We start from the raw sequence: 57,461 nt of genomic DNA on the forward strand, positions 1-57,461 counted from the left end.
TCTGCGCCACACCGGAGGCCTTGAACTGCGGGAAGGCCAGCAGCGGCAGTGCGAGGAGGATGACGAGACCGATCCAGATTGCGCGCGGACGCCGGGCGACCACCTCGGCGATGCGGTTCCACACGCCCTTCTTCGGTGCAGCGGTCCTCTCCGTGCGGACCTTCGGGAGGAACGGCCAGAAGACGGCGCGGCCGATGACGATGAGGGCGGCAGGCAGGAATGTGAGTGCCGCACACATCGCCACGAGGATGCCGATCGCCGCCACGGGGCCCAGAGCTCGGGTCGAGGCCAGGTCGGTGAGCAGGAGGACGAGGAGTCCGGCGATGACTGTGCCACCCGATGCCGCGATCGGCTCGAGGACGCCTTTGATCGCCTTGAGTCCGGCTCTCACGCGGTCGCGTTCGGTCAGCAGCGCATCGCGGAACCGGGCGACGACGAGGAGGGAGTAGTCCGTGGTCGCGCCGACGACGAGGATGAAGAGAATGCCCTGAACCTGACCGTTGATGAGGAGGATCCCGGCATCGGCGAGGTGCCAGATGACGAAGATCGAGGCCGAGAGTGCTGCCACCGAGGTGAAGAGCACGATGACCGGAAGCAGCGGTGAGCGGTAAACGATGATGAGGATGACGAAGACCGCGATCAGCGCGACGAGCAGAAGGATGCCGTCGATGCCGGCGAACGCCTCAGAGAGATCGGCGGAGAAACCTCCGGGTCCGGTGACGTAGACATCCGCCGAGGTGGTGGCCTCGTTGGTCTCACCGTTGACGCCAGCTGCTGCAGCTGCGATCGGGAAGGTCCCAGCGATGGTCGAGCGGATCTGCTCGACGTCGTCGGCCGTGGTGTCCGTGGAGACCGGAAGGATGAGCTCAAGGGCATCACCGTCCTCGGAGGGGATGATCGGTGAGGCATCGGCTGCGAGCAGCTCCTTGTCCTCGAGCGTCGCGGTCAGGTCCTCGAGATCGCGACGGTCGCTGTCGCTGACGCCGTCCTTGTTCTCGAGCACGACGATGGCCGGAACATAGTCCAGGTCGCTGAACTCATCGATGAGAGCCTGGGCCTTCGTCGACTCAGCCGATTCGGGCAGGAACGAAGAGCGATCGTTCGTGGCCACCTCGGAGATCTTGCCGAAGTAGGGCCCGCCGACTCCTGCGATGGCCACCCATGCAACGAGGAGGACGGCGAAGAGTGCGATAAGTGAGCGGCGGGCGGTTGGTCGGGTGTGGGTTTTGCCTGCACTTGGGGCTGTGCCGGCTGGGGACTGGATCGAGCCTGGGGTCGGCTCCGGAGGGGTGCTGGTAAGCAGGTGACGGGGCATAGTCTCAGACTACGCCAGTAGACGCTTCACCTCGACGTTCACAGCCCGTGGGCCTGCACGAAGTTCTTGAGGATCTGACGGATCCAGTTATTCTCGATAAGACCGTCCACCTCCGTCTTCCAGATCGCGGAAATCGTGAACCGCGGCATCGAGAGCCGGCGTTGTCGTGGGAACGATATCGATGATGAGGTCATCCAAGGTTGGGCGCCACAACTGACTAATTGTCTGGTGGATGGCAAAGTTCACTAGTAATCAACGAGGTGCATTCCGTCGGGCTCATCGCAGAAGGAGTAGTTGCCGAACCTATCCGATCGCACACTGAAGAGGGTCCTGGCCCAATGCCCGCACCGATGACCGCTCAATCCCCCGCACCCAGCCGCCGACACTCCAGCGCGATGACGACATCGGCCATGACTCTCGGGTCCCCGAGTCGAGATCCGAGAATGCTTTCGATCTGAGTTAACCGATACCGGACGGTGTTCTCGTGGACCTGCAGCCGACGAGCCGCCTCGGCGACGTTCGCACCGCAGTCGATGTATGTGGTCAGGGTCAACCAGGAATCAGGATTCCGGGAGATCCTGTCGAGGTAGCGCTGGACGATGAGCTGATCGAAACGCGAACTCATCCGCGCCGCCGCCCAGGCCACCGGGCGCATGGAGTCGACATAGACGAACTCCCCAGGACCGGCGGCCCCAAGCGCCACATCTGCCGATCTCAACATCTCTGGGACTTGGCTGAGTGCAGTGAACGGTTCGGAGACCCCAGTTCCGATGATTCCCGCGGCGAAGTAGTCCTCGACAGCGAAATCCTCGGCACATAGTGCGGTGTGTTCGACCGCAGAGGCGGTGTATCCGGTGTCACTGGCGACGATCCCTTGCGTTAAGGTCGGAGATTGCTGATCAGTGCTCGACGTTCCTGAGTCCGCCCTTGCCCGCACGATGCGCACGGGCTGATAGGGGACGAATCCGAACTTCTCCAAGGACCTCCACCGTGCGGGTTCATTACCGGGTGACACCCCCGCCTCAAGGTCGCGCATCAGTCGTGCTGATTCCTCTCGGCGCGTGCTGATCGAGAATGATTCGAAGCCTTCGAATGCCTGCAGGATCTTCGTCATCGTGTCGAAGACGAGTCCCACGTCGGCTGCAGCGCCACTGCCGGCGCGGCCCGACTCACGGACAGCCCCACCAGCCTCGACCTCCTCGTGAATGGCAATGACGATGACTTGGTCGCGCTGCCTGATCCGTACCGCACGCGCACGCACAATCCACCGGCCGATCTGAGTCTGCGCGGTATAGGCCAGATCCGCGGAGAGAACCCAATCCGAGATGAGGTGGGCGGGAGCCGACCCAACCGACCGGATGACTTCGCCGAGTTCATTGACGACCAGGCCCGAACCCCTGCAGATTCTCGCCGCTCGCCGGAGCACCGACTCCAGAGGGTCCGCGGTGCCAAGTGACGCCAACAACTCACCGAAGACCCACTCCCGTGATCTCTCCATCACTTCTCCTGACCTCTCGGCGCCTACGGTCAGCTCACCAGCCCCGTTGCAACGCTTTTGTGTTTTCTACAATAACAGCGGATTTATCCTTCGATTCCTCCATTGACCCGGTGTCTGCGCCCAGCCCATGATGTTATTCAGATCACAATCAAAGGAGATCCCGTGGCCGATCTGCGAGTCGCCGTCGACGTTGGCGGCACCTTCACCGATATCTGCATATTCGACGAATCCACCCAGTCCATGCGGGTGACGAAAGTCCCGTCCACCCCAGACAACCCCATGCAAGCTGTTCTCAACGGAGTCAGAAGAGCCAACATCAACCTCGGCGACGTCGAGCTCTTCTCTCATGGCACCACCGTTGCCACGAACGCTCTCATCACTCGTAAATTCCCCAAAGCTGCGATGGTGACGACCACAGGCTTTCGCGATGTCATTGAAATCCGCGACGGCACGAAAGATGACCTGTGGGATGCCTATTCCGATGTGTCCGGCCCCTACATCCGGCGTCGGGACCGCTTCGAAGTCACCGAGCGCATCGACTATTCGGGCAATGTCGTCACCACTCTCGACGAGGACGAGGCTCGTCGGGTCGGGCGCCTGCTGAAGAAGCGCGGGGTCGACACCGTGGCAATCTGCTTCATCAACTCCTACGCCAACGCCGCGCACGAGGTCCGCATGAGGGAGATTCTCATCGAGGAGCTTCCAGGCGCGAGTATCTCCACCTCGGCGGAGATACTGCCGGAGATCTTCGAGCACAACCGATTCAACACCACCGTCGCCAATGCAGTGCTCGGTCCCCTGGTCTCCGGATACGTCGAAGAGCTCGACCGCAACCTCACCGAGGACGGCTATTCCGGAGAGCTGCTCCTCCTCCACTCAGGTGGCGGATCGATGACCTCCGAGATGGTCAAACGTTTCCCTGTGCGCTTGGCTGCCTCTGGCATCGCCGCCGGAGCCATCGCCGCTCAGCACGTGGCCGAACAGTGCGGCTACGCCAATGCCGTCGGCCTCGACATGGGCGGAACCTCGACCGACATCTCACTCGTCGCCGATGGCGAGCTGCGAGTGACCAACGACTGGGAGGTCGAGTACGGCCACCCGATCGTCTTCCCCAGCATCGAGGTCCTCACGATCGGGGCCGGCGGTGGGTCCCTGGCGCACATCGACATCGCAGGATCGTTGCGCAACGGGCCGCAATCTGCCGGAGCGGATCCCGGACCGGCCTGCTATCGCCGGGGCGGTGCCGAACCGACGAACACCGACGCAAATCTGTGGATGGGACGGCTGGGCACCGACTTGGCCGATGGCGAAATGACCCTGGACAAAGCTTGCGCCAAAGATGCGATCGAGGCGAAAGTCGCCAGCCCCCTCAATCTAGGAGTCGATGCTGCGGCGGATTCGATCATCAAGGTGGCCAACGCCAATATGGCCGACGCTGTCCGGCTCGTCTCCATCAGACGCGGACTTGACCCTCGCGACTTCGCCCTCATTGCCTTCGGGGGCGCCGGGGCACTGCACGGGGTGGATGTGGCGAAAGAGCTGAACATTCCCACGGTCGTCGTGCCACCGAATCCGGGTGTCACCTCCGCGCTGGGATGTCTCTTGGTCGATATTCAGCACGATCTCTCCCAGATGTTCACCGGAGCCGCCGATTCGGCAGATTCTGAGGCCGTGGAACAGCATTTCAAAGAACTCGAGCTCGAGGGCCGGGAACGGCTGCGGCACGAGAAAGTCGCCGAATCCGACGGTGTCTTCGAGCGCGGCATCTCCATGCGCTACCAGGGACAATGGCGGTCCTTGCAGGTCAAGATGGGTGATGGGCCCAACGCTCTGCGGGAGGCTGTGCAGCTATTCCATGAAGAGCACGAGAAGCAGTATGCGTTCCGGCAGGACGAGACTCCCGTCGAGATCTACCAGCTCCACCTCAAGGCGTTGGGCAAGACTCCCAAGCCGAGCTTCCGCCCATCGCCCATCGGCACGGGTGATCCAGGTGAGCCTCTCGAGGTTCGCGAGGTGTACTTCGAGGGCAAGTGGCATTCCACTCCCGTCTATCAGCGCGAGAATCTGCCTTCCGGCGCCGCATTCATCGGGCCGGCGATCCTCAATCAGATCGATTCGACGACAGTCATCCCACCGGACTCCTCTGCTGTGATCGACGAATGGTTCAACATTCGCATCACAGTGGACTCCGCTACCGGCGAACCCGCCCTAACTGCGACTGCGGCCGATTCACCGCAGTCAGTGAAGTGAGGAGAAAACAATGACCACGATCGCTTCTGCGAAAACCGCAACCACTCTCGACCCGGTCACCTTCGAGGTACTCAAGAACGCCTTCGCTACCAGCGTCGACCTGATGAGCGAGCAGATTCTTCGCACCTGCTACTCCTTCGTCATCTATTCGCGTGACTTCTCATCGGCCCTGTGTGACAAGTACGGCAACACGGTGATGCAGGGCAGCGCGGACATCGCAGTCCACGTCGGCACCCTTCACTTCCAGTGCAAGGCAGTGATGGAGGAATTCGGCGACGACATCCACCCGGGCGACGTCTTCCTCATCAATGACCCCTATCGAGGCGGCACCCACTTCAACGATGTCAGCTTCATCCGCCCCATCTTCGCCGAGGACGAGATCATCGGGTTCGCTCAGAACAAGGGACATTGGGCCGACATCGGCGGGTCTGTGCCCGGCTCCTTCGACGTCTCTGCCAGTGAACACTTCGGGGAGGGATTGCGAATCACTCCCCTGCGAGTGTGGCACAAGGGCCGATTCCTCCATGATGTGGCTCAGCTGCTCGTATCGAACACACGGGCTCCTGATCAGGCACTCGGCGATCTCAACGCCCAGGCCGAGGCCACTGCGGTGTGCGAACGCGAAGTGCTCCGTCTTGTGGACAAGTACTCGAAGGACACAGTTCTCGATGCGATGCAGGAAACGCAGGACTACGTCTGCCGGACTGTGCTCGCCAGCCTCGGCGACCTTCCGCACGGAGAATGGGAGACGGTCGACTACCTCGATGGCGACCCTGCCAAGGGAGAGGGGCTCATACCGATTCGCGTCAAGCTCACCCTTGATGGCGAGGGCATCCACTACGACCTGACCGGAGCCGCCGAGGCGGTCTCAATCTTCCTCAATTCCGGATACGGAACCACCTATTCGGCAATCTATGCCGGAACGAAGACCTTCTTCCCCGACGTCCCACTCAATTCCGGGTTCTACGAGGCCGTCACGGCAGAAATCGGCGAGGAGGGCACTGTCGTCAACGCTGGTTGGCCGCACGCGGTGACCGGATTCTGTTCGGGCCCCTACGAGAAGGTGATGAACGCTATCTTCGAACTGTGGTCCCACATCATGCCTGAACGGGCCATGGCTTGTGCCTTCAACCTCGAATATCTCCTGGTGGGAGGCCATGATGGGCGAACAAAGTCGAAGCCGTATTTCATGTGGTACGACTGGATGGCAGGCGGCTGGGGAGGACGGTCCACGAAGGACGGCTCATCGGCGACCTCGCCGGTGTTTGGTACCGGGCTTGCGGTGCAACCGGTCGAAGGGCAGGAACGTCTGACTCCCGTCATCACCACACAGCATTCGATCAACATGGACTCAGGTGGGCCTGGAAGGTTTCGCGGAGGCTGCGGCGTCAATAAGGGCGGGATCCTCACCGATGCTGCCGGTGCTGTGATGAGTTACTGCTGCGACCGCGGTCGCTCCACCACTTGGGGCATCAACGGCGGGCTCCCATCGATCCCGCACGGTGTGTGGCTCAATCCCTCTTCGGACGATTCGAAATACCTGGGCGCAACGTTCTCGAACGTCTCCATCAGTCCTGGCGACACGTTCGAGAGGCCGAGCGCCGGTGGCGGTGGCTTCGGGGATCCACTTGAACGCACCACCGCCGAGGTGCTCGAAGACGTCATCGATGGCTACGTCTCCGTCGACCGAGCTGCCAAGGACTACGGTGTCGTGATCACCGAGATCGATGCTGAACTCGATGAATACGAAGTCGACGAGGTCGCGACGACGAAGATGCGTGCACAGATCCGATCCGAGCGCGCGTCGTGGCTGGCTGCAGATCCCGCCGAGGTGGCCCGCCGTTACTGCGCCGGAGACATCACTGTCCACGACGTCGTCCGGAAGTTCGGAGTCGTCCTCGACTGGGGAACTGGCGAACTGCTGGAGAAGTCGACCGGCCAGTTCCGTGACAGTATGCGGAAACGTTCGGCAGCACACTGGAAGTGAGCCACTCCGGGTCGAGTTCACTAGGGTTGTACTTCAAGGTCGCCTGAACGTCAGACAAGCATCCCGCGGCACTGCGAAGTGTCGCGGGATGCGCTCTGCGTACCTTGGTCGATTTCGGGAGAACCCTTCCGCCAACAATCTGTGAAGGAATCCCGCTACGAGTCATCCTCATGTGCAAAGAGCTCACGCCTATTGCGCAGACCCAACTTCTGAAACGCATTGGATACGTGAGACTTCACAGTAGTGACACTGATATAGAGTTCGCGAGCTATCTCGGCATTGCTGAATCGCTGCAGCACGAAACCAACAACTTCCGATTCACGTTTGGTGAGCAATGAAGAATTGATCCGGTCATCGAGGTCACGCGCTGTGGTATCAGAATCCAGTCCAGTGATCCACACCTTTTTGCCTACCGCTGTCGACCTGATGGTCTCCAGCAGGCTTGCTTGGGATTGATTCTTCGTAAGAAAGCTGTCGGCACCGGATAGAAATGCGAGAGTCGCGTCGCTCGGAGACGTGAACGAGGTGTACATCAGCACCTTCGTCGCCCGTGGCATCGCCTTGATCTCACGGCAGATCTCGAGCCCCTTGTTCTCTCCTTCGAAGCGAAGGGGAATAATCACGAGATCGACCGCTAGCGTCGACAACTGCTCGAAGACTTCTTCAGTCCGGGCGGCCTGTCCGGCAACACTCATATCTTCTTGAGCCGAAACAACGGTAGTCAGACCAAGGCTGACGATGGGGTGGTCTTCGACAATCAGCACCGCAATGCTCGTCATTCCTGGCTGTCCGTTCTACTCACCCGACTTCCTTTGGGCACCACTCCGACGGAATGGTGATGCGTGCAGTGCGAAGTGGATTGACCAGTTGGCTGATTTCGGCGTTGGAGACAATGCTGGTCAAACGATAGGCATCATCCCAATCCAGGTCATGCCACAGCCGCATGAGGTCAACCGCTTCTTCGAAACCCGTCCGAACGGCTTCGTGTATGTCCTCTGCACTGGAGAGCACACTCATTCCTGCAGAATGGATCACCACAGGCAGATGTCCTTCGTGGTCGACTTTACGGATGCTCAGTTGGATCTCCCCCGAGATCTCGATGCCAGTTCCGCCGAGTTCTCCATCACCTTGTGCTGCATGCAGATCACCGGCAGACACAAGGCCCCCGTCATGCTGCGCCTGAAGCAGAAGCCCGCTGCCGGGCCTCAACGTACGAGTATCGAGATTGCCACCGTGGACTCCAGGCAACTCGGTATTGATCTCTCCGACCCGAGGCGCAACACCGAGGACGCCGACCATTGGTGCAATTTCCACCGCCAGTGTGTCCGTGATCCACGCCCGCCCATCATCAACAGGCACGATCCGTGAGCTGGCCTGTTCGATCTTGTCGCCCAGAATGCCCAACCCCGGGGACAGAGCCATGACGCCCCATCGACCGACACTCACACGTTCGATTTCGATCAAGATCCAGTCGCCGGCCTGAACTCCCTCAACCGCGACAGGACCTGTCGCGCGATTGAACTTGGCCATGTCGACATCCGGCCGCAGAACCCGCTCCGAATCGATCTGTCCTGCATAGCAGTCAAATGTCTCCAGAACAAAGGATTCGCCAGTCGCAACCGTTGCCACCACATTGTTGATGCCCGATAACGCCGACGATGATTCTGTGTTTGGAATCCTCAGCATCAGGCCCACCCATCGGGAATCAGACCGACCGCATTCAACAGTGAGTAGATGAATGCCAAACCGAAGACGATGATGAGCAGCGCCTGTATCAGCGGATGTGCGATCCACCCGGCTGTCCATGCGGGCTCCTGGTCACCGAATCTGCGTGCACGATGCAACATGAGCACGGGAACTACGGACATGATGGCTCCGGCGAACCCTCCCGCATAACCAAGCGCCGCAACGAATCCGGTGAGATGGAATACACCGATCAGAAACGGTGGGATCGCGACAAGAGCCAATGCGGCGATGCGGTACCCGTTGGCGTTCTCCGCCGGCCATTTGAAACGGTCGAAGATGTTCGTCATCAAGGTCAGAGCGATTGCCCAGAATGACGTCATCATCGCCAACAGAGCGAAGACGTTTGAGAGCACATAGGCAACCTGCCCCAGACTCTGGCCCCACCCGATTGTGACCACTTCGGTGATGCTGTCTGGTCCCAGCATTCCCAGTGCCGCCAATGGAACGATCGCCAGAAGGAATCCTGTGATCCCCATGCCGACGATGACTGCTCGTGGAAGACCCTGCGGATTCGTCTCAGCCAAGCCACGCGCCAATTCCGGAACAGTGTACTGAGCGATGAACGAGAACACCGCCAGGTTCACGATCGGAATGATGAAGAAGGGGTGCACATATGTCAGATGCTCGAGGTGGATCCCCGGCCCGATGAACGTCCAGGCACACAAGAAGAGGATCAGCGCTATCATCGCGATCGACAGCCCCTGCTCAGATCGCCCCGTCGCCTTGAGCCCGAACCATACGACAACGAGACCCGGGATGAAGAACAGGAAGCTGCCGACGGTTACCGGTATCCCCAGAAGGTCGGCGAGAACATTGCCGCTGCCCGAGGTATAGGCGATGAGCGCACCCAAACCGTTGATCACGACACCGGCGAAGATCAGCCAGGATCCGGCCTGCCCAAGATACTTCTCTGCCAGCCCTGACAGTTGCAGCGGTTCTTTCGTGCGCAGGGCGATCTCTGCCACGTAGAGCATCGAGGCCGTGGTCAAGAAGCCTGCCACCAGGAGGGCCACAAGAAGGGCGAAGAACCCGCCGTTCTTCGCCCCGTACGGAAGGCTGAGAATTCCCGCACCGATATTCGCGCCGACGATGATTGAGACACCCTGCCAAAAGGTGATCGTTTCGCTCTTGCGAATATTCACATTCTGTCTGGGTTGGTCAAACGTCTCACTCATTACCAAGCTCCTCCGGCGGTCCGATTCAGGGCGAGAGATCACGCCGAGGTGACGGTGCTCTCCGCAGCTTTCTGCTCATCAGGGTCAAGCATCGTTGCTTTATCAGTTCTCCACTCTATGTGTTCGACGCCACGTCCTTCTTCCTACCTGAGGGAGGAGATTGAGTTCACGAGTAACTGGGGTGAAGAACCCGGCACCTCCAACTTTTCGTACCCCCTGGTCGAATCCGGACAAATCCTATAGGATCTATGAAATAGGAATCAGTTCGAAGGGGAACTCGTGACCCGATTATTCAATGACCCGAATGACTTCGTCTCCGACATGTCGCGTGGTTTTGCGCTCGCCTCGTCCCGCTGGGTGCGAGCCGTCAACGGCGGAGTCGTGCGTTCCACCGCAGCAGATGAGCCGACGGTCTCGCTCGTCATCGGAGGCGGCAGCGGCCACTTCCCTGCCTTCTCTGGACTCGTCGGCCCAGGACTGGCCCACGGCACCGCAATGGGCAACGTCTTCGCTTCGCCGTCGACGAAGCAGATCATGTCCGTGGCCCGCGCCTGCGACCAAGGCCGGGGCGTCCTCTTCAGCTACGGCAACTACGCCGGAGACGTCCTCAACTTCGACCAGGCCCAGGAACAGCTGCGGGCCGAAGGCATCGATGCGCGCACGGTCGTCGTCACCGACGACATCTTCAGCGCCCCCAGCGGAGAGATCGAGAAACGTCGCGGCATCGCCGGTGACCTCGTCGTCTTCAAGGTCGCCGGGGCTGCCGCCGAGGCGGGCCTCGATATCGCCGACGTCGAACGATTGGCATCCTCGGCGAACGATCGCACCCGATCGATCGGAGTCGCGTTCTCCGGCTGCACCCTTCCCGGGGCCGATGAGCCTCTGTTCACAGTGCCAGACGGGCAGATGGCCATCGGGTTGGGTATCCATGGAGAACCAGGAATCGACGAGGTCCCCCTCCCCAGCGCAATCCAGCTGGCTGAGCTTCTCGTCTCACGACTCCTCGCCGAGGCACCCGATCGGTCGACACGAGTGGTTCCCATCCTCAACGGCCTGGGAACGGTCAAATACGAAGAGCTCTACCTTCTCTACGGGCTCATCGACCCCCTGCTGCGCACTGCCGGCTACGAGCTTGTCGATCCGGAGGTCGGAGAATTCTGCACGAGCTTCGACATGGCTGGCCTCTCACTGACTCTCCTGTGGCTTGACGACGAACTCGAACCGCTGTGGGCCGCCCCCTGCTCATCGGCCGCGTTCACCCGCGGGGAGCTCGGGACCGCGCATCTGCCGACAGGCCTCGCCGGACAGGAGCGCCCACAGGAACAGGTGAACACCGCAGCACCGGCTCCCGCCTCGAAGGCTTCACAGCAGCTGGGCAGAGAAGCCTCCGCCGCCATCACGCGAATCGCCGCAGTCCTCGATGACGCTGCCGGTGAACTCGGTCGCCTGGACAGCGTTGCCGGAGACGGCGACCACGGAATCGGGATGCAGCGCGGATCGAAGGCGGCAGCACGCGCCGCAGCTGACGCAACGGCCGCCGGCCGCGGTGCCGAGGCGGTGCTGGCCTCGGCCGGTGAAGCCTGGGCCGACGTCGGAGGAGGCACCTCCGGAGCGATTTGGGGGCGGATCATCGGCACACTTGCGGAAGGGTTCGCCGACGACTCCCACCCAACCCCCGCTTCGATGACTGCTGCCATCGATGCCGCAGTCGATGAGGTTCGCATGTTCGGCGGAGTCGAGGTCGGCGAGAAGACACTTCTCGATGCACTCGTCCCCTTCGCCACCGAGTTCTCCCGTACCGTCAGCTCCTCGGGCGACGACTCCTCGCCGCTGGTTCTCGCCCGGGCGACCACGTGTGCCGCGCACGCAGCGACTCAAGCGGCCCAATCCACTGCAGACCTCGTCGCGATGCGCGGCCGGGCCCGCTCCCACGGTGATCGCAGTGTGGGCACGCCGGATCCCGGCGCGATCTCCCTGGCGATGATCGCCTCGGTGATCGCTGAACAGTTCACCTCCGACACACCCCTACCTACACCCACCGAACGAAAGGCAGCGCGATCATGACCCTGCGAGTGGTCGTCGGATCCGACGACGCGGGATTCGACTACAAGGAGATCATCAAGTCCGACCTCGGAGATGACGCACGCATCACCTCGGTGGTCGACGTCGGAGTCGACTCCGAGTCGCACACCTTCTATCCCTCCATCGCGACCACCGCAGCTGAGATGGTCGCCCGAGGTGACGCCGATCGCGCGATACTCATCTGCGGCACCGGGCTCGGTGTCGCGATCGCGGCGAACAAGGTCAAGGGCATCCGAGCCGCCACCGCACACGACTCGTTCAGCGTCGAACGCTCGGTCCTGTCCAACGACGCCCAGATCCTCTGCATGGGCCAACGCGTCATCGGCCTCGAACTCGCCCGTCGTCTGGCCCGGGAATGGATCGGCTACACCTTCGATCCGGCGAGCGCCTCCAATGACAAAGTGGCACAGATCAGCGCCTACGAGTCCCGCTGATCCATGCCTGAGACCTCCTCGCTCGCACGCACTTCGCCACCGTCACCCGCTCTCCCGGACCGGCTCATCGGTATCAGCCTGAAGATGTACATGTCCCACGCGCAGACAGTGGACTGGGCCCACAGGGTCACCGAACTCACGCACGCCCACCCGGCAGTCACCTCGGGGGCGGCAGGGCTGGTCCTCCTCCCCCAGTTTCCGTCGATCCCCGCTTGTCTCGACGTACCCGGGCCGCTGCAGATCGGAGCCCAGAACCTGTCCGCCGAGGATGCCGGTGCTTGGACAGGGGAAGTCTCCGGCGCGGTGCTTGCAGAACTCGGCTGCCGCTACGTCGAAGTGGGTCATGCCGAACGTCGTCGCCACTTCCATGAGACCGATGACGTCGTCCGCGCGAAGATCGCCGCCGCACTGCGCCACCGATTGGTCCCGGTCCTGTGCGTGGGAGAGGAATCCGCCGGTACACCGGAATCTGCCGCCGCCGAGGTGGTGGCCCAGATCCGCTCGGCCCTGCCCACAACGGCTGGTGACCTGCCACCCCGGACCGGCGTCGTCATCGCCTATGAGCCGATCTGGGCGATCGGTGCGCAGCAGCCAGCCGCCCCGGACCACATCATCGCCGTCTGCGAAGCGGTGCATGCCCGCACTCGCACCCACTTTCCCAGTCTCGACTTCCGCCTCATCTACGGTGGAAGCGCGGGACCCGGCCTCCTCACCCGCCTCGGCCCCAGCGTCGACGGACTCTTCCTCGGCCGCTTCGCCCATGATCCCGATTCAGTGCCGAGGATCCTCGATGAACTCGCCGATGTCATTATGCTGAAATCATGAATGCACAGCCTCCGATCCCCCGCGCAGACATCGAACGCCGCGGACTCCGCGACCTCGTCTACGAACACATCCTCGAAATCCTCCTCACCGGAGAGATCTCCCCAGGCGAAAGAGTGTCCATCGACGGATTGGCCAGACAGCTCAATGTCTCTCCCACCCCCGTGCGTGAAGCCCTCGTCGACCTCGAACGCACCGGCCTCGTCGTCCGCGAGGCCCTGCGCGGCTACCGCGTCTCACCTCCTCTGGAACGCGGACAGCTGCAAGAACTCTTCATCGCTCGAGAAACGGTGGAGACCACGGCGACACGACTGGCCACACCGGCCGATGACGAGCTGCTCAGAGCATTGGCGGACGCCCATGCCGAGCATGAGAAGGCCGGTGACCGGGTGCGGGAGACGACGGAGCAGAGCAACAAGGCGACAGACACTCCCGAAGAGGCGCGCCGGATCCAGGTGAGCGCAGCTCAGGAGTACTTCGCCCGCGACCGGGACTTCCACGACAGGATCCTCGAGCACTGCGGCAACCGCTACCTCGTCAAGATGTCGCAGGACTTGGGGGCACAGGTTCACCGCCTGCGGCAGGCCCTGCCCCACGGCATCACCGACGTCGCCGAAGCTCTGGCCGAACATCGCGCCATCATCGAGGCCTTCGCCTCACCGGACTCGACTGCACCGGAGGCGGCCATGCGCCACCACATCAGGATGGTCGCTCACCGCGCACTCGTCGAAGACCCTCAAACTCCCATCCAAGAGAACCACGAGGACCCATGAGCCCCACCCATCACACCATCGCCTGTTGCATGCACGGCTTCTCTCCCACCGATTCCAACGGCCTGCCGCTCCAGGAGGCTGCCCCGCAGACGTGGGCCGAGATCTTCTCGACGCTGACCGGCCTCGGGTTCACTGCCCTCGAGATCGCCGACAGCCATATCCGCCCCGCCGATCTCTCACCTGAACGTCGCGGACTCCTCAAAGATCTTGCCGCCTCGGCGGGGGTCGAGCTCACCTCCATCCATGTCCAACGCCAGTCGATCATCGACCCCGACCGTGGGGAGGCCAACCTCGACTACGCGCATCGAACGATAGATGCGGCCGCAGAACTCGGCTGTCAGGTCTTCTCCACGGGACTCCATCAGCCCTTCTCCCACGCCCAACGCGAGGCCCTGTGGTTCTGGACGGCGAAAGGCTGGACCGACCCCGCCGACCCCGAGGTCCGCGCCCTGGCCGTCCGACGCCTGCGGGAGCTGGGTCGGCACGCCGCCGAGGTGGGCCTGCCAATGTCCTTGGAGATGTACGAGGACACGTATCTGGGCACCGCCGAATCCGCTGTCCGTCTCATTGATGAGATCGGACTCGACAACGTCGGCCTCAATCCCGACATCGGCAATCTCATCCGCCTGCACCGCCCCATCGATGACTGGCGGGAGATGCACGAACTGACACTGCCCTACGCGAACTACTGGCACATGAAGAACTACCAGCGCGACGAGGCCGCCGACGGCTCCTGGTTCACGTCCCATCCGACGACGATGCGCGACGGACTCATCAACTACCGCGCAATGGTCACCCGCGCCGTGGAGCTCGGCTTCAACGGCCCCTTCCTCATGGAGCAGTACGGGGGCGACAGCCTCGGCGTCTGCGCGGAGAACAGAACCTACCTCGTAGGGCTCCTCTCCACCGCCCCATCAACGAAAGGCACGACAGGCTCATGACACCCTCTTCTCCTGGTTCCCAGTCATCGATCTCCCTGGGACCGGCTTTCCCTGCCGAACGCACCGCGGTTCTCACCGGTGTCGGCAGCGCCAACGGAATCGGCCGCCATACCGCGCACCGCCTGGCACGGACCGGCTGGAACCTCGGACTCATTGCCCGCCGCACCGACGAAGCCCAGGAACTTGCCGCAGAGATCACCGAAGAATATGGAGTGGCCGCCCTCGGCATGGGCGTGGACGTGACTCGATCAGCGGAGATCGCAGAGGCGGCGGCCGCCTTCGAAGCGGGCCTGCCCCAGATCGTTGCGCTGGCGAACTTCGCCGGAGTCTCCTCCTCGACGACCTACTTCGAGATCACCGACGAGGAGTGGGCTCGGGTGATGACGAACAACCTCACCTCGACCCATCTCGTCACTCAGGCCTTCGGCCGCATCATGGCGAACAACGGCGTGGGCCGCATCATCGGCCTATCCTCGGTCACGGCGCAGAAGGGTGGCGGAACGTTCTCCAAGACCGCCTACGCCGCAGCCAAGGCCGGGATCGTCGGCCTCATGCGCGGTGTCGCCCTGGAACTCGGCCCCTACGGGGTCACCGCGAACTCGGTGTCCCCTGGCCCCGTCGACACCGATATCATGGGCGGCCCGCTCGATGACGAACGCCGCGAGGCGATGGGGGCGGCAACTGCCCTGGGACGAATCTCTGTGCCCGACGATGTCTCTGCCACCGTCGAATTCCTCATCAGCGAAGGCGCCGGACACATCACGGGCCAAACCCTGAGCATCAATGGCGGGCTCTACTTTCACTGATTTCCCACGCCCACATCACACCGATCCAATGGAGGATCCATGACCGTCAGCACAGACCACATCACGTTCGTCGGCATCGGGGCCATCGGCCTGCCCATGGCCCTGCGGCTGCAGCAGGCAGGATTCCATGTCACGGGCGTCGACCCCTTCCCGGGGCCCAGGGAACGTGCCGCTGCGGAAGGACTGCCGACAGAGGAACGACCGCTGTCTGCAGACTCCGCAGGCACGGTCATCGTCATGGTGGCTGACGGCAATCAGCTCAAGCAGGCACTCGATGGGGACGAGCAGACCGGGTCTCCCGGATTGCTCTCACTCATGTCGCCGGAAGCGGTGCTCATCATCATGAGCACCGTGGGCCCCGACACGGTGCGAGCTGCAGCAGAGCGCGCCGAAGAGCGTGGCATCGGCGTCCTCGACGTTCCCGTCACCGGGGGCATAGCCGGTGTTCTGGCGGGGACCCTGCGCATGCTCGCCTCCGGCCCACAGGAGGTGCTCGAGTCGCGCCGGACGGTCCTCGAATCCCTCGGAACGATCATCGACTGCGGCGAGAGAATCGGAGACGGGCAGTCGTTCAAAACGGTGAATCAGCTGCTGTGTTCAGTCCACGTTGTGGCCGCTGCCGAGGCACTGTCATTGGCCGAGCAGCTCGGACTTGACCAGGCAAAGGTCCTCGAGGCCATGACTGCCGGTGCCGCGAACTCGTGGATGCTCGGTGATCGCGGCCCCCGCATGCTCCAAGGTGTTGACGTCGAGGTGGCCAGCGCCGTCGGCATCCTCGTCAAGGACACTGCCATCGTCGCCGAGGTGGCCGAAGACCTCGACATCGATCTCGCCCTGCTTCCTGTGGCAGCCCGTAAATTCGGCGAGGCAGCAGAACTGGGCCACCTCCGACGTGACGACTCGCAGGTGATGCGGACCTACGAGGTGTGAGCGGCGCGCCGCGAGAGCGTGCCCCGTCGAACCTCAATCAGTGACCTGAATGGACGACAAAGGCTTCTTCTCAAACGAGAAGAAGCCTTCGTTGCGACCGTTGCGATCGCAGGGATCCGTGATCGGATCAGGCGAGGCCGAGTGCCCCGAGGATGGCGTTAAGGATATCTGGGAGATTGAGGTTGATCATGATTTTCCTTTCGTAAAGACACTTCACTTTTGTGAAGGCACCTTGATTTAATCAGTGATGTTTCCCCAGGTCAAAAGCTATGCCCTTCCAATCGGCAACCTACCGGATAGTAGTGTTCTCGATGCGGCCTCGGACCTGCCCGGAATCGACTCATCGCCCGCGCCATTCGTAGGGAGTCTTATCGATGAACGCGTGCACGGCACTGTGGAAGTCCTGCGAACCATAGATGCGCTCGACGATGTCCTCATCGTCAACTGAACCGCCAGCATCCGAGAGCCTGCGCACAACTTCCTTGACCGACCACATCGTCAGCGGCGCGTGCCCCTTGAGCGTATTCGCCCACTCTGCGGTCGCCTCGGCGATATCCTCGGTCACGAGTCCGACGAATCCTGCGGTCAGGGCCTCATCGGATTCGATGAACCGGGCACGCAGCAGCATGTCGACCACACGGGCACGCCCGAGCAGCTCGATGAGCAAGCTCAGGGTATCCCCGGACAGACAGTTGCCGAGGGTCCGCGCGATCGGCACCCCGAAGCGTGCCCGCGGTGAGGCGATGCGCACGTCGGCACAGGCGGCGATGCCAAGCCCTCCGCCGACACAGTAGCCGTCGATCGCCGCGATGACCGGGACGTTCACGGCTCGCAGTCGAGCGAGCACCTCGGAGATGCGCTTTTCGTACGCGACACCTGCGGGGCCATCGAACTCGACGAACTGAGCGATGTCCGTTCCGGCGACGAAGGCCTTCCCGCCCGCTCCGCGCAGGACCATGACGCGGATGGAGTCATCTCCATCGGCCGTTTCACACGCCTCGGCGAGGCCCATGTACATGTCCCAGGTCATCGCGTTGCGCGCCTCGGGCCGGTTGAAGGTGACGGTGAGGACACCGTCCTCGCGCTCGACGATCAGGTTGTCTGTCTTCGCCTCTGCGTCTGCTGCTTCGGTCATGGTCGCGCCTTTCCCTGTTCGCATCTCATTGTGACTTCAGTTCCACCAGCTCGGCTTCTGAGAACCCGAGTTCATCGAGAATCGAGTTGTCGGCACCGAGAGAGGGGCCGGCAGGTCCTCGCCTGGCCGGCGTTCGTGACAATCGCATCGGAGAGCCGATCTGCCGAACGGTGCCGGCCACCGGGTGCTCAGAGTCCCAGAAGAAGTCGCGGCTGGCCAGGTGCTCATCCGTGAACACCTGCGAATAGTCGCTGATCGGTGCGCAGGGCACCCCAGCCTCATTGAGGACTTCGACGACCTCGTCGGTCGTCATCGTCTTCGTCTTCTCTTCGATGAGATCGATGAGCGCGTCCCTGTGAGTGAGCCTGTCATAGGACTCTTGGAAGCGTTCGTCGTCGAGCAGTTCCGCCAGGCCGAGGCCCTGACAGAACCTCACCCAGTTGCGAGGAGTGTTCGCACCGATGGTCACATACCCATCGGCTGAGTGGACCGCCTGATACGGGGCTTGGTTCTGGTGTGCGGAACCGTTCGGTCGGCCCACCTTCCCATCGACGAAGTATCCTGCCGCCTCCCACACGGCGTAGGAGACTCCGCTCTCGAAGAGCGAGACGTCGATGTACTGGCCCTCCCCTGATCGGTTGCGTTCATAGAGCGCCGAGGTGAGAGCAAGCGCCACATACATCGCCGAGGTGAGGTCGCAGATAGGCACTCCCACCTTGGCCGGTGGCGAGTCGGGCTGGCCGGTGATGCTCATCAGCCCGCTGCGGGCCTGGGCCATGATGTCGAGCCCGGCCAATTTCGCCAATGGACCATCCTGGCCCCACCCCGAGGCCGAGGCGTAGATGATCCCGGGGTTGCGCTCACGGACGTTCTCGTAGGCGACGCCGAGGCGCTGCATGACTCCGGGCCGCATGTTCTCCACCACGACGTCGGCCGTCTCCGCCAGTCGCATGAAGGCTTCCTGCCCAACCTCGCTCTTGAGATCGAGAGTGATCGATTCCTTGTTTCGGTTGATGAGCATGTATGGGGCGCTCTCTCCATTGATGAAGGGCCCTGTGCTGCGCGTCTGATCACCGCCCGTCGGGTTTTCGATCTTGATCACCCGTGCACCGAGGTCGGCCAGCTGCATCGTGGCGAATGGTCCAGCCATGAACACTCCGAGTTCAAGAACGGTCACCCCGGCGAGGGGCCCTTCGCCACCGCCAGTCGAGCCGGATTCGGTTTCATCCATGAGATCCTCCTCTGTCATTCGTCGATCCTGTAGGAATCACGTGCCCAACCTTGGACAAAGCATTGATTTGCTGGTGTGATCCGCGTTACAGTCTTCACACTACTGTATACAAAAGAGGATCTAACCGGAAGTGGTCACTCTCATCGCATCTCAACCCAGTTTGGCGACATTGGCCAGGCAAGCACTCGAAGGGACGATCCTGGCAGGAAACTACATGCCGGGAGAACGACTCGTGGAGGAGCGCCTGTGCGAAGAGCTGGGCATTTCACGCCCTCCGCTGCGTGAAGCACTCAAAGAACTCGCGCACACCGGTCTCGTCGAGCACGTGCCGCGCAAGGGCGTGAGGATCATGTCGATCTCCCAACACGATGTCTTCGAGATCGCCACCCTGCGTCGCGAACTCGAACGAATGGCCATGAGTCTGACGCTGCCCGAGCTCGCTCCGGACCGGGTCGAGCGCTGCCGCGAGACGCTGCGCACGATGGAGGAGATCGCCGAATCCGGCACCGAAGGCGACATGGTCGCGGCCGGGTTCGAATTCCATTATGCGGTCGTCGGCCTGGCCGGCCACGCGCGGATCGAATCGACCTACCGAGCGATGGCGATGCAGCTGCAGATGTGCATGGCGATGAACAACCAGGCCAGGCGGGAGATCGAGGATCTCGACGGCAACGTCGCCAGGCATGCGCGCATGCTCGACGTCATCCTTCGTCGCGACCCCGATGAGATCGAACGCGAATTCGACGACCACGGAAACCTGTCGTTTCTCGTCGACACCGTCGACCAACTCGACGGAGCCACCCCGGAATCCGATCGTTGGCTCGAGGAGGTACGCGCTTCGCTGTCTGCGACCAATTGAACTGTCGACGCTGACACCAGCCGACTGCAACACCAGCAACGCACTATCGGGCACCACAGAAAATTCTGTCAAGGGAGATGGAAATGCATTCGAAGAAACTGCTCACCACCGCGGCCGTGACCGGCACTCTCGCATTGGGCCTCAGCGCCTGCGGCCAAGCCTCGGGAGATACCGCCGGCGGAGAATTCGAACCGAAGGGCAATGTCACGATGATCGTGCCCTTCGCCGCTGGCGGCGGAAGCGATATCGCCGGCCGTGCCACTGCCTCGGGGCTGGAGGAGGCCACCGACAAGACCATCACGGTTCAGAACATCGATGGCGGCTCGGGAGCCGTCGGCTATTCGGAGTTCCTCGGGCGCAGCGGCGATCCGAACTACCTCCTCGCCACGGAGACGGCGATGCTCGCTCTGCCGGCAACACAGGATGTGGAGTTCACTCACGAGAGCTTCACTCCGATCATGAAGCTCGGGGATGACTACACTCTCGTCGTCACCAAGGCGGACTCTCCCCTGAAGACCTGTTCCGATCTCACGGATAAGGGCAAGAAGGAGCGTACTGTCGTCGCCATCTCCGGGGCCACCGGTCTCGACAACATCACGTTCACCCTGATGGAGAAGGCCACCAAGGCGAAATTCGATCGAGTGCCCTTCGAGTCCGGAGCCGAGGCCATCACCGCAGCCCTCGGCGGCCAGGTCGAGGCGATCTCAGTCAACCCGGGCGAGGTCTCCGGCCAATTGGAGTCGGGAGACCTCAAACCTCTGTGTGCTGCGGCCGATGAACGCTACGAATATCCGGAACTCAAGGATATTCCAACGGCAAAGGAACAGGGCATCGACGTCGCCTTCGCACAGTTCCGTGGTGTCATCGCTCCCGGAGACATTCCCGAGGAGGCGAAGGAGTACTGGATCAAGAAGGCGAAGGAGTTTGAGAAGTCGGACGCCTATAAGACCTACATCGAAGACAACATGATGCAGCCCAACGCCGCCTACGGCGATGACTTCGCCACCTACCTCGGCGAGAACGACAAAGAGCTTCGGGAAGCGATCGGGAAATGATCATGACGCCAGACATCCCCCGAATCGTCCTCGTTCCCGGAGATCTCTCCGGCGTCGGGCCCGAGCTCATGGCTCGGCTCCTCGCCGACCCCGCCAATCGTGCTCGGGCGCGATTGCTCGTCACAGCGACGGCGGAGGAACTGGACTCCTTCGCCACAACGGCAGCGGTGACGATTGCCGATCGTGATGACATCGAGTATCTCGGCACCGACTACCGCGGGCCTGCCATCCCTGTCGGTGAAGTCAGCATCGCCGCAGGCGAGCGCGCCCTGGCTGACCTGGCCACAGCGCTCGACCTGTGCGCCGGCGGTGGGGCCGACGGTGTGATGTTCCTGCCTCTGAACAAGGGGGCCATGGGGCAGGCAGGCATGACCGAGGAAGACGAGCTGCGCTGGTTCGCCAAGCGGCTCGACTTCAGTGGCTTCACCTCGGAGCTGAACTTCATCGAATCGCTCGTCACGGCACGTGTCACCTCGCACGTTCCCGTCTCGGAGATCGCCGAGGGCATCAGCGCCGGCAAGGTTCTCGAGACCATCGAGCTGCTCAATCGCGTTGTGGCGCAGACGCGCACCTCGACGCCGCGTCTGGCCGTCTGCGCGCTCAACCCGCATGCAGGTGAGGGCGGGAAGTTCGGCAGAGAGGAGATCGACGACATCGCCCCGGCCATCGAGTTGGCCCGCTCGCGTGGAATCGATGTCGAGGGGCCTTTCCCCTGCGATACTCTCTTCGCCCGAGCGGTCGGCGGGGACTATGACGGAGTGGTGACGATGTACCACGATCAGGGCCAGATCGCGATGAAGCTGCTCGGCTTCGATCAGGGAGTCACTGTCCACGGTGGGATCCCGATTCCCATCGCTACCCCTGCACACGGCACCGCTCACAACATCGTCGGCACAGGCAAGGCCGAGCTCGGGCCGAGCACCCATGCCTTCGACTTGGCGGTGCGGATGGCTGAGAGCCGTCGGGCCACGGCAGGTACCGGCAATGCAGTCGCCGGGGCGGGCGCGACTGTAGGAGCTGCGGCTGGAGCGGCCGCGGGAGTGCAGGTGAGTCCACGATGAGCACGACAATCGAAACGGAGAAGATTCCGCCTCGGAACAAGCCGGACCTCGCCGATGTCGTCGGGACTTCGATCCTCGGAGTCGTCGGTGGCGTCGCCGCCATCATGGGGCTCGGCTACGGCCTCACCGTGGAAGGCGGGCAGGTCGGGCCGGGAATGCTCCCCTTCCTCACCGGAGCATTCATCTTCCTCGCCTCTGCGGCTGAGATCTTCCGGCTCTTCTTCGCCCGTGTGGGCACCTCCGGAGGTCGCATCATGTCTGCCGTCGAGGACATCGAGGCAACGGCCGCAGAGTCGATCGACGCCGTCGCAGATTCTCGTCCCGATGACGATTCGAGCGATGTCCTCGACACCTTCGGACGGACGGAGAAGCAGCGTAACCGCGCCCCCTTCTACATATTCCTCACCTTCGGAGTCGCGCTCGCGCTCATTCCCGTCATCGGTCTCATCATCTCTTTGGCCGCCGCGATCCTGTTCCTGCTCCTCGTCGTGGAGAAGCAGAAATGGTGGACATCGGCGGCCACAACGATCGGCGCAGCCGTTTTCGTCTACATCGTCTTCGGGCTCGTCCTGTCGGTTCCCATGCCGACCGGACTGCTCGGACTGATCTGAGGACTCTCTATGATCGACAATCTCATGCTCGGGCTGGAAACCGCAGTCAGCCCAGAAAACCTCCTGTGGTGCTTCGTCGGCGTCCTGCTGGGAACCGTCATCGGACTGCTCCCCGGCCTCGGCTCCACCACGGGCGTGGCCATTCTCCTGCCCGTGACGCTGGCCTTCGAACCGGTCACAGCCCTCATCATGTTGGCTGGAATCTACTACGGATCCCAGTACGGGTCCTCGATCAGCTCGATCCTCATCTCCACTCCCGGAGACTCATCGAGCGTCGTCCTCACCCTCGACGGCTATCAGATGGCCCGCAAAGGCCGAGCAGGAGCCGCCTTGGCGATCTCTGCTCTGGCCTCCTTCTTCGCTGCGATCATCTCGCTCATCGGCCTCATCGCCTTGGCCCAACCGATCGCTCAATTCGCGCTCAACTTCGGGCCCGCGGAGAATCTCGCGATCATATTGTTAGGCATGGCCACGATCGTGTCCTTTGCCGGCGAGAACATTCTGCGCGGCATCACAATGGCTGCAGCAGGTCTCCTGGTGTCGATGGTCGGTGTGGCATCCGGGTTCTCCACAGCACGGTTCACCTTCGGCAGCGTGAACCTGCTCTCCGGGCTCGATTTCGTTGCCGTGATGATCGGAATCTTCGCCGTCGGTGAGGTTCTCCACCAGATCCGCCGGGGCGGAGAGAAACCCATCCGCGCACGTTTCAAAGATCTGCTGGTGACGAAGGAGGAGCTGACCCGCTCCGCACCTGCGGCCACGCGCGGCACCGTCTTGGGCTTTGCCGTCGGTGTCCTTCCCGGTGCCGGAGCCACTCTGGCCACATTCCTCGCCTACGGCGTGGAGAAGCAGGTGAGCAAGTTCAAGCATCTCATCGGGAAGGGTGCTCCGGAGGCTGTGGCTTCTCCGGAGGCTGCGAACAACGCAGCCGCCAATGCAAGCTTCATTCCCACTCTCGCACTCGGCATTCCCGGCAGCGGAACGACTGCAGTGCTGCTGGGTGCCTTCGTCATCTTCGGACTCCAGCCCGGTCCTCTGCTCTTTCAACAGGAACCTGACCTGGTGTGGGGTCTGCTGGTGAGCTTCTTCTTCGGCAACCTCATCCTGCTGGTGCTCAACCTGCCGATGGCTCCGGTCTTCGCACAGATTCTCAGGATTCCGTACGTCTTCCTCTACCCCATCGTGCTCATGATGAGCTTCGTCGGTGCCTTCGCGCTGGGAAACAACACATTCACCCTGTGGATCGTGTTCTTCGCCGGGCTGCTCGGCTACTTCATGAAGCGTTTCGACTTCCCGGCGGCGCCATTCGTGCTCGGCCTGGTGCTGGGCCCTCTGTTGGAGAAGTACCTGGTCCAGACCTCGGCGATGGGCGATGGGAACCTCTTCATCATGTTCCAACGTCCGTTTTCGCTCATCCTCACGGTCGCGGCTCTCATTGCCATCGCCTACCCATTGGTGAGTGCGGTGGTCCGCAACCTCAGAACACGGAAGGCTGATGCTGCAGCAAAGGAGAACACACTTCGCTGACCCTACGGGGTGAAGAACACGAACAAGCAACCCCTGTTCGCTGCGGTGCGACGCATCAATCTGATGCGTCGCACCTGTGCGTTCCGGACCATGTCATCGGCAAGCCCGGTCGATTCGCACTATCGGACCCCAACACCCTCCGGCAGCCGCTTCGCCCTCGCGGAGTGGTCGGAGCCCGCAGCAGCCCCTGTCAGCAGTTGGGACAGGGTCATGCCCTGCACCTCTGCGAGATCATTCGCCTGGGTTCTGCACGAGTAGCCATCGGCCAGGAAGATCGAGTTCTCCGGAGCGTCACGCAGTCCCGGCAGCAGCGCGTTCTCAGCCACAGCGACGGAGACCTCATAGTGACCGGCTTCCATTCCGAAGTTGCCCGCCAGCCCACAGCACCCTGCCAGTTCGCGGATGGTGGCTCCGGTGCGTTCGAGGATCTTTCGATCCGCGGCGAAGCCCATGACCGAGTGCTGATGGCAATGCGGCTGGACGACGATGGTCCGGCCGGACAGATCAGGCACATCGATGTCCGACTCCACCAGCACCTCGGCGATGGTGGAGGTGTGCGCCGCGATCAGGCTGGCCCGAGTGTCATCGGGGAACAGGTCCTTCAGGTCGCTGCGCAGCACAGCGGTGCAGCTCGGCTCGATGCCGACAATGGGGATCCCCTTCTGCGCATACGGGACCAGCACCTCCATGGTGTGGGTCAGCCTGGCCCGTGCCGCATCAAGCTGACCGGTGGAGATCAGAGTCAGGCCGCAGCATGCCTGTGACTCCGGCAGCAGAACCTCGAAACCGGCGGCCTCCAGCACTGCGATGGTCGCTTTGGCCCCAGCATCCGAGAGGTACTCGGAGAATGAGTCCGCCCAGAGAAGGACCTGCGGCCTGTGTTCGCGTCGCACCGTTGAACTGCGCACATAGTGTTCTCCCACCAACTCGTCACGGGCCTGGGCCTCCGTGACGTTCTTCTTCGCCCAGCGGGAGAAGCGCTGAGTGTTGAAGCTGACCATGCCGCGCCGGGTATCCATCCCGCCACCTGCCAACACGAGTTTGGCCAAGGGCCGCAACGACAGTGCTGCGTTCGCGATTGCACTGAGACCCGGAACCGCGGTCAGGGCCTTGCCCCATGTGGGCAGCCAGCCCAGCGAGTAGTGCGAGAGCGGCCGGACCTTTCCCTTGTACGTGCGGTGGAGGACTTCCGACTTGTATTGGGCCATGTCGACACCGGCAGGGCAGTCGCTGCCACACGCCTTGCAGCTCAGACACAGGTCCAGCGATTCGTGCACGGCTGCGGAGTTCCAGTCGTCGATGAGGCCGCCGTTGGTGACCTCCTGAAGCACGCGGGCGCGTCCCCGAGTGCTGTCCTTCTCATCGCGCGTGGCCAGATATGACGGGCACATGAAACCACCGGAACCAGTGGTATCCGCACGGCACTTGCCGACCCCCACACAGCGGTGCACCGCATCGGTGAAGCTTCCCTTGTCATGGGAGAAGGAGAACCCGCTGGCCGCCTGGATCGAGATCGCCTGCGGCCGGCGCAGATCCTGGTCAAGCGGCAGCGGATCGACGATGACGCCGGGGTTGAGCAGCATCTCCGGGTCGAAGAGACGCTTGACCTGTTCCAATGCGGTGATGGCTTCGGCGGAGTGCTGCAGAGCCAGCAGTTCGGAGCGGGCGCGGCCGTCGCCGTGTTCACCGGAGGCCGATCCTCCGAACTTGGTGACGAGTCGGCCGGCGTCCATGAGGAAGCTGCGGAAGATCTTGGTGCCGTCCGGCTGGTCGAAGGGGAAGTTCGTGCGCATGTGCACGCAGCCATCGCCGAAGTGGCCATAGGGCAGTCCGACGACCCCGTAGCTGTTCATCAGCTCGTCCTGTTCACGCAGGTAGTCGCCGAGGACGTCCGGGGGAACCGCAGCGTCTTCCCATCCTGTCCAGGCTGGGTCGCCCTTCTCGGTGCGCCCGGCCAGTCCCCCTGCGTCGGCCCGGATGCCCCACAGAGTCGAGGCCTCTGGGCCGGCAGGAATGATCCGGTAGGAATCTGTGCCGGAGTCGTCGGCGATGACCTGCGCGTTCGCAACAGCCTCGGCGGCGGTGGCTCCGGCGACCTCGATGAGCAGCCATCCGGAACCGGCGGGGAGTTCGGGGACTGCGTCCTTGCCCTTGTGGGCGCGGACCATGTCCATGAGACGGGAGTCGATGCCTTCGACGGCAAGTGGTCCGTAGGGCAGCACGCGTGGGACCGCGTCGGCGGCGACGAACATGTCCGAGTAGCCCAGGGCCAGGACGGTCGGTGAGTTCGGCACGTCCCCGAGGGAGACCACGGCTTCCAGCGTCGTCGTCAGAGTGCCCTCGCTGCCGACGAGGAACCGTGCGAGATTGGGTCCGTTCTCCGGCAGCAGGTGTTCCAGCGCATAGGCCGATGCCTGTCGGCTGAAGCGACCGAATTCGGTGCGGATGACGCCGAGGTGGCTCGCCGCAAGATCGCTCAGCCCGGTGACCGGGTCGAGTCCCTCGCCAGCGGTGAAGCGTCGTCCCAACCCATCGATGACGTCGAGTTCGACGACGTTGTCAACGGTCCGACCCGCGGAGATCGCGTGTGGCCCGCAGGAGTTGTTGCCGATCATGCCTGCGATCGTGGCCCGGTTCTTCGTCGACGGATCGGGTCCGAAGCGCAGACCGTGCGGGGCACCGGCCTTCTGCAGGTCGCTCATGAGGACGCCGGGTTCCACACGTGCGGTCTTGGCGACGGGGTCGATGTCGAGGACCCGATTGAGGTGTCGGGAGAAGTCGATGACGACGCCGGTTCCGATGGCATTGCCCGCCTGAGACGTGCCTCCACCGCGGGAGGTGATCGGCACGTCATGGGACCGTGCCACGTCGAGGATGGCTGTGACATCGGCCGTCGTCGTCGGGAACACGACGGCCTGCGGAGGCACGCGGTAGTTCGAGGCGTCGACCGCATATTCGGCTCGCCTGCGCGCCGAGGTGTCGACCGTGCCTGCAATGGCGTGGGTCAGGTCTGCGATGAAGTCGCCCATTGTCTTCTCACCAATCGATCGTGCGGAGGCTGACTCATTGGGTGAAGCGTTGCCGTGCAGGTGGGACCGCCCCTCACGTGTCCCGGAGGATGTCGAGCGCGGCCTTGACACCCGAGGGATCGACCTTGATGCCTGCCAGCTGCAGGCCCATCTGCACACCGGAGAGGGTTCCGGCCAGTGTCAGGTCGCTGAGATCGCCGAGGTGGCCGATGCGGAAGATCTTTCCCTTGAGTCTCGACAGTCCCGCGCCCAAAGACATGTTGAACCTCTCGAGGATGATTCTCCTCAGCTCGTCGGCGTCGAAGCCCTCGGGCATGAGCACGGCGGTGAGGACCGGGGAGTGCTCGTTCTCGTTCGTGCACAACACCTCGAGCCCCCAGGCGTCGACCGCTGCTCGGGTCGCCTCACCGAAGCGGATATGGCGGGCGAAAACGTTGTCCATTCCCTCCTCATTGAGGATTCGCAAGGCTTCCTTGAGTCCGTAGAGGAGGTTCGTGTTCGGAGTGTAGGGGGTCTGCCCGTTCTTCCCGGAAGCTAGCATCTCGGTCCAGTTCCAGAAGGACTTGGGCAGAGTTGAGCGTTCGTGAGCGTCGAGAGCCTTGTCGCTGACAGCGTTGAACGACATTCCCGGTGGCAGCATCAGCCCCTTCTGGGAACCGGACACTGTGACATCGACGCCCCATTCGTCGTGACGATAGTCAACGGATCCCAGCGAGGAGATCGTGTCGACCATGAGCAGTGCGGGATGATCTGCAGCATCGATGGAGCGGCGGATCTCGGGAATGCGGCTCGTCACTCCGGTCGACGTTTCGTTGTGGACCACACAGACTGCCTTGAACCGGTGGGCGGTGTCCTCAGCCAGGGCTGCACTGATCTTCTCCGGGTCAGCTCCTGTGCGCCAGTCACCTTCGATCATCGTGGGTTTGAGGCCCCACTTCTCGGCCATGGCCTTCCACAGGCTGGAGAAGTGGCCGGTCTCGTAGCAGAGGATCTCATCGCCTGGGCTCAACGTGTTGACCAGCGCGGCTTCCCAGGCTCCGGTGCCCGTCGCCGGGTAGATGATGACCTGATTGGAGGTTCGGAAGATATCGGCGACTCCGGTCAGGACCTGTGAGAAGAGCTCCTGGAACTCCGGGCCCCGATGATCGATCGTGGGCATGGACATGGCTCGCAGCACGGAGTCGGGGACATTGCTGGGCCCTGGGATCTGGAGATAGTGCCGTCCGCTGTGAGTCATGATCTTCCATCCCTTTCGCGTGCCGATCGGCACGGAGTGTGAGTCGAGTTCGGCCGAGCGGCCAGGAGGTGCCGAGAAGCAGAGTACGGATGGGTGAGAGCCGGACGCAGAGGGGCGAGGCTCGTCACGACCGAGCTGGCGAAACGGTGTCTGATGACTTCTGCTGCCGGGTTCATCGTCGGAGAATCCTCTCTGATTCCACGATGCGATACAAAGGTTTCATTTTACGCTACCACACGGAGAGCGATCAGAAAATGGGTAGTACGCAGGGTGGACCACGATGCCCTCACCAGCACGAATGCATGAATCAGGCGCATCGACGGCTGCCTTTTCCCATTAGTCGGGAAACCCTTGACTCATCAGTCCGATGGGGGCAAACTTTCACAAAAGGTCCATCAAGATTCCGCATCATGGAAAGTACGGGGCGGCAAAGAGGCTGTTCCGGTGACTCTACACATCGCATTGGAGCGAATTGTGTCTCTTGAACTCGCGTCCATCCTCGTCCTCGTGGCCTTGTTCGTCATCGCCACCTTCGTCTCGGTCCATATGGGTGCGCTGGCTCTCATGGCGACCTTCCTCTTCGGCACCTTCGTCCTCGGGGAGGATGCCGACACGCTCTTGTCCGGGTTCCCGGCCGACCTCTTCCTCATACTCGTCGGCGTGACGTATCTGTTCGCTCTGGCGAAGGACAATGGAACGGTCGACTGGCTCGTTCATGTCCTCGTCAAGGCGGTGGGAGGCAGAATCGCTCTGATCCCGTGGGTGTTCTTCGTCGTCACCGCGCTCCTCTCGGGCTTCGGCTCCGTAGTTCCCGCCGCCATTGCGATCATCGCTCCTATCGGCATGGGCTTTGCCCGTCGCTACGACATCCGGCCGCTGCTGATGGGCCTCATGATCATCAACGGTGCCACTGCCGGCGGCTTCTCACCGCTGAGCATCTTCGGCACCATCACCAACCAGGTCGTCGAGCGCAATGACCTGCCTGGCAGCCCTGTACTCCTGTTTCTCGCCTCCTTCGTCTTCAACGTCCTGCTCGGCCTCGTCTGCTTCTTCCTCTTCGGCGGACGTGATCTGCTGGGCAAGCGGGATATGGGCCACGGCCTGGAGGACGTGCACGGCACCGGCACCGACGCCGGCGATCAAGAAAGAGACAGTGGCGGCACCGTCGCCGGCGCTCAACCGAAGGTCCCGCGCAATGATCCGCAGCGTCGCGCTGCACGCAGGTCGGTGCAGACGACCATGGTCAAGGACGAGGACACCGATGAACCGGTGACCACGCTGGATCGCAATCGCATCGTCACCCTCATCGGCCTCATCGTCTTGGCGGTCATGGTGGTTCCGCCGCTGAACCAGGACGTCGGCTTCACAGCGATCTGCATCGCCGTCATCATCTCGTTCTTCTCACCGAAGGTGAGCAAGGGAGCGGTCAGCAAGATCGCCTGGCCCACGGTGCTCCTCATCTGCGGCATCGTCACCTACGTCGAACTCATGGAGCGATTGGGCACCATCGACTGGTTGGGCAACCTCGTTGCCGACATGGGAGCTCCGCTCTTCGCGGCGCTGCTCATCTGCTTCATCGGTGCCGTCGTCTCGGCCTTCGCCTCGACAACCGGCATCCTCGGCGCTCTCATCCCGCTGGCCGTGCCGTTCCTCCTCACCGGCAGTGTTGGTGAGATCGGCCTCATCATCGCCCTGGCCATCTCGTCCTCGGTGGTCGACTCGAGCCCCTTCTCCACCTCGGGTGCGCTGGTCGTCGCGAACTCGCCGGAGGAGCAGCGTGATCAGGTCTTCAAGCAGCTCATGAGGTGGGGCTTCTCGATGGTTCTCATCGCACCGATCGTCACTTGGCTCATCTTCGTCGTTCCCGGTTGGGGCTGATCTGCCAACAGGGGAATGAACGCCGGACCGAGATCACTCGGTCCGGCGTTCTGGTCTCAGCGTCGGGCTCGCCTCCTCGCCGACATCGCCAGCACCCCGTCAACGATGAGGAACCCAAGCAGGCTGACCCCCACCATCGGCAGGAATACCCCAATCGCCACGGCAACGAGCGCCACTGCAGCCACCGACCACCAGGGTGCGTAAGCCAACGCACCACGGACAGGTGTGACCCCGAAGTTCCGACTTGGATCATGCTTGGGTCGGCGCTGCCACCACAACACATAGCCCCACACGACCATGGACGCGATTGCGATTGCGAGGACGACGAGGACGATCTGGTTGGCCAGGCCGAACATCGTTCCCATGTGCATGTCGATGCCCCATCGTGCGAGCTTCGAGGCAAACCCGTAGTCGGAGAAGTCGACACGATCGGTGACCTCCATGGTGTCGACGTCGATGGCCACGGCATCGACCTCGGTGGGGAAGCTGCGTTGGATCTCTTGGACGACCCACGCGGACTCAGCATCGGCCGGCGGCAGGATTTCGACGAGTCCGGTGTTGACGTTGATATTGCGGGCCATGGCCAGCGTCATGTCGAAATCGGCCGGGTCGATTCCGCCAGTATCGGCCGCATCAGTTTGTCCTTTGTGAGCGCCGTCCTCGTGGCCGGCATTGCCCTCGTGACCGGTGTGGCCAGAGTGGCTTCCAGCGTCCGACTCCCCCGTTGCCGAGTCTCGACCGAGATCCGTCGAGACCGCCGGCGTCGACCAGTCCAGCGCCGCCCGCAGCTTCGTCACATTGTCTCCGCCCAGCTGGGACCAGGTGATCCCGGTCGCGGACAGGAACAGCATCCCGACCGCCGCCCACACTCCGACAGAGGCGTGCCAGGAGAAGGTGCGGCGAAGTCCCTTGTGCTTCATGGTCGGCCGCAGCATCGCTGAAGCATTCCGAGCCCTGCGGGCGCGCATCACCCACAGGCACAATCCCGCGACTGCGATGATGCCCAGCCAAGACGCGGCGAGTTCACTGTAGTACCGCCCGAAATCGCCGAGGTGAAGGCTGCGGTGCAGCTGATCGACCCAGGTTCTCAAGGGCAGGGATCCCGAGGTCCCGTACACGGTCAGGTCCCCCGTCACCTCGGCGGTGGTGGGATCGACGAAGATCGCCCGGGATTCGCTTTCGTCCAGGTTCGGGTCCTCGAACATCACCCGGGTCGTGGTTCCAGGTTCCGGTGCCGGACGCACGGCGCTGATGATCTCGCCTCCCCCGGTGTAGGTTGTCGCGGACGCGACCTGGTCGGCCAGCGGCAGGGCGGGGCCTGTCTCCTGAGAGGTCAGCTCATCTGCATAGACGACCTTTTCGATCTGCGGGCTGATCGCATACAGGGCGCCGCTGAGCGCCGCGATGAGGATGAAGGGACCGACGAAGATTCCGGCATAGAAGTGAAGGCGGCGCAAGAGCTGACCGAGCCAGCCTCGGGCATATGGTCGAGGATCGTTCGGCCTGTTTTCAGGCAGGGATGTCAGAGAGGTGGTCATGGTGAAGCTTTCTGTGAAGAGCGCTCTGCCGCCGTGAAATTCGGTCAGGCGAGCGCGCGCCGGCGAATTTCCGCCGACGCTGAGGTCAGTGATGAAGGGGTCAGAAAGCTTCCACGGGTGGACCTCGAGTGAGGACAGGAGAGCGCAGAACGCCGAGGTGGCGAGGCAGGATTCGGGAGACGCCGAGGTGGGGCCTCGGTCCGTTCGGAACCGGCATCGGCCGCACCGCAGTGGGCAGAAGCGCGTGGATCACGAGCCGGACGAAGCTGGCGATCTTCGCCGGCAGCGTCTCCGACCAATAGATCATGGCGATCGTGAGGACAGCTGCGAGGAGGTGGGCCGAAAGCATGGCCGGTGACGTATGCGCATGTATGCCGCCCTCCGTCGCACTCATGGTGCCGGACATTCCTGACAACGATCCCTGCCCTGGACCGGACAGGGATCCGATCATGGTCGCCGAATCCGAATGGTGCATCGCATGTCGCTCAAGTGCGTTCGCCGGAGTCGGGCTTCCTGTCCTCGGAGTGAAGACGGAGAAGAGAAGGTGGAACAGCGACTGGCTGGCCAGCACAGACAAGGACAGCCGAAGCAACGACAACCTGCGACCCGCAAGGAGGACGCAGACCAGCATCGACAGCGCCAAGGGGACCACGATACCCATGGCGGAAGGCAGCGCGCCACCGCCGATCATGTGAGAGGCCAGCGCCACAAACGTGGCGAAGACAGCGGCCGCGGTCCCCCGCAGTCCGCGCTGGTACCTCAGTCCGCGCTGGCGCTGCGGCGCATGCGGGTCCTCCGGCTCCGAGCTCACAGGGAACATTCTCACACAATCGGCGAGCCCACCTCGACGGCGGCGAACTCGCGGGACATCACCTGAACGCCGGCTCGTTGGCCTCCAGTCGGGGAACGGCGACTCCGAGGCGGCGGGCGTCGGCGAGAACATCCCGAGGGTAGTCTGCCTTCGCCTTGTAGTCATTGCGGCCGGTGATCTGCGCCTGGTTCATGATGAAGGTGTACATGTTGTCGCCGGTCAGCATCTTCTGCACTGCGAAACCGACGACGCTGGAAGGGATGTACCTTGCTGCCGCAGCGCCGAGTCTCGAAGTCCCGCCCTTCGCAGTGAGGACGGGGATCATCTCCCGCACGAGGCGCACGACCTCCCGCAGCGCGGAACGCGACTGCACAAGCGCATCGAAGCTTCCCATCCGCAGCCATCCGACCATGATTCCGGCATCGAGGATGAAGTGGAACCAGAGCCAGCTGCGGAAGTCCGCGATGTCGGAGATTGAGAACCCGGCTCTGGTGAGAAGGTCACGGACGACGCGGTGCCGGTCAGTGCGGCTCGACCCGTCGATATCGCCGAGGACGATGCTTCTGACGAATCCGCCGTGCAGAGTGTTGACGTCGTAGCCACCTCCACCAGTTGGAAATCCCCAAGTGATCTGCTCGCGGGGCAGCCGCGAGACTGCAGCCGCAGGGTCGGCCCAGACGTTGTTGAAGATGAGGATTGTGGCCCCGCCGACCCGAGTGTGGAGGAAGTCGACCGCGCTGTCCAGCTGGTCGTGATTGACGCTTACGATGATGAGGTCGTAGTCGTGATCCGGTTCGAGGTCCTCTCGCAGTGTGATGGGCCAATTCTCGTGAACCGGCTTCCCTTTCCTCGAGGCCCGGCCGTCCCTGATGTCCAGGTCGACCGATGATCCGAAGTCGGCGGCACGTCCGGGGCGGACATAGAAGTCGACCTCGTTTCCTGCCTTCTCCAGGGCCCATCCGTACAGTGTCGAAATGACTCCGCGGCCGAACATCAGAATCTTCATATCTGCGCCTTTCCTCCGCGCCGTTCAACGCTCTTCACGTCTCCACAATATGTGGAAGATGGTTTCCACTTACGTCTAGACTAAGCAGTGATCCCATCGACGCATTCCGTTTTCACGGAAGTGAGAGAAGAAATGGCCGAGACGACTCAGTTCGATGCGCAGCAAGCGCCAAACGATTCAGACGGTGCTGTTTCAGACGGGCATGACTCCGTCCGCCCGAAGCTGCGTGCGGATGCCGCGGACAACAGGGCGCGCATCCTCGCAGCGGCACGCGAGATCATCGCCGAAAGAGGCATTGAGGTGCCCATGACCGCGATCGCCCGCCGGGCCGGCGTAGGTGCTGCAACGCTCTTCCGCCGCTTCCCTGACCGCCGATCACTCATCGCCGAGGTCTTCGCCACACAGCTGACACATTGCGAATCAGTCCTCGAAGAAGCCGCTGCAGACCCGGACCCCTGGCATGGCTTCTGCACGTTCGTCGAGGATCTCGGCCGGATGCAGATCGAGGACCGCGGGTTCACCGAGGCGTTTCTCTCAGCGTTCTCCGAGGACGCGGGGATCGATGAGAAGCGCCTGCGTGCGGAAGCCGTCTTCGCAGACCTGGTCGAACGTGCGCAGAAATCAGGCGGGCTCCGACCCGACTTCAACCCCAGCGACCTCTTGCTGATCTTCCTGGCCAACGGCGGCATCAGCGAGGCCCCGCCCGAGCATGCTCACGACCTCTCCCGACGGCTCATCGCCTATCTGCTCCAGAGTTTCGAGGCGAATGGTCGGCCAGCCGGACGATCACTTCCCAGACCAAGCCGTATGAGGGTCGGCGAAGTCTTCGCCGCGCCCCAGTGAGCGTTCAACCTCGGTGACCGATCAGCGCAGGTAAGTGCTCACATCTCTTCGTGGGTCAGCGGGTCACGGTTCTTCATCCGACCGCGCTCTAGGCCGGAGATGGCGGCCACCTCGGCGGCGGTGAGAGAGAAGCCGAAGATATCGGCGTTGAGTCTCTGCCTGTCAGGGTTGGCCGACTTGGGGATCGGCAGGCTGCCGACCTCGAGGTGCCAGCGCAGAACCACCTGAGCCGGCTCGACCCCATGAGCCTGAGCCGCCTCGGCGATGGGAGCCTCGTCGAACAGGCCCTGATCGCGGTACAGCGGTGACCAGGATTCTGTTTGGACGCCGATGGATTTGTGGAAGCTGATGAGCTCGGTCTGCGGGAAGTAGGGGTGGAGCTCGATCTGGTTGACCGCCGGGGTCACCCCGGTCTCCGCGATGAGCTGTTCGAGCATGGGCTCGGTGAAATTCGAGACGCCGATCGAGGTCACCAGGCCGCGTTCGCGCAGCTCGATGAGGCCGCGCCAGGTCTCGACGTACTTGCCTACGCTGGGGTTTGGCCAGTGGATGAGATGAAGGTCGAGGCGCTCGAGTTCGAGCCTGGCCAGAGATTCCTCGGTGCTGGCGATCGATTCGTCGAAGCCGTGGTGACGGCCCGGAACCTTGCTCGTGATGAAGAGCTCGTCCCGACCGACCGTGGAATCGATGACGGCGCGACCGACTTCGCGCTCATTCTCGTAGTTGACCGCAGTATCGAGGAGCCGGTACCCGTTGTCGATGCCAGCGATGATCGCGCCGATGCCCTCGGAGTCGCGCATGGCATATGTGCCGAGGCCGATCTGGGGGATGGTCGTCCCGTCGTTGAGTTCAAGGGTCGGAATCGCTGAGCTGTGCTCTGAAGTGGACATGCCCCAACCCTATGACCGCCGAGGTGGTTCGTGCCAGAGGTCACGCGGCAGCGGGGTCTCGGTGTGCCGAACTCCTTGAGCTCAGACGACCGCGCCCCTGGGCGTCTTCCCGTCGAGGACGTCGATGACGGCCTGAGCTGCCGCGACCCCGGCGCGTTCCCGGGCTTCGAGCGTCTGTCCGGCGAGGTGCGAGGTGATGACGACGTTGCTCATCATTCGCAGCGGATTGGTCTTCGCGATAGGTTCACACTGCAGAACGTCGAGCCCTGCACCGGCGATCTCCCCTGCTTTGAGCGCGGCGACCAGCGCCTCTTCATCGACGAGTGACCCGCGGGCCGTGTTGATGAGGATCGCAGAGTCCTTCATCGTTGTGAACGTTGCGGCGCCGATGATCGGATCACCCTTACCCGCCCGGCTGTGAAGAGACAGGTAGTCGGCAGCCCCGATCGTCGTGTCGACATCGGCGAACTCGATTCCCGCCGATACGTCGGCGCCTGCGTCGGGATGCGCCGTGGAGACGAGGACACGCATTCCCAGCGCGACACCGAGCGCGGCGATCGCCCGTCCGCTGGGACCGTAGCCGATGATGCCGAGCGTTTTGCTCCGCAGCTCGGTTCCCGCCGCGCGGGGCCATCCGCCATCGGCCACGCCGGGCAGCACGGTGTTGAGCCGGCGGGCACAGGCAAGCATGAGGGCGAGCGCCATCTCGGCCACGGCGTGGTGGTTGACCTCTGGAGTGTTGCACACACGGATTCCGAGCTCAACGGCTGCATCGGTGTCGACGTTGTCGTAGCCGACACCGGCACGGGCGAGGACTTTCAGCGCTGGTGCGGATGCGAGCATGTCGCGGGTGATCGGTTCACTCGCAGCAATTGCACCGACTGCTGACTGGAACAGGTCCAGCTTCTCTTCATCCGTGCGATGCCCACCCGCCGGCGAATAGACCGGTTCGAGACCGCGCTCCCGCAGCATCGCGTCGACGGTGTCGCCTGGGCGGAGATAGTCGGAGGTGATGACGATGCGATTGCTCATGTGTTCGAGGATAGCTACGTCTGCGAAGGCGGCGCCTCCGAAGCCAACTGGCGGACCAGACCTGCCGGAGCGGTATTCCGATAGGAACCGGTAAGCAGCTCATGGACGTCATCGTTGTCGAGCGCCTGGAGCTCGAGACCGATCCACCCCGTGGGACCCAGATACATGGGAACGAAGGCGTCCGGTCGCTCCATCAGCACCTCGGCGTCCATCGGATCAGGCAGGATGAGCAGCGCCTGCGGATGCTGTTCCATGCCACCCGTGACGAGCTTCCGTGTGCCCCCGAAATGAGCGAAGATCTTCTTCGTGAAGAACGCGGGTCGCCCATGCGAGACCTTCTCCTGCACCTCAGGAAGGCTCAAAGCGATCTCTCGAAGGCGCGCCAGCTGAGGGTCGTCATCATCGAACATCTGTGGATGCGCCATGAATTCACACTACGTCGCGTCACCAAAGATGGCTAGGGCGACCAACCACCGTCGAGATACAGATGTTGTGTCGAGACCCGGGTGTGGGCACGTGTCTTTCGACGTAGCACCCGTGTCTCGATGCTTACGCCCCTAACTGTGACCGGTGCACCTCGTCCAGAGTCAGCAACAGACCCGTTCCATGCTCATCAAGGATCTCGAGAGTGCGCATGAGCTGGTGCTGGAAGTCCGGTGTCACCGGTGCTATGTTCTCCGTTTCGGTATTGACACTGCCACCAAATCCCAATGCCGAGAAACTGCCACATTTAACGCGCGTCTACCTCGTGTTAACGGTGTCCATCTTCAGCAGAGCCTCTGGCAGTCGAGCAGTCGTTAATCGATCAACAAAGCCCGGTGTGGCCTGAGCGCCGACCGTCAACCACTGCCGAGAATCCGCAACCTCACGGAAGACTCACAGCATGACCGACTTCCCCACACCACGAGTCCCGGTCACCAGGGTTGCTCTCTCTCCCCCCGCCCCGCACCAGGTCCACTATCAAGGGCACAGGCAAAACCAGTGATCAGGTTCTGCCGATCCGCCAGCAACGGTGGGATCGCGCCGAACGTTGGAGTGAACGGTGACTACTTGGCAGACTCATCAGGAACCGAAGGAATCTCGAACGGCAGACTCCTCAGTAACCACTTTCCCAAAACTCGCAAAGACTATTTATAGAAGTTTATAGAGTTTATAGTTTTTATAGAATCCTGTTCCGTTCCATTTTCCAGTCAACGCTCCCACTACGCTTCTAACGTTCAAGACCTTGACCTGTTGAGCGTTGCTGTGGTGGTCGGTAGTGTGATGCCCCCGCGTCCGGTGGCATATGACCATGCCTCCGATGAATCCCGTCAACATGGTTTTTAAAGGCCTGCTCGATCGCCGCAGCCGCTTGCGAGTCCGCAACCCTCAGCATCTCTAGTCGAGCGCCACGACCGTCACCGTCGGCTCCGGAGCCCAGTTCAGCCCGGCCTACAGTGATCCGGTTAAACACATCACGGAGGTTCTGCGGCTGAGGTTGCCATTGCGTATCCGGTGCCGGCATCGACAGCATCGAAGCGGTGTTCCACTTGCCCGGAGTCACCCTGTCGAATTTGAACTGCCACGGCGTTGAATCAGCGAATTAATCGAGAACGACTTTCATGGTCCGACCGTTGCCTTCCCGGAAGGGGTGGGCATAATTCCAGCGTGCTGTCGCTTCGCACGCGGCGATGATGAATGCTTCGCGATCACCTCCGACTTCTAAGTGCTGCTTGAAGTGGGCCCCTGCCTCAGCAAGTGATGACACTATCTCGTCATATGGAGCGAATTCGATCCGTCCATCGCTGAGAGGCACCTGCCGGCACTCCCCTGCCCATTCGTAGAATCCATCGAACAGTGCTTGATGGACTGCCTTGGCGTGGTTAACGTCGAACGTCGCAGGGATCTCTATCGCGCCGGACGCAATGTCGACCAGCTGATCCTCCGCGTGCGAGTATTCTGCCTGCTTCCATGCCTCGTAACTCGTGATCTCTGGGATGTTCAACAAAACCCGCTGGTCTTCGTACGGCAAGTACGAGTCCCAGCGGGCTTGCTCCTTAGGAGTGAGCGGAGGCATGTGTCAGAGTCAGCGGGCCGGCGGCAGTCCCTCGAGGCGGCGATACTCCGCCTTGGACAGATCACCCCGGACACGAGCAGCAAGACGGGCGGTGTGCTCACGCTCGGGCTCGCGTCCCTCATGCCAGCTTGACGCAACGATCTGAACAACGGTGTGCACCTGGCGCGGCGTCATACTATCGAAGATCTCCGGCCACTTCGCCTCGAGATCCAGTGGCTTTGTTGGCGCCTGGGTGGCTACCGTAATGCACTGCGCCCTTCCTCAATAGTTCTACCTGCTATTACTAGCCTACCCCTACGTACCGAAATAGACAGACCCGACGGGAATACGGGACAACCATTTCGGGACATATATTTCGGCACAATGTATTGGCGCTTCCCTGCTGTGTCCCGTAGACGATTGGTTTCGAGATGCTTCTTTTGACTCTTCACACCGCCCTGGATGTCTCAAATGTTGCAACAGTCCCATCAGGCCAAATTGCCGGGTGAGCCTTCTCGTTTCGAAGCGAATTCAGTCAGTAAGGTGAGTTTATGATGATAGCGCGAATGGTTGTTATCCCGCTGATTGCGGTTCTGTTGCTTGTCCCTGCTGTTCCGGGGCTAGCCAGTACGGCATTTGAAGGGTTCCGAGTAGTCGATGGCGTCGCAGTATCGGCCTCGACTCACGTGACGACACCTGACGAACTGCGAGTGTATCTGGAAAGTGAAAGCCCGAAAACTGTGACAGTTGACATCGAAACAGGCAGAACACTACGAGTCATTGACGACCAAGATCTTCCAGAATCAGAGAAGTTTGTCCCTCGCCAGTACCCAGAGTTCCCTGGCCTCAGCAAATGAGGCGAGTTATCACCCCGTCTTGTGGGTCAGTCTTGGGGTCTGCAATCTGTGGCGGGATCGACGACAGAAGAGAATGGGCCTGACGCGGTGACGAATAGCGAATGACTTGAACCAGGACCTATGGAGGCAACATCATGAGCACTCACTCGTTGTCTAAGAGAATGTACCCACGCAAGCGGGTATGGCAGGTTGTGTACTTCTTGCTCCTTGCGGCCACAGGGGTGTTAATGGCATTCAGTGTCGGGGTTTCAGTTTGGTCGCAAATGGGTGAAGAAGGGTGGGTCACGACAGTGGCAGTGGCTGTGTTTTCGTGGATTGTGACGCTACCGTTTTTCTTAGGGTCCTTGCTGTGGTGGATCACACTGATGACCCGCCCGCAGGTGATGAAACAATCGTTACCCGCAGCCTCTTCAACTGAACAACGTGGCCCGCAGGACAACAATTCATCGCAGGAAGGTTAGGCGCCTCGCCGTGGCCACCAGCAAGTTTGCTGAGTCCGGCCTAGGATTGTGGCCATGACCGATGCCTCAAGCCATGGACATGCCGCCCCCGGGCCAGTTGATATCAGCCTGTTCGCGAAACAGTTTCAAGCGTTCCTCGAAACGATGGACCATTGCGCCACGCAAGCCTCTCGCGACCATATCGCTGCGGAACTCGGAGCCCACCTGGGCACGGATCCACGTACACTCGATCCCGTGCGCCAGGAGTTCGCCCGCTGGCAGTGGGTCGAGATTGATACGGCCCTTGATGAACTCGCCGAGGAGCAGGACCTTCGCGGTGTCATCCCCTCCCAAGATGCCAGTGGCATCAGTGACCTCTTGGCCAATCACTACAGTGTCTACGAGCTCGGCGCGATCCAGCGCCGCGCCGTTCCCACAGGACCAGGAACAGTCAGACATGTAGCCACGAACGCACTTCGCCTGTTGCGAATCGGCACAATCCCCGTCGTTGTCTTCGCGACCGAGCTCGAAGACGGGCCCGGTGATACGCAGAACATCGTCGTCGAAATCGTCTGCGGTAACCATCAGCTTGCACGCGAGACCCTGGCCAACATCAATGGATTCGTTTCGCGCAACTCGGTATTGCAAGGGCAAGTCGTTAGTTTTTTGTCGGAAGAGTTTGGATCAGACTCACTCAGTATCGAATTCCACTCTCGTCCCCACGTTGATGCCCACGATGTGGTTCTGCCAAAGGGCAGGCTCGAGAAGATCGAGGCAACCGTTCTGGGCATCAGTGAGAGAGCACAGAGGCTTCGTGCTGTGGGCCAGCATTTGTCTCGCGGGGTGCTGCTCTATGGCCCGCCCGGGACGGGTAAGACGTTAACGGTGCGATATCTCCTCTCACAGGCGAAAGAGACTACGGCGATTCTCCTCCAGGGTGAGTCTCTTTCGAAGATCCGCGCTGCTGCCACGGCGGCACGAGCTCTCGGGCGAGCAATTATCGTTCTCGAAGATGCCGATCTTGTTGCTGAGGACCGTGACTTCAATGAGGGTGAGCGGTCGGTGCTCTTTGAGATCCTCGATGTCCTCGATGGTTTGGGAGACGATGCTGATATCGCGTTCGTCCTCACTACTAACCGGGTGGACGTGCTCGAAGAGGCTCTCGCGATGCGGCCGGGAAGAATAGATCTTGCTGTCGAGGTGGCCTTGCCCACTACCAAACTACGCAAACGCCTCTTCACCGTTTATAGTGCCGGCTTGGCGTTTACTGAGGAAGGAATCACTCAGGCTGCGAAAGCTGCGGAGGGTACGACGGGTTCCTTTGCTAAAGAAGCGGTCCGGCGTGCAGTACTACTGGCTCTAGACGCAGACGAGGAACCAGCTGATAACCATCTTTTGGAAGCGGTGAAAGCTCTGTCTGCCGAAGCGACACAGCTACGTGAGGCAATGAACTCAGAAGACGACGAATCGCAATGACCACACACCCACGCGATCGTCGAGACAGCGTCTCACCAGGTGCGACTTTGATATGTCAAGCAAGGCTCGTGCGCAAAGGCGACTGATGCAAGGTTCAGTGTCACCCCTACTGGCTCGAGTCCTTCAGGAGTGTCTCGTAACCAATATGTCGCGAAACTCATTGGTATTGCGTCGGAGGAAGTTCGGGACACTTTTCCAAAGCCGCGGCATCAGTCCCGATCTCCGGATGCGCCGCTCGCGGCAGCATAGCGGTCCAACGCTAGTAGCGCCGCCAATCACCGCACGGCTCCTGACTTCATTGTGCTTCGAGGTCAGTCAATGGCCCTACCCAATGAATTGCCTATCCCAGTCGCACACGATCGTTCGAAGCGGCACTGCTCGGGATTGCGCTCAATAGGAGGAAATGAATACCCTCCTTCACGCGAACTCACGAGTAAACCTAATCACCTGTTAACCTTATTAAATGGTGACGAAAGAAGGAACAGCGGGCTGGGACCCATCCACTCCGGCCCCCGGTGGCCTCGAGCTTGTACGGCAGTTCGCCAACACATTGGATTGCTATCGGCAGCGCGATGACTTCGCCGAGATCGGCCTCGCAGACGCAGTCCTCCGAAAAATCGACCAGGACGCGTACGACTCATTGCCAGCCAGGCCACAATCGATGCACCTCGATGACCTCATAAAGCTCCGTAGCGCCCGCGCCGCTTTAAGAGCAACTCTCGGCTGCACAACCTGCTGGACGCTGCCAACCATCACATCAGACACCAGTAACACGTACCCACACCCCGAAATGAACGAAACAGAACCGCCAAGATTCTCATCTCCATGCTCTCTGGAGATCTCTGACCGCGGTGTGAAGTTCGTTCCCGAAGGCGGCTGGGTAAACGCTCTTACCGGCTGGCTCAGCCTGGAATTGGCCGTGGGTACGCGAACAGGCCAGACAGCGCGCTTGAAAGTATGTGCCAACCCGGAGTGCCAATGGGTTTTTTGGGATGCATCACGGCCAGGCACGGGCCGGTGGTGCTCTATGCAACTGTGTGGTGGCCAGGCGAAGGCCCGTCGCTACCGTAAGAAAAAGGGTGGTGACGCGCATGAGTGACCCTGATGACGCTGGCAGAATAGACCCGTCCTCCCTTTCGCAGTGTTCGCGCAAACGTACGTGGCCTGTCGTTGCGGTCGTTCTTGTTGTTTTGTCATGCTTCGCTATCCAGGGATCGGCTGCGGTAGCGACGACGCTCTTTGATGATATGAGCCCCATCAGTGTGGCCACATGGAGGCAATTGATCGGCGCGGCGACTCTCGTGCTGATCTTTCGTCCACGCTTGCGTGGTCGAAGTCGAGGACGGTGGGCTCTCATCGTTTTGCTGGGGATAGCGATGGCCGCGATGAACACGAGTTACTATCTTGCTGTCGAGCGAATCCCGCTCGGGATTGCAGCCGCCCTGTTCTACCTTGGCCCTTTCCTCGTCGCGGTAGCCAGCCTCAGACGAGCACGCCTGCTGGTGTGGCCAGCTATCGCGTTGGTAGGTGTCATTGCGATCACTCGACCCGACCAGGGGTCTGTGGAATCAATCGTCGGGATTCTGCTCGCCCTTCTCGCCGCTGCTTCCCTGGCCGGCTATACGATTCTGTCGCATCTGTTAGGGCGGTCCGCGCAGGCAGGCTTAGGTGATTTGTCGCTCTCGGTCTGTGTTTCTGCGGTTGTCCTATTGCCGACCCTCGTGGTCGGAAATGCTCCTGCGAATGGGAGTCAGATTGGGACGCTGATCTTGTTGGGTGCGCTGGGTGTCGCGTTGCCATTTGCCTGTGATTATCAGGCGCTGCGCTTTGGTGGGCCTGCTCTCGTCGGCACGCTTTTTGCTCTGGATCCGGTAGCCGGAGCTGTTGTCGGTCTCATTGCGTTGGGTCAGGTCCTCACCATGTCTGCAATATTGGGACTCATCGCTATTTGTCTGGCCGGCGCGGGACTCACAATTGGTACTGCGATGGGCGAACGCCGACACGAGCTCCGCCAACCACAGCGTCACCAACGCCTGGGACCAACTGGGACTCCGTAATGCATTCGCGCCCATAGTCGCGACTTGTCAACGGTTTGCGGCAGCTTTTTAAGTCTGGTGACGAAGAGAAGTGTCTCTTAACTCTGCTGTCTCAAAACCCATGGGTAGTGAGGCGGTTGGTTACCAGACGCTCAACTTGGGGTCCGAACCAGAGTGAGTCGCCTTGGTAAGTAGCGTGGCCATGCGGTCGCTACATGTTGCGTCAGAAGCCGAATACGAGGAGGCCAGCGGTCTCGACGATGTCGCGGAGTGCGTCCTCAACTGGCAGGGAGGACGAACCATCAACAATGCGCTTCGCGAAGCTTCAGTACATGAAGGACTGAATCCAGACGTCTACCGTCGCCTGGGGCGACGAAGTCAGAAAGACGACCGTACTCCTTGAATCCCTCCGAGAGGTACAAGTGCTTTGCGACCTGGTTATCTCCACGGAAGTCCAAAGTAAGTTGCTCTATCCCGATAACTCTTGCTTGTTCGATGAGTTGACGGAGCACACGTCTCCCGAGTCCTCTTCCTGCGAAGGAAGGGGCGACCGCTAATTTCTCTAAGTCAGCGTGCGGCCTGTACGTGGGACGGTGGTAGCGGCGCCAATAGCCGAACGCAGCGACCTGGCTCTCAGTCTCTGCGACGACAACGCATGACTCACTATCCGGATCGGTGGCCAGAGCCTCAACGAGTTCGGTGACTTCAGGCAATGTGGGCGGTGTCGTCCAGCCTAGTGCCGCTTTGACGCCTACGCCTGAAGCGATATCGGCAGTGCTTTCGCCGCCCCTACCACGCTGGATGACCTCGTAGCGCAGTCTTTCCTTGTCCTCTCTCGTTGCGTAGCGTCTCGGTGAGCCAAGCGAATCGACTCCACGCCACCAGCGCGCATAACACCGCCTGCACAGGCCACGCGCCACCACGGCACGGTCACACCACACGACTGCGCAAATGCTCATGAGGAATCCTCGCCGTGGAGAAGCGTTCCGGTGGGTGATTGCTTGTCAGCTTTTGCATCGTTGACTTCTCGCGCCTCTCGAGCAGATGCGACATCGTCGACTATCACGGCAATATGTCGCATGCTGGTAATCAACGAACCGTAGAGAGGCCATGACGTGGCGGGGAGATTCTGAGCATTGGACATGTCATCGGCCAACATCTCCAACCGGTCATAGATCGGCTCGACTTCAGAATCAGGGTCGCCAATGGCGCGGCCAGCGTCTCTGACGATCTTTGACCACTTGTTGCGAAACCGTGTGTCCCACTCACCGTTTGCATAAGTTGCTTCGCGAAGGGTTCGGGCCAGATGTCGAAGATGTGAAATGCCCTCGTCGACACGCTGAAGAATATTCTCGTAACTCTCTTCATTGGTGTTCATTTGCTCGTCGTCTGGGCGTTTTGGTTGAATCGATCTGCGCAAGTTACCGCGGGGGTTGGCTCTCCGGCTTTCTTTTGCGAATCGTACTGTTTGCCAGGCAGTGCTGAGTTCATCACTCATCGATTCTGTTTCGCGAAACCAGTCGTCGGCTCGATCAGTGTCCCAGGAATCGCTGAACTCTTGAGACATGTTGATGAGGACATCGCCCATACGGCGGTTGATGTTGTCAATGTATCTCGCGGCTTGGCGATCGCGGAGTGGAGGGACAATGATCAAATTGACCACCAGTCCGACAGCGACTCCCAATGCGACTTCGCCGATGCGTTCGAGGAGGAGAGGTTGCTGACTGCCGAAGCCACTGCCGAGGACGAAGATCGCAGTGGTGGCAATAGCGATGCCTTCATCGCGGATCCACGAAAACCTTGCACCGATCAAACCGATCAGGAGCGCAAGAGCAAAAGTCCAAATGCTCACGCCCAGGTAGTGACCGATGACGAAGGACAAGGCCACACCGATTGTCGAGGCGACTGTCGACTGAGCTCCTCGAGATAGTGACCGGTAGACGGTGGCATGGACTGTCAGTAGCGCTGTCCACGGGGCCAGAAACGGCATCTGCGAGCTCAAGACAGCGGCAGATAACCACCAGGCACCAGTAGCAGCGACGACGCTCTTGATGATCTGGAACAGGTCGGTGACAAGTTCGGGTTGCTTAACGAGGGCTGCTACTCGTTCTTTCATGTCTTCAGCCAATAGTCGATCCTTATTTTGAGAAGCGGACTCAAGTGTAGTCAAATTTTATATCGTTGAGGCCGCAAGTGTTATTGCCTTCGCGATGCTTGAGCGTATCGGTACAGGTCGGCGATCCGCGGGTGCTGCAACGGTGCAACCAGGTCTCATGACGAGTTGAGGAATCAACATGAACTCCCCTCCGTAATGTGAGAGGTCGAATCTTAATTATTAGCCGCGTGGTGAATCTTGAGCCAGCGGTAGATGGCCTGTCGGGACAGACCTGTCGCTTTCGCGACTTGGGAAACATTACCTGTAACTATGGTGGCCTCGGTCGCGAGGACCCTCAGGTCGCTCGTGTTAGATCGTATTTGTGTGTTCAGGATCTGTAGGCGCCTGAGTAGCAATCGCTTGGGCCCCGATTCAGTGTCGTCCGGCCTATAGTCTTGAAGCCACCGGTCGAGAGTGGGAGCAGTGACACCTGCGTTGCTGAATACGCGAGATTTTTGGATCCCCGATGCAACTGCAAAACATGCGATTCTTCGCCGTTGTTCACTGTCCCTTGCGATTTCGTCCCGCAGCAGTTCAGCGCGTGCAAGGTATTCGGCGGGAGTGAGCTCTGGTGCTGTTTCAGGTTCGTCGTCTTCGCCCGGTGAGCGTGCGTCTTCGCTCACCGGTTCCTGGGCATTCGTAGGCTGCTGGTCCTCTTGCGGTTGACGGCGTCGAAATTCGAGAGCGCCACCGAGACCGACAATGAGGTCGGGATCGTAGCCGTGCGAATCGGCTGCTTCTCGGAGTCGAAAGTACATTCGATCGTAGAACCGTGGCGTGCAGGTGAAGCGGACAGTGGGGCTACCGTCAAAGAAATTGTCGAGCCACTCTTCAAGGTGGCGAGGAATCGAAGTGAGGCGTGGGACTACTGAACTGTCGGGGCGCTCTGAATCTACGGGCTGCCTCGACGATTTCATGGATAGATACTACAGTCGCATCGCTATGATGCAGAGACCGAAAACGACTGTTGTGAACTTGTAACTTTCCAAGGTGGCCTGTCCCGCGCTCCACAAACCCGAGATCGACTCAGGGGTAAACTACCTCGTAGCATAAGACCGTGACCACGAATATACGTACTGCTGCGGCCGTTGATATCACCGAATCAGCGAGGACGCTCGCTATCGCTTTCGACAACTATCCTTGGACCAGGTGGAGTATCCCAGAAGATGATTACGCCATTCGGTTGAAGCGGTTGCAGGCCATCTACCTAACTCATGCGGTCGAACAGGGCCTTGTACTGGTTAGCGATGACCTTGCTGGTGTGGCTGCGCTGCTGCCGCCTGAAAGTTCCGAACCTGCCGAGGCTTTGCAGGCAGAGATCGCAGATCTCATGGGCGAACGCGGCGAATTGGTGTTCAGTACGCAGCTACCGCAACATCCGGAGAAATCGTGGAACTTCGCCACTATCGGGGTACGTCCGGAAAGCGCTGGCCAAGGACTGGGCTCTTCGATAATCGAGAAAGCCTTGAAGCGGGCATCCTTGTCCTCGTTCTCCCGAGTCTCCTTGGAGACCTCTGAGGCAAGGAACGTCAGGTTTTATGAACGCCACGGCTTCGTAGTTACTCACCGTACCGAGATCGAGAACGGGCCAACAGTCTGGACTATGGTGATCGAACTATAGACCGGGTCAGACAGGTGTGTGCTCGGACACTCACGAGCGTGATGAGCGCCCAGCCGGGAACGTCACCGCGGCCCGGTCGATCACCTCGGCGCTCGCCCCGGCGATCTGGGTCATCAGTTGGGAAGCCGATGACGAACACAGCGAATCGGTTCATCAGGTGGTGGAACATGGTGTCTCCTTCTGCGGTGCAATCGGTTTGCGGGGTGATCAGATGGTGAGGCCATCAGACGGTGGCAGGACCAGGCTGAGAGCCCGCGCCGGGTCAGGTCATGGACTCAGGTCGAGGATGGTGAGTGAGGGAAAGATAGCGAAGATGACGGTCACCGGGAGCACGAATACGACCACAGGCACCAACATTCCGATCTCCTTCTTCCCCGACAGCTCGAGCAGACGGCGGCGAGACGATATGTGCGGGTCGAGCCTATGATGTCCCAGCATTGGTCATCCATCTTGAGGATCCGACCGAAGCACTCGCTGTAGCGGCAGCCAGGGATGTTGGGAAGCTTGATGAGTATATTGCTTCCGGGCTGGCCTAAGTGACGTCGACGCCGCGGCAGGGTCACCTGCAATGAGTCGGTCACCAGCGACGACGAGGGGCGAAGCCTTCGTTTCACTCTCGATCGTGTGACGTACGGGCGATCTGCGGCATCAAACTGCCTCCTCACCGAACTGCCTCGTGACCTGTGAGTTGCGCGATGCCGCGCTTCGCTGGAAACTGTTTCGCACGGACAGGTCGACATCACACCCAACGCTGATTTGGAGCTGGGCAGTTCTCGGAAACCTACGTATCGTGGGCAACCAAGCGACTACTGGAGTAATTCAGCAACCCCAATAGGTCCGCTCTTGCGAAGACTTCGCGCTGGCGGGTGGCCCCGGTGCCGAATCGCAGCAATCGCCGGATTCCCGCCCGTACACGTACCTTGTCGTCGCTTCGAAGCAGGTCCGGGAGCGCCCGATCGAACATGGTCCACACCGCAGTGGCCGCGGGCACACTATTCTGGGCCTGAGCGTCCATAAGCTTGCCTGCCAATCCGAACCGCGCAGCTTGCCAATGGGCGACGTCGATAAGTTCAGCAGGGACCGCGTTCGCAAGCGGGCTCTCGATCTCGGCGTTAACGAGGGCACGGATGAGCAATGCCAGCGTGAGAGCATCTTCTGCATGAAGTTGTACATCACAGGCTCTGATCTCCACGGTCTGGTGACGTGGCGACAACCGAACCAGCCACCCCACCATGGCCGCATCGTCCACTAGGTCCGAACGTTGAAGTGCTGTGAGGTGACAATCGTAATCGTCGGCGTTGTGAAAATGGGGAGGAGTACCGTAGATCACCCATCGGCGATACTGTATCGATCGCCAGCTTGCGAAACCGCTATCGGCGCCACGCCACAGAGGAGAATTGGCGCTCAGTGCCGTGAGCACAGGCAGCCACCTGCGCATACCGTTGAGCGCGAGTACACCGGATTCCCTGTCAGGGATACCGACGTGGACATGCATGCCATTGATGAACTGCTCAGCCGCAATAGCCGGTGCAAGTGTAGCCATTTCACGGTAGCGTTCACCCTCGCTGATGGCGGGTGGGGCACCCGCGATCTGAGGCGCAGTTCCCAGCGACGTGGCGATGAAGCCAAGCTCATGGGCTGTCCTAGAGAGCTTCTTTCGGAAGTCAAGCAGTGATTCGAAGGCTTCCGAGGCAGTTCTCAGCACCGGAGTGGCAAACTCGATTTGACAGTCGAGCCATTCAGTAGTGACCCGGCCACTGTGCGACGACAGCGCCATCAATGCCTTCTTCTGCTGTTTTGTAGGAGAAGCAGGCAACAAGGTAGAACGGTCAGCGAGGATGAATTCTTCCTCAATACCGAAAGTAGACAACTGGCCTCCTCGGATCCGCACTTTGCTAATAAGAATGGGCCAATCTTGTGTCCAGCGGGGCGAAATGATTCACATTCTGGTGGGAGGTGCACATCCGGAAACCATACCCCCGGGCGCCCTTGGTATTACTAGGTTGAGAGTCTCCATCAAGCCCGGGGCTGAAAGCTTGCTGTGAACAGTGAGGCAACTAGCGCGCTGCTACTCTCCTGAGATCTGTGGCCATATTCATCGTTTTGTCGCATTCGGCTGGAGTGGCCAGGAGAGCCTGAACCACAGTGCATCGCGGCTAAGTGGAGTCTCTATTGCTTTGGCTGCACGCGATCCCTGTCGAGTCATGCCATCGCTGATCCTGATGCCCCGTCGAGCCTGTGAGGCTCTTACTGACCATCCTCCAACATCAGTAGTAGGCTGGAGGATCGCTACTGGGAAACGACTTCTCGCCCCATTCGTCGACGAGTTCGTCCTAGTGTTCGTGGCTACCGTTGCTGGTTCCCGGCCTTTCAGCATTGTCGTCCCGTGCTTCCTTGGGGACAGCGTTAAGACCGTCGTGGTCCGTGTTCTGCCACGGGTTTCCCTCCCTCGTGTTTTGCCGTCTCCGAGTCTTGTGGTGCAGGAGCTCGGAAATTGGTCAGCTTGTGAGAACCATCACAAAGGGGCGCTATCCCTGTTTTTCCACACCGGCACAATGCCACCACCTGTCTGTCCGGCTGTTCTGGGGTTCGTCCTGGCGCCTGTGCTATGGAGAATTCGCCTCGCACGAGTAGCGGACCGTCAGGGCATAGCGTGATGGTCACCGGTGTGGTTTGGTTTTTCATGAAGCTTGCCCTCTCCGGAGCTTGCGGACCGAGTTCGCAGCGGTAGGAAGTCTTTTCTCGTAGTATGTGACGCCTTCGCGTGCTTTCAGCAACGGTTATCCATGCGCACAACGCACGCTAGCCGGGAACCTCGGTATGCTCTTGGACCGACGCCGCCCGGGTTCGGCGATGAAAAATGCGAAAAATCCAACAGTAACTAAGAGGACATAGTTCGCTCCCAGAATTGGAGTGGATACCTTTGGCGATGTCATCGTCCCTCTTGCACGTGCCTCAATGAGGTCTGCCCGGTGGTCCATTTTTCGTGCATGTGATCACCGCTGAGGCCATCGGCGAACAAACTGGCCGAGGCACCGAAAATGATGTCGGCGATGAGCCGCGGATCGTCATCGGCAGCTCCTCCGGCAAGGTCTCTGCCAGCAATTTGCTCGTGGACTGCGTCAGCTTCGACGTGTTCGTCGAAATACCGGGTGATCTCTTCCCCGTACCCGTGCCTGGTGAATGCTCTCGAGTAATACTTGTTGGGGATCGACGATGTCATTTCGAAGGCTGCGAGATGTCCGATGGTGGCTCCGCGCAGACATCTGTTGAGACCGAAGAGATTCATGGTGTTCACCGAGTTGAGAATGACGGCCGGCACAACATCGAGATAGGAGTCTGGTCGATCGTCTAAATCGAAATTGCGCAAGGTGCGGGCAAAGATCTCCGCGTGAACACGTTCGGGGTCACCGCCGCCGTACTCATCGGTCTGGATCTCCACTAGCGCCGCTTTCGCCCGCCCTCTCAATCGAGGAATCGCCCAAGTGTGGGGGTCGGCCTCTCGAAGAGTGTAGATGGATCGGTTGATGAGGAACTCGCGAAGCTGTTCGACAGTTGCATGCCGTGCCGCCCACGTAGCCAAAGTCGGTCGAGCCGCATCGGCGGTCATGGAGAACAAAGCCTCGGAGACTTCCTCGCCGTTGACGGGCAGTACGGTGGGGAGCGGGCAGCGCAATCGCAACACCTCCTCGAGTTGGACCTCGATCTGTTTTCGGACGCGGATCAGTTCCGGGTCCCACTCCCAATCACCGTGAACGAAGTCGACTGGACCGTAGTGCAGGAGGTACAACAGATAAAGCGTCAGCTGCAGATCATCGTCGGTGAGGATGTCCTCGGTAGTCCCAAGGGCTCTTTCAACGGTGTCCGCCAGGACGCTCAACTCGGGACCTGTCCTCTCGGTAGGAGTGGTGAGGACGCGGAGTAAGGCCGCGCTGGCAGGACCACGGGCGCTGGGAGCAGGGTCGTTGATCGAATGTGTCTTCATTGAAATGCCTCCTGATGAAAAACATGATGGCAACTCGTACGTATCATTGGGGCACATTCAGCTGGTTCTGCCCGGCGGCACTCGAGACCTGGTCATCATGAACCATACGGGAAGACACTGCTGCGGTTGAGCGGCAGATTTTTCCCGTTTCCATGAATTTGAGAGCGATGGGGCATGTGATGGTGAGCTTCAAGCGGCGACTTTTGACGTCTTCGGCCGCCAGTCGCATAAGTTCTGTGCAGTGGTGGGCTGCTTCCTCGGTCTCGATGGCCTCGCAGTAGATGAGCATGATCTCGCTCTCTTCTGCTTCGAGCTTGTAATGAAGTGCTGCGACGAGCTTGCCGGGAAGGTAGAGATCGTATTTTGACGATTCTTGGTTGTTGAGCATCGTGTACATCGCATCACTCCAATGGTCGGGTGTATCGCGTCTTATGAAAGGTGAGAACAGGTAGGGCTGTCGTGAGGTGTCAATGATGACAGTTGCGGGTTCGGTCACCGTGTGTCTTGGGCCTCTGCATCGTCGTTGTTGTTATTGAAGCCGATGAGTTCGTAGCCCATCTTGGCAAGCTCCTCGTCTTCGGAACCCGGCGGAGTGTCGCCATGGATGGGACGACCTGCAGTTTCGTTGAAGAAGTGGATGCCGATTAGGCCGATGATTCCCGCTGCGACGAGATAGACGGCGGGGAACAGATCGAATCCGGTGGCTTTGATGACGAAGGAATTGACCGCAGCCGTGGTCCCACCGAAGATGGCGGTCGAGATGTTGTAGCCGATGGCAAAGCCCGAGAAGCGAACCTGGGTCGGGAAGATCGCCGGCAGAGTGGCCGAGACGCAGGACTGCATCATCACCTGGAGGAGGGCGATGATGCCCAGACCGAGGAATTGGAGACCGCGCCCCTCCGCCTGCATGAGGAGGAACGCGGGTACAGACAGCACGATGAACCCGATCGCTGACGTGTAGAGCACCGGTTTGCGTCCGATTGAATCTGTCAGTCGCCCCAGGGGGCTGACGAGGACGATCATGGCCGCCAGCAGCCCGACGAGCATGAAGTTGCTCGTGATCTCGGAGTGGCCCAGGATGCTGCTGAGGTAAGTCGGCATGTAGGTCAGGACCATGTACTGACCGACGTTGAGCAGCACGACGAAGGCCATGAGCATGAGGATCTGTTTCTTGTACCCGGTGAACAGCTCCCGGAACGGTTTTCTGTTGGCCTTTTGCTCAGAGGTGGTCTTCGAGAAGGCCTCGGGCTCATCGAGTTTCATCCGCAGCCAGAGGGCGATGGCACCGAGGGGGAGGGTCAGCAGGAAGGGCAGTCGCCACCAACCGGCTTCCATCCCGTCGCTGCCGACGATGATGAGGAGAAGAGTGCAGACCAGCGCCGCCGAGGCTGTTCCGGCCAGGGTGCCCAGTTCGAGGAACGACCCGCAGAAGCCCCGGCGCTTGTCGGGTGCCGATTCTGCCATGTAGACGGCGGCACCGCCGTACTCGCCGCCGGTGGAGAAGCCTTGGACCATGCGGCACAACAGCAATAGGACCGGTGCAAATGCCCCGAGCGTGGAGTAGCTAGGGAGGATACCAATGAGTGTGGTCGGAATCGTCATCAAGATGATGGTCAGGACCATCACGTGCTGACGGCCCACCTTGTCTCCCAAGGGCCCGAGAACGAGTCCCCCCAAGGGGCGGAAGACGAACGACAAAGCCAGGGTCGCAAAGGTCAGGGCGACGCCCCATTCGCCGGGGAAGAAGGCGCTAGCGATGTATACCGACACGTAGGAGTACACGCCGTAGTCGAACCACTCGACAGCATTGCCGAGGGCCGATCCGCCGATCGCTCGTTTGAGGGTCCGCTTCTCGCCAGGCGCCATCGTGCTTATGTCGATGCCATCGGGGGTGGGCACCCGATAGTCCTGAGTGTCGTGTGATGCTTCATCTGCCAACGTGTTTCACCTCTTGCAGATTTGTGGTGGTATTCCCAGTGGATATTTTCAGGAACGGCAAGCCTGCGTTGACTGGGTTCTGTAAATCGTTAAGGAAGCTTTGAGCCCACTGGTGGACATCATGGTCTTCGACAGTTCCAGCCATCGCCGCCATTTGATCGTGAGCGTCGTCACCGGTGAGGTTGGCAGCCTCACGTATTCCATTCTTCAGCCCGGAGATGTCATGCGGGTTGACGATGACGGCTCGGTCAAGCTCATCGGCGGCCCCCGCAAATTCTGAGAGAACGAGAGCGCCACCTCGCTCCTGGCGCGCTGTGACGAATTCTTTCGCGACGAGGTTCATTCCATCGCGCAAGGAAGTCACCAGAAGTACGTCTGCGGCGAGGTAGGAGGCGATGGTGGCTTCAAACGAATATGACTGATGAAAATACTGAACTACACCTCGCTCGAGCGTACCGAAGCGGCCATTAATGCGACCGACAAGGCGTTCGACTTCATCACGTAGGTCTTGATATGCCCCGATTCCTTCGCGTGAGGGCACAGCCACTTGAGTCAACATTGTTGTTTCCGGGGCCAGGACTCCGTCTTCGAGGAGCTCCTCGAAGGCCCGGAGGCGTTGCGGGATGCCTTTCGTGTAGTCGAGTCGATCGATACCGAGCATGAGAACCTCGGGGCTACCGAGATCGTGCCGAATCTGTCGGGAGAGTCGAGCAACCGAGTCAGATTCAGCTGCTTCACGAATCGCATCAACATCGACTGAGATGGGATAGGCATCGATGACGTTCGAGACCCGATCGGGGTCGATACCGAGAAACCTTTGACTCGCATCGCGGAAATTCCTCACATCGGACTCGCGTTGGAAACCGATGACATCGGCCCCGAGCAGCCCATCCAAAACAGCCTCGCGCCACGGAAGTTGTCCTACCAGCCCGACTGGGGGAAAGGGAATGTGGTTGAAGAAGCCGATTCGCACATCTCGACGCTGACTACGGATCATCCGCGGTACGAGCTGCAGTTGATAATCGTGAATCCAGATGGTGGCCCCATATGCCGCTGTTTCAATCGCAGCCTGAGCGAACCTGGCATTGACGGCCTCATAGGTGCGCCACCAGTCCCGCCGGTACTGAGGCGCGACGATGAGATCGTGATAGAGGGGCCAGAGAACAGAGTTGGAGAAACCTTCATAGTATTGGCGATGTTCTGCACAGCTGAGTGGAATGGGGAAAAGGTGCATGCCGTCTGCTGAAAAGGGTTCAATTGTTTCATCGCAGGTCCCCGGCCAGCCGATCCATGCGCCGCTTTCGGCTTTCACAATCGGCGCCAACGCTGAGACGAGGCCTCCCGGTGCTGTGTGCCACGAGTCTCTGCAACGATCCACGGGTAGGCGGTTGGCCATCACGATGAAGGATTGGCCGTCGTGTCTTGGTGGCATTTCAGCATCCTCTCTTTCGTTGAGGCCTCAGCCGGACCTGTCGCGTTAGGCAGTTATCCGGGGGATGGGAACTGATGTCCCATCCCCCAGAACCGACACTGTTAGTGTTTCGGACCGTTTCTAAGCGAGTCAGCGACCCCGCGGGCAGTGTTCTTGACGTCGTCGCCGGCTTGTTTTCCTTCAGCCTGGACGACATCGGTTTTTCCTTCGGCTTCAAGACTCCTGTCGCCAGTGGCTTTGCCAGCAGCGGTCTTCGCCTTACCTTTAATTTCTTCTGCTTTATGAGAATTTTCGTTCATTGCTTTTCCTTTCAATTTCACTACATCGGCCAAAAGCGTCCGATGCTACCGGTGGGATCGGCTATGCCTTCGCCGTCCGTGTGCGCCCTGTCAACAGGCCCCACACCAAAAGAACGATGATGGAGCCACCAATGGCACAGAGCCATGTCGATAGCGAGAAGAATGAGCCAACTCCTTCTCCGAAGATCAGTCCGCCCAGCCAGCCGCCGATGAGAGCGCCGACGACACCGAGGATCAGCGTCGCGATCAACCCTCCTCCCTGACGGCCCGGTAAGATCGCTTTGGCGATAGCTCCTGCGATCAGTCCGAGCACCAGGTACGCGATTACACCCATTCAGTTCTCCTTAGTCAGTTGTGACGATTGATCAGTTGGACCAAGCACTTAGGTGTTGATCAGCAACAGGATTTTGCCGTGGTCGAGTTTCTCTTCGAGGTTGCTGGCTTCATCGGAGCTGAAGTCGAACTCTTCGAAAATCGCTCGCAGCTCCTCACCCTTCTTGGTGTATAGGGTTCCGACCAGCTCGTTGAGGTCGTCAGGCTCGTTCGCATCAACAGCATCTGCCACGCGCTCGGTGCGATCATCGTCATGTGAGATGACGTACAGATCGTCTTTGGAGATCCCGTTTGATGCCTGGCGCCTGACTTCGGCCATGAGTTCAGTATCGTCTTGGAATTCCTTGACTGCAGGTTTCATGTGTTTCTCCTTAATGTTTACGGCGTAATCAGGCTAGCAGAGGCCGGGTGCCGGCGCGACCATGATTACCCTCATCTAAACCAGCTCGCTTTTGTTGCAGGCCTCTTACTGGTACCGTCGTCCACCATGGCATGTTTACACCGTAAGCGCAACGGAAAGGGGGGTTACGTCTTCGGCACGCAAACGCATAGACTGCTTGTAGGTGCTCAGCAGTTGTTTGCTCGAGCAGGAACAGCGCCACGAAATCGGGCAGGGAGGGATCCATGGCCCAGAAACGCCTCACCAGAGACCACATTGTGCTCACAGCCATCGCTTTCGTCGACGAACATGGTCTCGACGCCCTCACTATGCGTCGTCTCGGCGACGTTCTCGGGGTAGAGGCGATGGCCCTATATCGTCATGTCTCGGGACGTGAAGATCTCCTTGAGGGCGTGGTCGCCAACCTCATTGACAATCTCTTCGCGAATGACCTGATGATCGAGACACCGACGTCATGGGAGGACTACCTCCAGCGCGTCGCCAACTCGACCCTGCAACTAGCCCGCGAACACCCCGAGATCTTCCCGTTGATCGCCACTCAACCTTCAGAGGCTCCATGGTTACGGCCACCATTGCGCAGTCTGCGATGGGTCGAAGAATTTCTCTCCACACTGCAACGATTCGGTTTCTCCGATAAAAATGCAGTCAGCGCCTACAAAGCATTCACAAGCTTCCTCATCGGCGATCTTTTGCTGCAGGTTCATTCCACCGGCCTCGACCACGTGATTGGCTTCGATGGCGACGAAGGTGCGCACAAAGAAGCCGACTTGTCGGACTACCCAACAGTGACCAGGCTCAGCGCGCTCCTGGGTCAAGATCATTCTCAACGGGAGTTCGACGATGCCCTCGATGATCTCATCGAACGCATCCGCACGACTCTGACCAAATGACCACTTTCGAAACAGCTCGTCCTTCGAGCTGCGGAGGACCATGATGCTCGACACCAGATCTCAGGCTCTTCAGGTGTTGCTCGTTGCTGATCCGGGACTGCCCAGTCGGCGAGCTGCTTCCATCCACACGACATTGGAGCGCTACTTACGCGAGGCGTATGGGGTCACGACGACACTGCACACTCTCACCGACACGATTCGTCTGACCCCCGAGCGCGAACTGGCCCTGGGCGCGGTTGATGACCTTCGCGATGATTACCCTGACGTCAACATCATCCTGATTCTCACAGAGATACCGCGCCACAGCCAGGGCGATCCTCTGATCGCCGAGGTTCATTCCGACCGCAACCTTGCAGTCGTCTCCTGCCCCACACTCGGAGCCTGGGCCACCAAGCGCCGCATCATCAAAGTCATGATGAGCTCGGTCAACAAATTAGTCCCCTGGGACCCCGAAGCCACCACTCGCAAATTTCTGCTCGGGTGGTCCAACTGGTCGAACAATGAAGACTCCCACCATCAGTCCCTGCACGCTCACACCGTCACCGGAGGCCCGCGACTGATATTGGGAATGACAATTGCCAACGAGCCCTGGCGCACGGCTCCGAAGCTCTCTGGAGCACTCGCGGCAGCCTCGGCTACCGGAGCATTCGGCATCTTCTACAGTTCGATCTGGCAAATGTCGACCTACCTGTCCACCCTTCGGCTACTGTCAATCGGCGCTGTCGCCATCCTCGTCATGGTCGCCTGGTTAATCGTCAGTCACAAACTCTGGGATCGACCGGTCAGTGAACGACTGGCGACGGTGGTCATGTACTACAACCTCTCTACTGTCCTGACACTCCTGACCACCGTCATCGCTCTCTACGCAACTCTGGTCGTCCTTATTCTCTTAGGTGGCCTCGTCGTCATCGATCCCGAATTCATGACCCAACAGATTCAACAGGACTCGTCATTTGCCAACTACCTCGATATCGCATGGCTCAGCGCAGCGATGGGTGTGGTCGCCGGCGGCATCGGGGCCAGCTTCGACACTGATGCCGACGTGCAAAGGCTGACCCATGG

General features: G+C 60.6%; 53 protein-coding genes (2 of these 53 cut by a window edge). 24 read left to right on the plus strand and 29 right to left on the minus strand.

What is annotated here, in order from left to right; all coding sequences use genetic code 11:
- Both JTF07_RS12700 and JTF07_RS12705 read right to left on the minus strand, forming a co-directional pair.
- Positions 1-1,315, minus strand: partial view of an MMPL family transporter gene (locus JTF07_RS12700; protein ID WP_204234616.1) — the 5' portion only. 992 nt of this gene lie to the left of the window's left edge; the window shows 1,315 of its 2,307 coding nt (coding positions 1-1,315); its start codon is at positions 1,313-1,315; its stop codon lies off the left edge, out of view.
- Positions 1,316-1,673: 358 nt separating this feature from the next.
- On the minus strand, positions 1,674-2,813 hold the full coding sequence (locus tag JTF07_RS12705; RefSeq protein WP_204234617.1) for a PucR family transcriptional regulator: 1,140 nt from the start codon (positions 2,811-2,813) through the stop codon (positions 1,674-1,676).
- A 162-nt stretch (positions 2,814-2,975) separates the two neighbouring features.
- On the opposite strand from JTF07_RS12705, the gene JTF07_RS12710 reads away from it, so the two are divergent.
- Together JTF07_RS12710 and JTF07_RS12715 are read left to right on the plus strand one after the other, a co-directional pair.
- On the plus strand, positions 2,976-5,063 hold the full coding sequence (locus JTF07_RS12710; protein ID WP_204234618.1) for a hydantoinase/oxoprolinase family protein: 2,088 nt from the start codon (positions 2,976-2,978) through the stop codon (positions 5,061-5,063).
- Between the two features lie 10 nt (positions 5,064-5,073).
- Complete coding sequence (locus JTF07_RS12715) at positions 5,074-7,050, plus strand: hydantoinase B/oxoprolinase family protein (RefSeq protein WP_204234619.1); 1,977 nt, start codon at positions 5,074-5,076, stop codon at positions 7,048-7,050.
- A 155-nt stretch (positions 7,051-7,205) separates the two neighbouring features.
- Here the strand turns inward: JTF07_RS12715 and JTF07_RS20370 are convergent, their stop codons facing one another.
- Genes JTF07_RS20370 through JTF07_RS12730 form a run of 3 tightly spaced genes read right to left on the minus strand, consistent with a single transcriptional unit; the run spans position 7,206 to position 9,971 of the window.
- A complete protein-coding gene (locus tag JTF07_RS20370; RefSeq protein ID WP_252199772.1) occupies positions 7,206-7,829 on the minus strand; it encodes a response regulator in 624 nt (207 codons plus the stop codon).
- 19 nt (positions 7,830-7,848) lie between these two features.
- A complete protein-coding gene (locus tag JTF07_RS12725) occupies positions 7,849-8,736 on the minus strand; it encodes an acetamidase/formamidase family protein (RefSeq protein ID WP_252199810.1) in 888 nt (295 codons plus the stop codon).
- Positions 8,736-9,971, minus strand: coding sequence for an aromatic amino acid transport family protein (locus tag JTF07_RS12730; RefSeq protein WP_204234621.1), 1,236 nt, complete (start codon positions 9,969-9,971; stop codon positions 8,736-8,738). The genes JTF07_RS12725 and JTF07_RS12730 overlap by 1 nt, the downstream gene beginning before the upstream one ends.
- Before the next feature lie 279 nt (positions 9,972-10,250).
- Here JTF07_RS12730 and JTF07_RS12735 point away from each other — a divergent pair, with 279 nt between their 5' ends.
- Genes JTF07_RS12735 through JTF07_RS12765 form a run of 7 tightly spaced genes read left to right on the plus strand, consistent with a single transcriptional unit; the run spans position 10,251 to position 16,759 of the window.
- Positions 10,251-12,035 carry a dihydroxyacetone kinase family protein gene (locus JTF07_RS12735; protein ID WP_204234622.1) on the plus strand — a complete coding sequence of 595 codons (1,785 nt, stop codon included), beginning with the start codon at positions 10,251-10,253 and terminating at the stop codon, positions 12,033-12,035.
- Positions 12,032-12,487, plus strand: a complete 456-nt coding sequence (locus tag JTF07_RS12740) for a ribose-5-phosphate isomerase (RefSeq protein ID WP_143924083.1) — start codon at positions 12,032-12,034, stop codon at positions 12,485-12,487. The genes JTF07_RS12735 and JTF07_RS12740 overlap by 4 nt, the downstream gene beginning before the upstream one ends.
- A gap of 3 nt (positions 12,488-12,490) precedes the next feature.
- Positions 12,491-13,312, plus strand: a complete 822-nt coding sequence (locus tag JTF07_RS12745) for a triose-phosphate isomerase family protein (RefSeq protein WP_204234623.1) — start codon at positions 12,491-12,493, stop codon at positions 13,310-13,312.
- Positions 13,309-14,082, plus strand: a complete 774-nt coding sequence (locus JTF07_RS12750; RefSeq protein ID WP_204234624.1) for a GntR family transcriptional regulator — start codon at positions 13,309-13,311, stop codon at positions 14,080-14,082. Before JTF07_RS12745 ends, JTF07_RS12750 begins: the two co-directional genes overlap by 4 nt.
- On the plus strand, positions 14,079-15,023 hold the full coding sequence (locus JTF07_RS12755; protein ID WP_204234625.1) for a sugar phosphate isomerase/epimerase family protein: 945 nt from the start codon (positions 14,079-14,081) through the stop codon (positions 15,021-15,023). Before JTF07_RS12750 ends, JTF07_RS12755 begins: the two co-directional genes overlap by 4 nt.
- Positions 15,020-15,829 carry an SDR family NAD(P)-dependent oxidoreductase gene (locus tag JTF07_RS12760; protein ID WP_204234626.1) on the plus strand — a complete coding sequence of 270 codons (810 nt, stop codon included), beginning with the start codon at positions 15,020-15,022 and terminating at the stop codon, positions 15,827-15,829. The genes JTF07_RS12755 and JTF07_RS12760 overlap by 4 nt, the downstream gene beginning before the upstream one ends.
- A 39-nt stretch (positions 15,830-15,868) precedes the next feature.
- Entirely contained in the window at positions 15,869-16,759 is an 891-nt protein-coding gene (locus tag JTF07_RS12765; protein WP_204234627.1) for an NAD(P)-dependent oxidoreductase, read from the plus strand.
- A 340-nt stretch (positions 16,760-17,099) separates the two neighbouring features.
- Here the strand turns inward: JTF07_RS12765 and JTF07_RS12770 are convergent, their stop codons facing one another.
- Both JTF07_RS12770 and JTF07_RS12775 read right to left on the minus strand, forming a co-directional pair.
- Positions 17,100-17,894, minus strand: a complete 795-nt coding sequence (locus tag JTF07_RS12770; RefSeq protein ID WP_204234628.1) for an enoyl-CoA hydratase/isomerase family protein — start codon at positions 17,892-17,894, stop codon at positions 17,100-17,102.
- A gap of 25 nt (positions 17,895-17,919) precedes the next feature.
- Positions 17,920-19,125: a CaiB/BaiF CoA transferase family protein gene (locus JTF07_RS12775; protein ID WP_204234629.1), complete on the minus strand. Its 1,206-nt coding sequence runs from the start codon at positions 19,123-19,125 to the stop codon at positions 17,920-17,922.
- A 130-nt stretch (positions 19,126-19,255) separates the two neighbouring features.
- Here JTF07_RS12775 and JTF07_RS20675 point away from each other — a divergent pair, with 130 nt between their 5' ends.
- From JTF07_RS20675 to JTF07_RS12800, 5 genes are all read left to right on the plus strand, one after another.
- Positions 19,256-19,984 carry a GntR family transcriptional regulator gene (locus JTF07_RS20675; protein ID WP_204234630.1) on the plus strand — a complete coding sequence of 243 codons (729 nt, stop codon included), beginning with the start codon at positions 19,256-19,258 and terminating at the stop codon, positions 19,982-19,984.
- A gap of 83 nt (positions 19,985-20,067) precedes the next feature.
- On the plus strand, positions 20,068-21,039 hold the full coding sequence (locus JTF07_RS12785) for a tripartite tricarboxylate transporter substrate binding protein (RefSeq protein ID WP_204234631.1): 972 nt from the start codon (positions 20,068-20,070) through the stop codon (positions 21,037-21,039).
- A 2-nt stretch (positions 21,040-21,041) separates the two neighbouring features.
- Positions 21,042-22,100, plus strand: a complete 1,059-nt coding sequence (locus JTF07_RS12790; protein ID WP_252199773.1) for a 4-hydroxythreonine-4-phosphate dehydrogenase PdxA — start codon at positions 21,042-21,044, stop codon at positions 22,098-22,100.
- On the plus strand, positions 22,097-22,711 hold the full coding sequence (locus JTF07_RS12795; protein WP_204234633.1) for a tripartite tricarboxylate transporter TctB family protein: 615 nt from the start codon (positions 22,097-22,099) through the stop codon (positions 22,709-22,711). The genes JTF07_RS12790 and JTF07_RS12795 overlap by 4 nt, the downstream gene beginning before the upstream one ends.
- Positions 22,712-22,720: 9 nt before the next feature.
- On the plus strand, positions 22,721-24,238 hold the full coding sequence (locus JTF07_RS12800) for a tripartite tricarboxylate transporter permease (protein ID WP_204234634.1): 1,518 nt from the start codon (positions 22,721-22,723) through the stop codon (positions 24,236-24,238).
- Between the two features lie 119 nt (positions 24,239-24,357).
- Here the strand turns inward: JTF07_RS12800 and JTF07_RS12805 are convergent, their stop codons facing one another.
- Entirely contained in the window at positions 24,358-27,267 is a 2,910-nt protein-coding gene (locus tag JTF07_RS12805; protein WP_204234635.1) for an FAD-binding and (Fe-S)-binding domain-containing protein, read from the minus strand.
- 73 nt (positions 27,268-27,340) lie between these two features.
- Positions 27,341-28,504, minus strand: coding sequence for a pyridoxal-phosphate-dependent aminotransferase family protein (locus JTF07_RS12810; RefSeq protein ID WP_204234636.1), 1,164 nt, complete (start codon positions 28,502-28,504; stop codon positions 27,341-27,343).
- A 474-nt stretch (positions 28,505-28,978) separates the two neighbouring features.
- On the opposite strand from JTF07_RS12810, the gene JTF07_RS12815 reads away from it, so the two are divergent.
- Positions 28,979-30,382 (plus strand): SLC13 family permease, encoded by a 1,404-nt coding sequence (locus tag JTF07_RS12815; RefSeq protein ID WP_204234637.1) that lies wholly within the window; start codon positions 28,979-28,981, stop codon positions 30,380-30,382.
- A 56-nt stretch (positions 30,383-30,438) separates the two neighbouring features.
- On the opposite strand, the gene JTF07_RS12820 is transcribed toward JTF07_RS12815, so the two are convergent.
- The 3 genes from JTF07_RS12820 to JTF07_RS12830 form a co-directional block, all read right to left on the minus strand.
- The gene (locus JTF07_RS12820; RefSeq protein ID WP_204234638.1) at positions 30,439-31,920 is read right to left on the minus strand and encodes a PepSY-associated TM helix domain-containing protein; all 1,482 of its coding nucleotides are present in this window, start codon (positions 31,918-31,920) and stop codon (positions 30,439-30,441) included.
- A 100-nt stretch (positions 31,921-32,020) separates the two neighbouring features.
- Positions 32,021-32,731, minus strand: a complete 711-nt coding sequence (locus tag JTF07_RS12825) for a hypothetical protein (protein ID WP_204234639.1) — start codon at positions 32,729-32,731, stop codon at positions 32,021-32,023.
- 58 nt (positions 32,732-32,789) lie between these two features.
- On the minus strand, positions 32,790-33,737 hold the full coding sequence (locus tag JTF07_RS12830; protein ID WP_252199774.1) for a ketopantoate reductase family protein: 948 nt from the start codon (positions 33,735-33,737) through the stop codon (positions 32,790-32,792).
- Between the two features lie 132 nt (positions 33,738-33,869).
- Here JTF07_RS12830 and JTF07_RS12835 point away from each other — a divergent pair, with 132 nt between their 5' ends.
- The gene (locus JTF07_RS12835) at positions 33,870-34,580 is read left to right on the plus strand and encodes a TetR/AcrR family transcriptional regulator (RefSeq protein ID WP_204234640.1); all 711 of its coding nucleotides are present in this window, start codon (positions 33,870-33,872) and stop codon (positions 34,578-34,580) included.
- Between the two features lie 38 nt (positions 34,581-34,618).
- Here JTF07_RS12835 and JTF07_RS12840 read toward each other — a convergent pair whose 3' ends face one another.
- The 5 genes from JTF07_RS12840 to JTF07_RS20905 all read right to left on the minus strand — a co-directional run bounded on the left by JTF07_RS12840 (position 34,619) and on the right by JTF07_RS20905 (position 38,732).
- On the minus strand, positions 34,619-35,470 hold the full coding sequence (locus tag JTF07_RS12840; RefSeq protein ID WP_204234641.1) for an aldo/keto reductase: 852 nt from the start codon (positions 35,468-35,470) through the stop codon (positions 34,619-34,621).
- An 81-nt stretch (positions 35,471-35,551) separates the two neighbouring features.
- Complete coding sequence (locus JTF07_RS12845) at positions 35,552-36,502, minus strand: phosphoglycerate dehydrogenase (RefSeq protein WP_204234642.1); 951 nt, start codon at positions 36,500-36,502, stop codon at positions 35,552-35,554.
- A gap of 14 nt (positions 36,503-36,516) precedes the next feature.
- On the minus strand, positions 36,517-36,927 hold the full coding sequence (locus JTF07_RS12850; protein ID WP_204234643.1) for an MmcQ/YjbR family DNA-binding protein: 411 nt from the start codon (positions 36,925-36,927) through the stop codon (positions 36,517-36,519).
- A gap of 1,157 nt (positions 36,928-38,084) precedes the next feature.
- Complete coding sequence (locus JTF07_RS12855; protein WP_204234644.1) at positions 38,085-38,558, minus strand: Fic family protein; 474 nt, start codon at positions 38,556-38,558, stop codon at positions 38,085-38,087.
- 9 nt (positions 38,559-38,567) lie between these two features.
- Positions 38,568-38,732, minus strand: coding sequence for an antitoxin VbhA family protein (locus JTF07_RS20905; protein WP_353843959.1), 165 nt, complete (start codon positions 38,730-38,732; stop codon positions 38,568-38,570).
- Between the two features lie 356 nt (positions 38,733-39,088).
- Here JTF07_RS20905 and JTF07_RS12865 point away from each other — a divergent pair, with 356 nt between their 5' ends.
- The 5 genes from JTF07_RS12865 to JTF07_RS12885 all read left to right on the plus strand — a co-directional run bounded on the left by JTF07_RS12865 (position 39,089) and on the right by JTF07_RS12885 (position 43,367).
- Positions 39,089-39,394: a hypothetical protein gene (locus JTF07_RS12865; RefSeq protein WP_204234646.1), complete on the plus strand. Its 306-nt coding sequence runs from the start codon at positions 39,089-39,091 to the stop codon at positions 39,392-39,394.
- Between the two features lie 134 nt (positions 39,395-39,528).
- Complete coding sequence (locus tag JTF07_RS12870; protein WP_204234647.1) at positions 39,529-39,855, plus strand: hypothetical protein; 327 nt, start codon at positions 39,529-39,531, stop codon at positions 39,853-39,855.
- Positions 39,856-39,909: 54 nt separating this feature from the next.
- Positions 39,910-41,310, plus strand: coding sequence for an AAA family ATPase (locus tag JTF07_RS12875; protein WP_204234648.1), 1,401 nt, complete (start codon positions 39,910-39,912; stop codon positions 41,308-41,310).
- 790 nt (positions 41,311-42,100) lie between these two features.
- The gene (locus JTF07_RS20910; protein WP_353843966.1) at positions 42,101-42,409 is read left to right on the plus strand and encodes a CGNR zinc finger domain-containing protein; all 309 of its coding nucleotides are present in this window, start codon (positions 42,101-42,103) and stop codon (positions 42,407-42,409) included.
- The gene (locus JTF07_RS12885) at positions 42,402-43,367 is read left to right on the plus strand and encodes an EamA family transporter (protein ID WP_204234650.1); all 966 of its coding nucleotides are present in this window, start codon (positions 42,402-42,404) and stop codon (positions 43,365-43,367) included. Before JTF07_RS20910 ends, JTF07_RS12885 begins: the two co-directional genes overlap by 8 nt.
- 281 nt (positions 43,368-43,648) lie before the next feature.
- Here JTF07_RS12885 and JTF07_RS20915 read toward each other — a convergent pair whose 3' ends face one another.
- Positions 43,649-44,305, minus strand: coding sequence for a GNAT family N-acetyltransferase (locus JTF07_RS20915; RefSeq protein ID WP_204234651.1), 657 nt, complete (start codon positions 44,303-44,305; stop codon positions 43,649-43,651).
- Positions 44,302-45,474 carry an FUSC family protein gene (locus JTF07_RS12895; RefSeq protein WP_252199775.1) on the minus strand — a complete coding sequence of 391 codons (1,173 nt, stop codon included), beginning with the start codon at positions 45,472-45,474 and terminating at the stop codon, positions 44,302-44,304. The genes JTF07_RS20915 and JTF07_RS12895 overlap by 4 nt, the downstream gene beginning before the upstream one ends.
- A gap of 1,084 nt (positions 45,475-46,558) precedes the next feature.
- On the opposite strand from JTF07_RS12895, the gene JTF07_RS12900 reads away from it, so the two are divergent.
- A complete protein-coding gene (locus JTF07_RS12900; RefSeq protein ID WP_204234652.1) occupies positions 46,559-47,122 on the plus strand; it encodes a GNAT family N-acetyltransferase in 564 nt (187 codons plus the stop codon).
- A 267-nt stretch (positions 47,123-47,389) separates the two neighbouring features.
- On the opposite strand, the gene JTF07_RS12905 is transcribed toward JTF07_RS12900, so the two are convergent.
- The 10 genes from JTF07_RS12905 to JTF07_RS12950 form a co-directional block, all read right to left on the minus strand.
- Positions 47,390-47,560 carry a hypothetical protein gene (locus JTF07_RS12905; protein ID WP_252199776.1) on the minus strand — a complete coding sequence of 57 codons (171 nt, stop codon included), beginning with the start codon at positions 47,558-47,560 and terminating at the stop codon, positions 47,390-47,392.
- Positions 47,561-47,903: 343 nt separating this feature from the next.
- The gene (locus tag JTF07_RS12910) at positions 47,904-48,992 is read right to left on the minus strand and encodes a carboxylate-amine ligase (protein ID WP_204234653.1); all 1,089 of its coding nucleotides are present in this window, start codon (positions 48,990-48,992) and stop codon (positions 47,904-47,906) included.
- Between the two features lie 536 nt (positions 48,993-49,528).
- Positions 49,529-49,807: a CDGSH iron-sulfur domain-containing protein gene (locus tag JTF07_RS12915; protein WP_143924594.1), complete on the minus strand. Its 279-nt coding sequence runs from the start codon at positions 49,805-49,807 to the stop codon at positions 49,529-49,531.
- Positions 49,808-50,054: 247 nt separating this feature from the next.
- The gene (locus JTF07_RS12920; RefSeq protein WP_204234654.1) at positions 50,055-51,107 is read right to left on the minus strand and encodes an iron-containing redox enzyme family protein; all 1,053 of its coding nucleotides are present in this window, start codon (positions 51,105-51,107) and stop codon (positions 50,055-50,057) included.
- A 43-nt stretch (positions 51,108-51,150) separates the two neighbouring features.
- Positions 51,151-51,504, minus strand: coding sequence for a hypothetical protein (locus tag JTF07_RS12925; RefSeq protein WP_204234655.1), 354 nt, complete (start codon positions 51,502-51,504; stop codon positions 51,151-51,153).
- A gap of 95 nt (positions 51,505-51,599) precedes the next feature.
- Positions 51,600-53,045 carry an MFS transporter gene (locus JTF07_RS12930; protein WP_252199777.1) on the minus strand — a complete coding sequence of 482 codons (1,446 nt, stop codon included), beginning with the start codon at positions 53,043-53,045 and terminating at the stop codon, positions 51,600-51,602.
- Positions 53,035-54,477, minus strand: coding sequence for an alpha,alpha-trehalose-phosphate synthase (UDP-forming) (locus JTF07_RS12935; protein WP_204234656.1), 1,443 nt, complete (start codon positions 54,475-54,477; stop codon positions 53,035-53,037). Before JTF07_RS12935 ends, JTF07_RS12930 begins: the two co-directional genes overlap by 11 nt.
- Before the next feature lie 101 nt (positions 54,478-54,578).
- Positions 54,579-54,776, minus strand: coding sequence for a CsbD family protein (locus tag JTF07_RS12940; protein ID WP_143924590.1), 198 nt, complete (start codon positions 54,774-54,776; stop codon positions 54,579-54,581).
- A gap of 61 nt (positions 54,777-54,837) precedes the next feature.
- The gene (locus JTF07_RS12945) at positions 54,838-55,110 is read right to left on the minus strand and encodes a GlsB/YeaQ/YmgE family stress response membrane protein (RefSeq protein WP_143924589.1); all 273 of its coding nucleotides are present in this window, start codon (positions 55,108-55,110) and stop codon (positions 54,838-54,840) included.
- Between the two features lie 48 nt (positions 55,111-55,158).
- Positions 55,159-55,470 carry a YflT domain-containing protein gene (locus tag JTF07_RS12950; protein ID WP_204234657.1) on the minus strand — a complete coding sequence of 104 codons (312 nt, stop codon included), beginning with the start codon at positions 55,468-55,470 and terminating at the stop codon, positions 55,159-55,161.
- Positions 55,471-55,733: 263 nt separating this feature from the next.
- On the opposite strand from JTF07_RS12950, the gene JTF07_RS12955 reads away from it, so the two are divergent.
- Both JTF07_RS12955 and JTF07_RS12960 read left to right on the plus strand, forming a co-directional pair.
- Positions 55,734-56,399 carry a TetR/AcrR family transcriptional regulator gene (locus JTF07_RS12955; RefSeq protein WP_204234658.1) on the plus strand — a complete coding sequence of 222 codons (666 nt, stop codon included), beginning with the start codon at positions 55,734-55,736 and terminating at the stop codon, positions 56,397-56,399.
- 40 nt (positions 56,400-56,439) lie between these two features.
- A protein-coding gene (locus JTF07_RS12960; RefSeq protein WP_252199778.1) for a hypothetical protein crosses the window boundary here: on the plus strand, positions 56,440-57,461 show its 5' portion. Its footprint extends 70 nt past the window's final position; only the first 1,022 of its 1,092 coding nucleotides appear in the window; it begins with the start codon at positions 56,440-56,442; the stop codon falls past the right edge of the window.

Source organism: Brevibacterium sp. RIT 803, from assembly GCF_016892625.1.
GTDB lineage: Bacteria > Actinomycetota > Actinomycetes > Actinomycetales > Brevibacteriaceae > Brevibacterium.

Excerpts from the sequence above, each read along its gene's own strand:
- JTF07_RS12810 (WP_204234636.1), bottom strand. The coding sequence starts at position 28,504 with ATGACTCACAGCGGACGGCACTATCTCCAGATCCCAGGGCCCAGCAAT.
- JTF07_RS12875 (WP_204234648.1), top strand. The coding sequence starts at position 39,910 with ATGACCGATGCCTCAAGCCATGGACATGCCGCCCCCGGGCCAGTTGAT.
- JTF07_RS12830 (WP_252199774.1), bottom strand. The coding sequence starts at position 33,737 with ATGAAGATTCTGATGTTCGGCCGCGGAGTCATTTCGACACTGTACGGA.
- JTF07_RS12945 (WP_143924589.1), bottom strand. The coding sequence starts at position 55,110 with ATGGGTGTAATCGCGTACCTGGTGCTCGGACTGATCGCAGGAGCTATC.
- JTF07_RS12955 (WP_204234658.1), top strand. The coding sequence starts at position 55,734 with ATGGCCCAGAAACGCCTCACCAGAGACCACATTGTGCTCACAGCCATC.
- JTF07_RS12845 (WP_204234642.1), bottom strand. The coding sequence starts at position 36,502 with ATGAGCAATCGCATCGTCATCACCTCCGACTATCTCCGCCCAGGCGAC.
- JTF07_RS12730 (WP_204234621.1), bottom strand. The coding sequence starts at position 9,971 with ATGAGTGAGACGTTTGACCAACCCAGACAGAATGTGAATATTCGCAAG.
- JTF07_RS20370 (WP_252199772.1), bottom strand. The coding sequence starts at position 7,829 with ATGACGAGCATTGCGGTGCTGATTGTCGAAGACCACCCCATCGTCAGC.
- JTF07_RS12840 (WP_204234641.1), bottom strand. The coding sequence starts at position 35,470 with ATGTCCACTTCAGAGCACAGCTCAGCGATTCCGACCCTTGAACTCAAC.
- JTF07_RS12795 (WP_204234633.1), top strand. The coding sequence starts at position 22,097 with ATGAGCACGACAATCGAAACGGAGAAGATTCCGCCTCGGAACAAGCCG.
- JTF07_RS12755 (WP_204234625.1), top strand. The coding sequence starts at position 14,079 with ATGAGCCCCACCCATCACACCATCGCCTGTTGCATGCACGGCTTCTCT.
- JTF07_RS12905 (WP_252199776.1), bottom strand. The coding sequence starts at position 47,560 with ATGCTGGGACATCATAGGCTCGACCCGCACATATCGTCTCGCCGCCGT.
- JTF07_RS12915 (WP_143924594.1), bottom strand. The coding sequence starts at position 49,807 with ATGAAAAACCAAACCACACCGGTGACCATCACGCTATGCCCTGACGGT.
- JTF07_RS12925 (WP_204234655.1), bottom strand. The coding sequence starts at position 51,504 with ATGTACACGATGCTCAACAACCAAGAATCGTCAAAATACGATCTCTAC.
- JTF07_RS12725 (WP_252199810.1), bottom strand. The coding sequence starts at position 8,736 with ATGCTGAGGATTCCAAACACAGAATCATCGTCGGCGTTATCGGGCATC.
- JTF07_RS12790 (WP_252199773.1), top strand. The coding sequence starts at position 21,042 with ATGACGCCAGACATCCCCCGAATCGTCCTCGTTCCCGGAGATCTCTCC.
- JTF07_RS12950 (WP_204234657.1), bottom strand. The coding sequence starts at position 55,470 with ATGAAACCTGCAGTCAAGGAATTCCAAGACGATACTGAACTCATGGCC.
- JTF07_RS12920 (WP_204234654.1), bottom strand. The coding sequence starts at position 51,107 with ATGAAGACACATTCGATCAACGACCCTGCTCCCAGCGCCCGTGGTCCT.
- JTF07_RS12885 (WP_204234650.1), top strand. The coding sequence starts at position 42,402 with ATGAGTGACCCTGATGACGCTGGCAGAATAGACCCGTCCTCCCTTTCG.
- JTF07_RS12870 (WP_204234647.1), top strand. The coding sequence starts at position 39,529 with ATGAGCACTCACTCGTTGTCTAAGAGAATGTACCCACGCAAGCGGGTA.
- JTF07_RS12835 (WP_204234640.1), top strand. The coding sequence starts at position 33,870 with ATGGCCGAGACGACTCAGTTCGATGCGCAGCAAGCGCCAAACGATTCA.
- JTF07_RS12935 (WP_204234656.1), bottom strand. The coding sequence starts at position 54,477 with ATGCCACCAAGACACGACGGCCAATCCTTCATCGTGATGGCCAACCGC.
- JTF07_RS12775 (WP_204234629.1), bottom strand. The coding sequence starts at position 19,125 with ATGGATGAAACCGAATCCGGCTCGACTGGCGGTGGCGAAGGGCCCCTC.
- JTF07_RS12850 (WP_204234643.1), bottom strand. The coding sequence starts at position 36,927 with ATGGCGCATCCACAGATGTTCGATGATGACGACCCTCAGCTGGCGCGC.
- JTF07_RS12805 (WP_204234635.1), bottom strand. The coding sequence starts at position 27,267 with ATGGGCGACTTCATCGCAGACCTGACCCACGCCATTGCAGGCACGGTC.
- JTF07_RS12940 (WP_143924590.1), bottom strand. The coding sequence starts at position 54,776 with ATGAACGAAAATTCTCATAAAGCAGAAGAAATTAAAGGTAAGGCGAAG.
- JTF07_RS12765 (WP_204234627.1), top strand. The coding sequence starts at position 15,869 with ATGACCGTCAGCACAGACCACATCACGTTCGTCGGCATCGGGGCCATC.
- JTF07_RS12820 (WP_204234638.1), bottom strand. The coding sequence starts at position 31,920 with ATGACCACCTCTCTGACATCCCTGCCTGAAAACAGGCCGAACGATCCT.
- JTF07_RS12785 (WP_204234631.1), top strand. The coding sequence starts at position 20,068 with ATGCATTCGAAGAAACTGCTCACCACCGCGGCCGTGACCGGCACTCTC.
- JTF07_RS20905 (WP_353843959.1), bottom strand. The coding sequence starts at position 38,732 with ATGACGCCGCGCCAGGTGCACACCGTTGTTCAGATCGTTGCGTCAAGC.
- JTF07_RS12760 (WP_204234626.1), top strand. The coding sequence starts at position 15,020 with ATGACACCCTCTTCTCCTGGTTCCCAGTCATCGATCTCCCTGGGACCG.
- JTF07_RS12705 (WP_204234617.1), bottom strand. The coding sequence starts at position 2,813 with ATGGAGAGATCACGGGAGTGGGTCTTCGGTGAGTTGTTGGCGTCACTT.
- JTF07_RS12740 (WP_143924083.1), top strand. The coding sequence starts at position 12,032 with ATGACCCTGCGAGTGGTCGTCGGATCCGACGACGCGGGATTCGACTAC.
- JTF07_RS12745 (WP_204234623.1), top strand. The coding sequence starts at position 12,491 with ATGCCTGAGACCTCCTCGCTCGCACGCACTTCGCCACCGTCACCCGCT.
- JTF07_RS12715 (WP_204234619.1), top strand. The coding sequence starts at position 5,074 with ATGACCACGATCGCTTCTGCGAAAACCGCAACCACTCTCGACCCGGTC.
- JTF07_RS12855 (WP_204234644.1), bottom strand. The coding sequence starts at position 38,558 with ATGCCTCCGCTCACTCCTAAGGAGCAAGCCCGCTGGGACTCGTACTTG.
- JTF07_RS12750 (WP_204234624.1), top strand. The coding sequence starts at position 13,309 with ATGAATGCACAGCCTCCGATCCCCCGCGCAGACATCGAACGCCGCGGA.
- JTF07_RS12770 (WP_204234628.1), bottom strand. The coding sequence starts at position 17,894 with ATGACCGAAGCAGCAGACGCAGAGGCGAAGACAGACAACCTGATCGTC.
- JTF07_RS12800 (WP_204234634.1), top strand. The coding sequence starts at position 22,721 with ATGATCGACAATCTCATGCTCGGGCTGGAAACCGCAGTCAGCCCAGAA.
- JTF07_RS12865 (WP_204234646.1), top strand. The coding sequence starts at position 39,089 with ATGATGATAGCGCGAATGGTTGTTATCCCGCTGATTGCGGTTCTGTTG.
- JTF07_RS20915 (WP_204234651.1), bottom strand. The coding sequence starts at position 44,305 with ATGAGCATTTGCGCAGTCGTGTGGTGTGACCGTGCCGTGGTGGCGCGT.
- JTF07_RS20910 (WP_353843966.1), top strand. The coding sequence starts at position 42,101 with ATGAACGAAACAGAACCGCCAAGATTCTCATCTCCATGCTCTCTGGAG.